This is a genomic window from Streptomyces sp. NBC_00038 (assembly GCF_026343635.1).
Lineage (GTDB): Bacteria > Actinomycetota > Actinomycetes > Streptomycetales > Streptomycetaceae > Streptomyces.
The window spans coordinates 7720123-7777793 of the sequence record NZ_JAPELQ010000001.1 but is presented as its reverse complement, the minus strand read 5'-3'; the positions used below and the strand labels follow the sequence as shown (position 1 = coordinate 7777793).

Genomic DNA, 57671 nt, shown 5'->3' with positions numbered 1-57671 from the left:
CCAGCTGGTCCTCCAGGACCCGAGCGGCTCCCTCAACCCCCGGCACACGGTGTACGACGCGGTCGCCGAGGGCCTGCGCATCCACCGGTACGGCGGCGACGAGCGGGCTGCGGTCGCGGAAGCCCTCTCCCGGGCGGGACTTCGCCCTCCGGAACGCTTCTTCCTGCGCTACCCGCACGAGCTGTCCGGCGGCCAGCGCCAGCGTGTCGTCATCGCGGGCGCGCTCGTCCTGGAGCCCGAACTCATCGTCGCCGACGAGCCGGTGGCCTCCCTGGACGCCTCGGTACGCGGCGAGATCCTGGCCCTGCTCCTGCGGCTGCGCGCCGAACTCGGCCTGTCCGCCCTGGTGGTGACCCATGACCTGGGTCTGGCGTGGAACATCGCCGACCGGGTCGCGGTGATGTACCTGGGCCGCATCGTGGAGACGGGCGAGGTCGAACAGGTTCTGACGGCACCTCAGCACCCGTACACCCAGGCCCTGTTGTCCGTCCTGCCGGAAGCCCCGGGCGACCCGGTGGTGCTGACCGGCGAGCCCCCGGACCCGTCGCGCATCCCCTCCGGCTGCCGTTTCCACGCGCGCTGTCAGATCCTGGCGAGCGGGGAGGCGGAGCGGGCGGGGGTGGCGGACGCGTGCCGTGGGCAGGATCTGGAGGTGCTGGGCGGGGGTGCCGAGACGCAGGTGGCGTGCCACTGGGCGCGGGCGGGCGTCGCCACATAACGGCCGACGCCCGTGAAGGGCACCGGCCACCCCCAACGACGTACCGACGTGCGCGGAAAAGCTACTCGGAGTCGGCCTCGGCCTCGTACGCCTCGATCAGTTCCCGTGACCGCTTCACGTCGTCCCCGATGGCCACAAGGAGCGCGTCGATGGAGTCGAACCTGGCCTGTCCGCGTACGAAGGCGAGGAAGTCGACGGCGACGTGCAGGCCGTACAGGTCGAGGCCGACGCGGTCGATGGCGTACGCCTCGACGGTCCGCTCGGTGCCGTCGAACTGGGGATTCGTGCCGACGGAGATCGCGGCCGGCATCGCCTCGTCCGCGACGTGCAGCCAGCCGGCGTAGACGCCGTCGGCGGGAATGGCGGTGTGCGGGAGGGTCTCGACGTTCGCCGTCGGGAAGCCCAGCTCGCGGCCGCGCTGGGCGCCTCGTACGACGATGCCCTCGACACGGTGCGGACGCCCGAGGATCTCGCGCGCGCCCTCGACGTCGCCCTCGGCGACGAGCCGCCGGGTGAGGGTCGAGGAGAAGGGCTCGCCGCCGCCCGCGTCACCGGTCACGTACAGGTCGACGACCTCGACCTCGAAGTCGTACGTCTGGCCCTGCTCCCGCAGGAAATCGACATTGCCGGTGGCCTTGTGGCCGAAGCGGAAGTTGGGGCCCTCGACGACCGCCTTCGCGTGCAGCTTGTCGACCAGGACCTTCGCGACGAAGTCGGCGGGCGACAGCTTCGAGAACTCCTTCGTGAACGGAAGGATGAGCAGGGCGTCCACGCCCAGCTCGGCCATCAGTTCGGCGCGGCGGTGGTGCGGGGCGAGCAGCGGGGGGTGGCTGCCGGGGCGCACGACCTCGCTGGGGTGCGGGTCGAAGGTGACGACGACGGAGGGAACGCCCAGCTCGCGGGCGCGGTCCACGGCATGCCGGATGATCAGCTGGTGTCCGCGGTGCACCCCGTCGTAGGAACCGATGGTGACGACGCTGCGCCCCCAGTCCTCGGGGATGTCCTCCAAGCCACGCCAGCGCTGCACTGTGACTGCTCCTTGTCGCAAACTCGTCGAACCTGTGTCCGTGATTGCCTCATTCGCAGCTCTAAGAGTGCCATGCCGGGTGCTCTCCGCCTGCATCGGCATCAGGCTGTGACACATCCCGCATCTCGGCGGCGTAGGTCAGGCGGGAACCCGCACCCCGGCCAGGTTCTCGATCATGCGGCGGGTGCTCGGGCCGACCACGCCGGCCCACTCCTCCGGGGCGCCGGTCAGCCACCGGGCCACGAGGCCGGCGAAGCCGGGGACGGTGCGGGCGAGGTCGACGAGGCCGCGGTCGAAGCCGGTGGCTCCGGCCGGCGTGCGGACGAGGAGGAGGCCCGTACGGTGCACCAGTTCACGGGTGGGTTCCTCTCCCCTGCGGGCCGCGTCGGCCGCCGCCGCCCGCAGCAGGGTGTCGAGGACTGCCGGGTCCCGTTCGTGGGCGAGGAAGAGGTCGAGGAGTTCGCGCCGCAGGGGACGGGAGGCCGGGCTGCCGGGCGCGGCGAGTACGGTCGCGAGCGCCGCCCGCACCGGTGCGGGGCAGCCGTCGAGCAACCCTGTGACCAGCGGAAAGAGCACCGTGTGGGCCTCCAGTCCGTGTTCGAGCCGCCGGTCGACGTACGCGGCCACGTGCGCGGCTGCTGCCGGGCGGAGCTCCACCACCTCGCGTACCAGGACGGCGACGCGGCGGGCGAGGGAGGGCGTGGTGACGTCGGCGAGGTTGCGCAGCAGCTCGCCCGTGTCCGGGCCCGCGCCCGGTTGCCACAGCCTGGCCCGGAAGGCGGCGAGCACCGGGTCGGGGTGGGTCGTGAGGGCGGCGACCAGCGCGCTCGCGGGCAGCTGCGGGTCGCCCGCCTTGAACCGCTCCAAGGCCTGCGGCAGGTACCGTGCCCGGGTCCACGGATCCCTTACGAGGAGGCCGAGCGCTCCGCCGTGCAGGGTGGAGTCGGCGGGGCGGGCCAGCAGGGCGAGCGCCGCGTAGCGCAGCAGCGCGCGGTCGGCCTCGGTCCGCACCTGCGGTGCGGCCCGCAATCCGTACGCCACCGCCGCCACCCGCCGTGCCGGGCGCTCGTCGTGCGCCCACCGGTCCACCGCCCGGCACACGGCCGACGGTTCCTCCTCGGCGAGTACGGCCAGCAGCTCGTCGCCGCGCCGGTGCGCGACTCCGACCAGCGCCTCCGCGAGATCGTCCAGGGCCCGGCGCCGGTAGGCGTACAGCAGCGCCTGTGCGGCCGTCGCCACGGTCGCGTGCGGGGTCGCGGGGAGGGGGCGGTCGTCGTCGAACCAGTGGGTGAGGTGCGGTTGTACGGCGGTGGGGTCGGCGGTGAGGAGGCGGGCCACGGCGTCCAGATAGCGGGGTTCGCCTTCTTGGCTCCCGGCGCGCGGCGCCTCGTCCGCCATCACCAGGCACCTCAGCAGCTCGAACCGTTCCGCCTCCGGCAGCGCCAGCGCCTCCCAAAACGCCGGCCCGAACTCCCCCGGTACGCCTCGCCCTTGCTCCCGCCACCTCACGATCCGCTCCGCGAGCAACCGCAGCACCCGGGCGTAGGGGCTCGCGTCGGGAACCCGCAGCAGGACATCGGTGCAGAGGTGCGTGGCCCACCAGCCGGGGTCGCCGAGCGGGGCCGGCCCCTCGGGCAGGAGGTCGTCCACGGCGTCGACCAGGTCTTCCAGCCGGCGGGCCAGCTCGGCGGGGCCCTGCTGACGGGCCAGGAGGAGCAGGGCCTGGACCACCGGGCCGATGCGGTGGCGGGGGACGGGGAGTGCGCGAGGCGGGGCGTGCGCGGCCCCGAATCGGGGGCCCTGTGCACGCCGCCGGGACGCGGCCGCGCCAGAGCCCCGGGCCCTTCCGGCTGCCTGCGCAGGCTCCGACAGCTGTGTCGCCGCAGCCGCCTGCACACCGTCTCCGGCGGCCCAGGACGGGACCCGCCCGGCGGCCCTACCGGCAGTCGAAGCCGCCTGGTCCGTCCCCGTGCCCCCCGCGGCGCGACCCCGGTGCACCAGGGCGTGCAGGGCGGGGTCCAGGTCGAGGTGGGTGCCCTGGATCCAGTCGGCGAGTTCCTCGTGGGCGAAGCGGTAGCCGTTGCCAGCGGGGACGAGGAGGCCCTCGGTGAGGACGGCGGATGCCCAGCCGGTGGTGGCGCCGAGGCGGCGAACGGTTGTGGGGCCCCACGGGAAGACGGCTTCGAAGGACGCGCGGTCCAACTCCCCCTGCCCGGGCCCCAGACAGCGCCGCGCGGCCTCGTGCACCTGGCCGGAGACATGGGCGGCGAGCCGCCGTACGGCCGAACCGCGCAGCCCGTTCACCGCGGCGAGCCGGACGGCGACACGCAGGCACATGAGGTCCAGGTAGGCGGCGAACACCTCGTCCCGGTCGAGCGGTCGGGCCGGGGAGTCCGGCAGCGCGCCCCGAGCGTCCGGGGCCTCCGGCAGCGCCGCCCGCACCTCGGACAGCAGCCGCAGCGCCAGCGGATGCCGTGCGTCGGCCGGCGCGAGCGCGCCCTCGGGGATCCCCGCGCGGGCCCGGGCCCGCAGCGCCTCCGCCTCGGTCAGATCCCCCAGCCGCACACAGGCGGGAAACGGCCCGGCCCCGGACACGGAGGGATCGGCCCGGTGCAGCAGCTCCGCCGGAAACTCGGCCCCCGCCTGCTCCCAGTACTCGGCCCGGCACGCGACCACGAGCCGCGCCCCGGTCTCCCGCAGCCAGTCCGCCGTCCCCGCCGTCCACTCGGGCATCCGGTGGGCGAGGGCGGGCGGCATCTCCTCGGGACCGTCGAGGAGCAGCAGCAACGGCCGCCCCGCGTCCCGTGCCACCCGGGCCAACCGCTCCGGCCCGATGTCGCCCAGCTCACCGTCGTACCCCTCGGGAGGCAGCACACCCGGATCCGCCGAGCTCCCGGAGTGCGGGCCCTCCCGCGAGGCCGACACGATCCGCCCGGCCCGCTCCAGCGCCCGCGCCGCCGCGTCCGCCACCGAGAGGTCCGTGGCCAGGAGGTCGGCGCCCCGCAGCCACAGGGTGGGCGCCGGTTCCGCACCCCGGGTGCGGCGTGCGGCGAGGGCCGCGAGTTCCGTCGTACGACCGCTGCCGGGCGGTCCGACAAGCCCGAGCACGGCGGCCTGGCCACCGCCCTCGAACACACCGAACTCCCTTACGGCATCGGCTCGTTCGACAGGCTCGGAGTTCCCGCCGTCCGGTCCGCCGGGCCCGTCCGAGCCCACGGACGTCGCCGTCAGCTCCAGCACCCCCGCCGGATTCAGATCGGCCCCGTACGCGGGCACCGTCGCCGCGTTGCGGACCAGCAGCGCGGCGAGCGGTCCTTCGGCGTCCGGAGTCCGCAGTGGGACGGCGAAGCCCGCCACCCTGTGCCCGGCGTGCAGCGCGGTGCCCAGGACCGCCACCACCGCCCCGGTCGAGGCGTCGAGCACCGGGCCTCCGGCGGCTCCGCCGCCCAGCCGCAGCGCGTCGGTGCCGGCCGTACCGATCGCCAACTCCAGGGCGTCGCCCAGGAGATGGAAGCGGTCGGTCGCGGTGTACGTGACGGCGGAGGCGCCGAGCACCCGTGCCTCGCGCCAGCCGCCCGCGGCGATCCGGACGTACGTGCCGGTCTCGACATGGTTCCGCACGGTGACGGGGAGCGGGTCCACGCCGAGACCTTCGCTGCGTACGAGAGCCAGATCGGCGTCCGGGAGGGGTGTGACGGCGTCGGCGGTGACCACGCAGGTGCGGCCGCCGGGGGCATGGAGGACGAGACGGGCCAGGCCGTCGACCGCCTCGTGGCTGGTGATCACCGTGCCGTGGTGGTCGGCGACGAACCCCGTGCCGCGCGGACGCCCCGCCAGGTCGCAGACCCGCACCAGGGCATCGTCGTACGCTTCCCGGGCCTCTTCCGGCGTCTCCCGGCTGTTGTCCGGTACCGGCCGGCTCTCGACCTGTACGTGTCGGCTGTCGACCGGTGCATGTCGGCCCCCGGTCCGCGGGCCCCGTCCCGCCATGCTCGAACCTCCCCGCCGCGCTTCTGCTTCCGACGGTAGGCGCAGGGTGATCAGCGGGACAGATCGCGTGTCGAACGCGCCCCTTTCCGCTCCCCCGGTTCACTCCGAGCGCCTGCCCGAAGGGGTGAATAAGCAAGGACGGATGGATACACCCTTGGGTGGGGGAACCGAGGGGGGACCGTGGAGCGGCGGGCACGAGACCCCGTGATCGCCGCTCCACGGACGGGTTCGGCAAGCTGGTCCGGTAGGCCGGGTCCCGTGGACCCGACGCGGTCGGACCGTCGGCGTCAGCCGAACACCGCCAGGCTCTTCGCCTTCCCCTTCTGCTCCTCCACCAGCGCCAGGAACCGCCCGGCCGGGTCGAAGACGCCCACGGCGCCGCGCCCGGCGTACTCCTCGGGAATCTCCAGGCGTACGCCGTTGAGAAGCAGCCCCGCCCGCCTGTCGTCCACGTCCCAGCGCGGGAACGCCGCGGCCGCGGCCTCCGCGATCGGCATCACGGTCAGCTCCTCCTGGAGCTGGTCGAGGGTGCGCGCGGAGTCGAGCTTGTACGGGCCCACGCGGGTGCGGCGCAGCGCGGTGAGATGGCCGCCGACACCCAGGTCCGCGCCCAGGTCACGGGCCAGCGCCCGGATGTACGTGCCGGACGAGCAGACCACCGAGACCACCAGGTCCAGGACCGGTGTGCCGTCCTCGGCGACGGCGTCACGGACGTCGTACACCGCGAACGACGAGATCCGCACCGGACGGGCCGGGATCTCGAAGTCCTCGCCGTCGCGCGCCCGCTTGTACGAGCGCACGCCGTTGATCTTGATGGCGCTGACCTTGGACGGCACCTGCATGATGTCGCCGGTCAGCTTGGCGATGCCGGCGTCGACGGCGTCCCGCTTGATGCCGGACGCGTCCGTGGACGAGGTGATGTCACCCTCGGCGTCGTCCGTCAGCGTGTTCTGCCCGAGCCTGATGGTCCCCAGGTACTCCTTCTCGGTGAGCGCGAGGTGCCCGAGGAGTTTGGTGGCCTTCTCGACGCCGAGGACCAGCACGCCCGTCGCCATGGGGTCGAGGGTGCCGGCGTGTCCGACGCGGCGGGTCCTGGCGATCCCGCGCATCTTGGCGACCACGTCGTGCGAAGTGAAGCCCGACGGCTTGTCGACGATGACAAGCCCGTCGGGCGTCTGGTGCTTCTCGGTCATCCGGTGGCGTCGTCCGTCTCGTCGTCGTCCGACTCGTCGTCGGAGTCGGGCTTCTTGTACGGGTCCGCGTCACCGGCGTACTTCGCTCCGGAGGAGACCTCGCGCACCTTCTCGTCCGAGGCACGCGCCTTGTCGAGCAGGTCCTCGATGGTCTTGGCGGTGTCCGGGAGGGCGTCCGCGACGAAGGTCAGCGTCGGCGTGAACTTCACGCCCGCCGCCGCACCGACCGCGGAGCGGAGCACGCCCTTGGCGCTCTCCAGGCCCGCGGCGGCCTCCGCCCGCGCCTGGTCGTCCCCGTACACCGTGTAGAAGACGGTCGCCTCCCGCAGATCACCCGTGACCCGGGTGTCCGTGATGGTGACGTGGGTGCCGAGCCGCGGATCCTTGATCCCGCGCTGCAGCTTCTTGGCCACCACCTCTCGGATGAGGTCCGCCAGCCTCTTAGCCCGCGCGTTGTCGGCCACTGGTCCGTCTCCTTCTTCGCCTTGCTTGTTTCGTCGGTCTTCGTCAGACGTCGTCCGTCGTTGTCAGTCGTCGTCTGTGTGGAGTCTGCGCCGTACCGACAGCAGTTCCACCTCCGGTCGTGCCGCGACGAGCCGTTCACACCGGTCCAGTACGTCGGTGAGGTGTTCGGTGTCTCCGGAGACCACCGCGAGGCCGATCTCGACCCTGCGGTGCAGGTCCTGGTTTCCCGTCTCCGCCACGCTCACCGGGTACTTCCGCTGGAGTTCGGCGACGATCGGCCGGACGAGGGAGCGTTTCTCCTTGAGCGAGCGAACGTCGCCGAGGAGCAGATCGAAGGACAGTGTCCCCACATACATGTGTAACCGGATGTCCCGCCGGTACGGGATAGATGGCCTGCCAAACGCTTGGCAGGGACATCAGAACCGTACAACGAACGGGTGGGGGTGCTCGACGGATATTTTCGCCCCCGCCGCCCCTACCCGTCCATTCTCCTGGGGCTGCGCCCCAGACCCCCTCGGCTGTTCTTCGGCTGTCGGCCGGTGGGGGCTTGTCGCGCAGTTCCCCGCGCCCCTAAAAGACGGTGAGCTGGCCGGGGTGACTTTGTCACCCCGGCCAGCTCACACCATCACTTTACGAGCGCGGCTTCTCGCGCATCTCGTACGTCGCGATGACGTCGTCGACCTTGATGTCGTTGAAGTTTCCGAGGTTGATACCGCCCTCGAAGCCTTCGCGGATCTCGGTGACGTCGTCCTTGAAGCGACGCAGCCCGGAGATGTTGAGGCTCTCCGCGATGACCTTGCCGTCGCGGATGAGGCGCGCCTTGGTGTTGCGCTTGACCTCGCCCGAGCGGACCAGGACACCGGCGATGTTGCCCAGCTTGGACGACTTGAAGACCTCGCGGATCTCCGCCGTGCCGAGCTCGACCTCCTCGTACTCCGGCTTGAGCATGCCCTTGAGGGCCGCCTCGATCTCCTCGATGGCCTGGTAGATCACCGAGTAGTACCGGACGTCGACGCCCTCGCGCTCCGCCATCTGGGCCGCGCGGCCCGCAGCGCGGACGTTGAAGCCGATGACGATCGCGTCGGAGCCGGTCGCCAGGTTGATGTCCGACTCGGTGACCGCACCCACACCGCGGTGCAGGACGCGGATGTCGACCTCTTCACCGACGTCGAGCTGGAGCAGCGAGGACTCGAGAGCCTCCACCGAACCGGACGCGTCGCCCTTGATGATGAGGTTGAGTTCCTGCACCAGACCGGCCTTGAGGGCCTCGTCCAGGTTCTCCAGGGAGAACCGGACACCCCGGCGGGCGAAGTTGGCGTTGCGCTCACGCGCCGCGCGCTTCTCGGCGATCTGACGCGCCGTGCGGTCCTCGTCGACGACCAGGAAGTTGTCGCCGGCGCCCGGGACGTTGGTGAGACCCAGGACCAGGACGGGGGTCGACGGACCCGCTTCCTCGACGTTGTTGCCGTTGTCGTCGAGCATCGCCCGGACTCGGCCGTACGCGTCGCCGACCACCATCGTGTCGCCGATGCGCAGCGTGCCGCGCTGGACCAGGACCGTCGAGACGGCACCGCGGCCACGGTCGAGGTGGGACTCGATCGCAATACCCTGCGCGTCCTGCTCCGGGTTGGCCCGCAGGTCGAGCGAGGCGTCCGCGGTGAGGACCACGGCCTCCAGCAGGCTCTCGATGTTGAGGCCCTGCTTGGCGGAGATGTCGACGAACATCGTGTCGCCGCCGTACTCCTCGGCCACCAGACCGAACTCGGTGAGCTGACCGCGCACCTTGGTCGGGTCGGCGCCCTCGACGTCGATCTTGTTGACCGCGACCACGATCGGCACGTCGGCCGCCTTGGCGTGGTTCAGCGCCTCGATCGTCTGGGGCATCACACCGTCGTTGGCCGCCACCACGAGGATCGCGATGTCGGTCGACTTGGCACCACGGGCACGCATGGCGGTGAACGCCTCGTGACCCGGGGTGTCGATGAAGGTGATCCGACGCTCTTCGCCGTTGACCTCGGTCGCGACCTGGTACGCACCGATGTGCTGCGTGATACCGCCGGCCTCGCCCGCGACGACGTTCGTCTTGCGGATGGTGTCGAGCAGTCGGGTCTTACCGTGGTCGACGTGACCCATGACGGTCACGACCGGCGGACGCGCGACGAGGAACTCCTCGCCACCCTCGTCCTCGCCGAACTCGATGTCGAAGGACTCGAGCAGCTCGCGGTCCTCCTCCTCGGGGCTGACGATCTCGAGGACGAAGTTCATCTCGTCCGCGAGGAGCTTCAGCGTCTCGTCGGAGACGGACTGCGTGGCAGTGACCATCTCGCCGAGGTTCATCATCACGCCGACGAGCGACGCCGGGTTGGCGCCGATCTTCTCGGCGAAGTCGGTGAGCGAGGCACCGCGCGACAGGCGGACGGACTGTCCGTTGCCGCGAGGCAGCATGACGCCGCCGACCGACGGGGCCTGCATGGCCTCGTACTCCTGGCGCCTCTGCCGCTTCGACTTGCGACCACGACGCGCGGGACCACCGGGACGACCGAAGGCGCCCTGTGTGCCACCACGGCCACCGGGACCACCGGGACGACCACCGAAGCCGGGACGACCGCCGCCACCGCCACCGGGACCACCGGGACGACCGGCGAAACCGCCACCACCGCCACCCGGACCACCGGGACGACCGGCGAAACCGCCGCCACCGCCACCGGGACCGGCCGGACGACCGGCGAAGCCGCCGCCGCCACCGGGACGACCGCCACCGGCACCGCCGGGACGACCGCCACCGCCACCGGGACCACGGCCGCCACCGGGGCCACCGCCGCCCGGACGCGGGCTGCCCGCAGCGGGACGCTGCGGCATCATGCCGGGGTTCGGACGGTTACCACCGGGGCCGCCGCCGGGACGCGGAGCGCCACCCTGCGGACGGGGCATGCCGCCCGGGCTCGGACGGGCACCGCCCGGACCGCCCTGCGGACGCGGAGCGCCGCCGGGACCGCCCTGGGGACGGGGACCACGGTCACCGCGGTCCTGACCCGCGCCCTGCGGACGCGGACCGCCGGGGGCGCCTGCGCCACCCGGACGCGGGGCACCGCCCGGACGGGGCGCCTGGGGGCGCGCCATACCGGTGGAGCCACCAGAGGTGAACGGGTTGTTGCCCGGACGGGGACCGGCCGGACGAGCACCGGGACGCGCACCCTGGCCACCCGGACGCGGAGCGCCCTGACGGTCGGGGCGGTCGCCACGCTCGGGACGGTCCGTACGCTCGGGACGGTCGCCACGACCCTGACCACCCTGGCCGGGACCGGCCGGACGGGCACCGGCGGGCTTCGGAGCGCCGGGACGGGCAGCACCCGGACGAGCACCGGCGGCCGGAGCCGCGGGAGCCGACGGGGGCGCCGTGAACTCGGCGGCGACCGGAGCCGGAGCCGCCGGAGCGGGCTTCGGCGCGGGCTTGGGACCCGGACGCGGGCCCGAGGCCGGAGTGGACGGAACAACCGGGGTGACCGGTGCGGCCTCCGCGGGCTTCTCGGCCACGGCCGGCTTGGGAGCCGGCGGACGCGGGGCGGCCGGACGGGCGGCCTGCGCGGGAGAAGGCGCACCCGGCTTGGCAGGCGCGGCCTTGCGCGGCGCCGGCTTGCCGCCGCCGTTGCCCTGCTGCAGGGCATCTGTCAGTTTGCGTACTACGGGCGCCTCGATCGTCGAGGACGCTGAACGGACGAACTCACCGAGTTCCTGGAGCTTGGCCATGACGACCTTGCTCTCAACCCCGAACTCCTTAGCGAGTTCGTATACCCGGACCTTAGCCACTTCGCTCCTTTTAGGTCCGGGTTGCGTCCGGACCGTCGCTACTTCATGGGCGTACTCATCGCGTGCTCATCGAGTGCTCATCGCAATCTCGACCTACTTCCAACTCGCGGGGTACCAGGGCCGCACGGGGGTTCCGTACGACACGTCTTACGGTGTTACCTGCTCGACGTAGTGGCGCAACGCCTTCATGTCGAGCGATCCCGGGGCACGCAGCGCCCGTGGGAACGCCCGGCGGCGGACCGCCAGGTCGAGACAGGCCAGGACGGGGTGTACGTACGAGCCCCGGCCGGGCAGCGTACCGCGATGATCGGGGACACATTCACCCTCGACCGCCACGATGCGCAGCAGATCCTTCTTGGCCGCTCGCTCCCGACACCCCACACAGGTGCGTTCAGGGCATGCGCGGGCTCGCGTCCGGCCAGACACTGTTAAGTCTACCTCCCCGTACCGACCTCACCCCTTTGGGGCAAGAATCGAACGGTTGTTGTCGTGATCTAAGCCACCTGCGGCTTGGATCTATTCCCGGGCCTATTCCCCGCCCTGGTCGCCGGTCTGTTCGGTGTCCGGACGGATGTCGATCCGCCAGCCGGTGAGGCGGGCCGCAAGACGGGCATTCTGGCCCTCCTTGCCGATCGCCAGCGACAGCTGGTAGTCGGGGACGGTCACGCGCGCGGAGCGGGCCGCGAGGTCCACGACCTCGACCTTGGAGACGCGGGCCGGGGACAGCGCGTTCGCCACCATCTCGGCCGGGTCGTCCGCCCAGTCGACGATGTCGATCTTCTCGCCGTTCAGCTCGGCCATCACGTTGCGCACCCGGCTGCCCATGGGGCCGATGCAGGCGCCCTTGGGGTTCAATCCGGACCGGGTGGACCGGACGGCGATCTTCGTACGGTGGCCCGCCTCGCGCGCGATGGCGGCGATCTCGACGGACCCGTCGGCGATCTCCGGCACCTCAAGCGCGAACAGCTTCTTCACCAGGTTGGGGTGCGTGCGGGAGAGCGTCACGGACGGACCGCGGACGCCCTTCGCGACCCGTACGACGTACGAGCGCAGGCGCAGGCCGTGCGTATAGGTCTCACCGGGGACCTGCTCCTGCACCGGCAGGATGGCCTCCAGCTTGCCGATGTCGACCAGGACGTTCTTGGGGTCGCGACCCTGCTGCACGACACCGGTGACGATGTCGCCCTCGCGGCCCGCGTACTCGCCGAGCGTCGCGTCGTCCTCGGCGTCCCGCAGGCGCTGCAGGATGACCTGCTTGGCGGTGGTCGCGGCGATGCGGCCGAACCCCGACGGGGTGTCGTCGAACTCGCGCGCCTCCTGCCCCTCCTCCAGGTCCTCGGGGTCCTCCTTCGCCCACACGGTCACATGGCCGGTTTCCCGGTCGAGCTTCACGCGCGCGTGCCGGCGGCTTCCCTCGGTGCGGTGGTAGGCGATGAGGAGGGCCGACTCGATCGCCTCGACCAGCAGGTCGAAGGAGATCTCCTTCTCCCGTACCAAACCCCGCAGGGCACTCATGTCGATGTCCACGGCTACGCCTCCTCTGCGTTCTCTTCGTTCTCTTCGAGCGCTTCTTGCTCGTCCTGCACGTTTTGCTCATCAGGCTGGTTCTTGCGGTTGAACTCGACCTGGACGCGCGCCTTGGTGATGTCCTCGAAGGCGAGCCTCTTGGCGGTGGGCTTGCGCCCCTTCACGCCGGGCACTTCGACGTCGAGTCCGGAGTCGTCCACGGTGAGGATCCGGGCGGTCAGCTCCGCGCCGTCGGCCAGCTGGAACTTCACCAGGCGGTCCGTGGCGCGTACGTAGTGACGGTGCTCCTTGAGCTCGCGCTCGGCACCGGGGGTTCCGACCTCGAGGGTGTACTCGCCCGCGCCCATCGCGTCCGTCTCGTCGAGCTTCGCCGAGAGCGCGCGGCTCACATCGGCGATCTGGTCCAGGTCGGCACCCGTGTCCGAGTCGACGACGACACGCAGCACACGCTTGCGTCCCACCGAGTCCACCTCGACCTCTTCGAGATCGAGTCCCTGAGAGCTGACGAGAGATTCCAGCAGTTCTCGCAGCCTCTCGCTCTGGGTGGTGCTCATCCGGGTGACTCCTCGGCCGCGTGTGCTGTTGTGGGTATGTCTCGCGTGTCAGGTCAAAGGGTATCCGGTCGCCGGGGGTGTTGCCGTCCATCGTGACGCGGCCGGACGGCTCGGAGCGGGGGCGGAGGGGGCGGAACGACCGGCCGGGCGAGCACTGTGCGAGAGCCGCTGGCCACCGATCGGCCGGGGCGCGGGTACCGTGATCACGGGCGTGCAGCCCTCCCTTTCGTACGAGCCTTCCGAGGACGTCTCCCGTGCCGTTCACCCTGCCGTCGCGTACCCCCTCGGGCCCGCGCCGAAGGACCTTGCTCGCGTCGGCCGCGGGCGCCTTCGCGCTCGCGGGCTGCTCCACCCCCGAGCCGTCCACCACCGACACCTCCGGCGGTAGCCCCTCGGCCGCCGACCGGGCACGCGCGCGTGCCGCCGGCGACAGCCAGGCGCTCGCGGAGCGGTACGCGGCCGTGATCACCGCGTACCCCTCACTGGCGGAGCGCCTGCGCCCGCTGCGGGCGGAGGTCGTACGGCACGCGGCGGCCTTCAAGAGCGGAACCCCGGCATCGGGATCACCGTCGCCGTCCGCCTCGGCATCGGAATCGGCGGTGGCCGCCGGCGCCTCCCCCGCCCCGTCGGCCACCGTTCCGGCCACGGAGAAGGACGCTCTCAAGGACCTCGCATCGGCCGAGCACAGCCTGGCCGACCAGCGCGCGAAGGCCCTGCTGGACGTGCCGGGAGAGCTGGCCAGGCTGCTGGCGTCGGTGGCGGCGGCCGGGGCGGCACACGCCTACTTGTTGACGGAGGGGAAGAAGTGACCGGCACCAGGGAATCCAGGAGCGGCGACGACACCGAGGACGCCAAGAGGGCGAAGGAAGCGGAGCTGAAAGCCCTGCAGGCCGCACTGGGCGCCGAGCACGCCGTCGTCTACGGGTACGGCGTCGTCGGCGGCAAGATCGACGACGCGCGCAGGACCGAGGCCCGGGCGGCCTACGACGCCCACCGGGCGCGGCGGGACGAGCTGGCGCGGGCCGTACGGGACCTGGGCGGGAAGCCCGAGGCCTCGGCGGCGGCGTACGCCCTGCCGTTCCAGGTGAAGGACTCGGCCGCTGCCGTGCGGTTCGCGGCCGAACTGGAGGAACGGGTGGCCGGGGTGTACTCCGATCTCGTACGGGCTTCCACCGGCGACCAGCGGCGTACGGCCGCCGAGGCGCTGCGCGAGGCGGCGGTACGGGCGGTGCGGTGGGGCGGCGAGAGCGTAGCCTTCCCTGGGCTCGCCGAGCGGGCCGCCACCCCGTCCGCGTCGGCGCCATCACCGGCGTAACGCCAGCTGGAAGGAACCACTCGCGCATGGCTTTCGAACCGCCGCAACGCCTCGTGCGGGCGCTCGGCGAGACGCAGCACAACGGGGCCGACGGTGCCGAGGGGACCGGTGGGACCGGCGACTGGCTGGACAAGCTGCCGGTGCTGGCGCAACAGGCCGTTGATCTACGCGAGTTGACGGTGGAGCGGGTGCAGGCGCCCGGCGGGCGCAGCAGTCTGGTGGTGCTGGTCAGGCAGGCCGACGGGACGCCCGCCGTGCTGAAGCTGGCGCCCGGGCGGGCCCGTCCGGAGAGCGAGCGGGCCGCACTCGCCCACTGGGACGGCCGGGGCGCGGTCCAGCTCCTCGACCCGGATGATGCGCAGGGCGTACTGCTGCTCGAGCGCCTGCATCCCGACCTCTCCGTGCGCTCGCTGCCCGAGGCGAAGGCCCTGCTGGAGGCGGCCGGGACGCTGCGGCGGCTGTGGGTCGAGCCACCCGCCGCGCATACCTTCGAGACGGTCGCCGAGCGGACCGGGCGGCAGGCCGAGGCGATGCGGACGTCGGCGGGTGCCGACGCGGAGGTCGCCGCCCTGGTGGACGCGGCGCTCGGGGCCCGCGAGGAGCTCCTGGCCGGCCCGCCCGAGGAGCGGCTGCTGCACGGCACCTTCCGGCAGAGCAAGGTGCTCGCCGGTGAGCGCATGCCCTGGCTTGCCGTGGGCCCCGACCCGGTGGTCGGCGAGTGCGCCTTCGATCTGGCCCGGCTGGTCCGCGACCGGGTGGAGGATCTGATCGCGTCGCCTTCGGGTTCGTCGACCACCCGTCGGCGGGTGAAGCGGCTCGCCGAGTCGCTGGACGTGGACCAGGAGCGGCTGCGGGGCTGGACCCTGTTCCGGGCGGTCGAGTCGGGCGTACGGGCCCGGCGGGTCGGACGTCCGCAGGACGCGGAACTGCTCCTCGAGTTCGCGGGCTGGCTCTAACTCGCCTGTCCCGCAGTGAGTTTGAGGGCCAGGACCGGGCAGTCGGCCGCGGCTCTTCTGGCGCGTTTCAGGGTTCTCCGAGGGAGTGGGCCCTGACGGAACAGGGGGTAGCCCCACTCGTCGAGGGTGACGTGCTCGGGGAGCAGTTCCGCGCACAGGCCGTGGGCCTGGCAGGCGGTCCAGTCGACGGCGAGTTCCAGGTCGGCTTCCATTTCAGCTCCGGTTCTCGGGTACGGGCAGCAGCGGCCGGCGGTCGGCCGCCGTGCAGTGGCCCGCGGCGTGGGCGTCGAGTTCGGCGGCGAAGGTGGTGAACGCGCTGCGGACCAGGCGGACCGTGCCGTCGGGGTGGTGGCAGGCGCCGCGGCCCTCGACGAGTCCGGCCCAGCGGGCGACGTCCCCGCGGCTGGTGCCCTGCGGGCCGGGTGCGGCCAGCGTGCGGAACGCGGCGGCGATCCGGGGCAGGCCGTTGAGGCAGGGGCCGCACTGTCCTGCCGATTCGAGGGCGAGGTAGCGCAGCACGTCGGCCGTGTCGGCGAGGCCGCAGCGGTCGGCGGGCAGTGCAATGAGGACGCCCGCTCCCAGGTCGGCGGCGGTCAGGGTGCGGGTCGCGGCCTCGGCGGCCGTGAGCCAGGTGCCGTGGTAGCCGCCGGTCAGCACCGCGCCGACGCCGTCCAGCGGCAGCAGCCGGTGCAGCGGCATCCCGAACGGCGCCTCCACGACCCGTACCTCCCGGCCCGGCGCGTACACCGTGCACAGGGCGCTGCCCGGTTCGGCCGGCGTGCCCTGCGAACGGAACCAGTCGGCGCCGTAGCGGGCGATCAGTGCGAGGTGCGCGAGGGTCTCGACGTTCTGGACGAGGGTCGGGGCCTGGCGCACGCCCTCTTCGCGGACCGGGGGGTGCTGGTCGCGGGGCAGTGCGGCCTGCCCGGAGATGTACTGGGCGAGGGCCGAGGACTGGCCGGAGAGGAAGCGCTTCGGGACTCGTACGATGCGCACGGGCAGCGGGTCGTGGCGCTCGGTGAGTGCCGTTTCCAGAGGTGTCGCGCCGTCCTCGACGGCGAGGTACGCCTCCCCCGCGCCGACCGCCTCGGCCGCCAACTGGAGCCCGTCCAGGACGAGATGGGGCGAGAGCCGCAGCAGTGTCCTGTCCTTGTGGCTGGCGGGCTCGCCCTCGGCGCCGTTCCCCACGACGACCGGGGCGCGGCCCGTGCGGCGGCCCGCCTCGGCGACGGCGACCAGTTTCCGGTACGTGGGGAAGGCGGCGCCGCCACGACCCGTGAGGCCGGACTCGGCGAGCGTGCGCAGCAGGTGGGCCGGGTTGCCGTACGACACGGGGCCGTAGCGCTGCTGGTGTGTGGTGTGGCCGGCCGGGGCGCCGCCGGGGGCGAGCAGACGGGGTGGCATGTAGATGTCCGTGAACGTCATGGTCATGAGCGGGTTCCCGCCGTCTTGCGAAGAGGTTCGGCTGCGTGTTGGGCCGCGTGTTCGGCTGTGTGGAGGACGGCGGCCGGGGTGCGCCTCGACGCGCGGGCCGCGTGGGCCACGCGGATGCCGAAAGCCGTGAGTACGGCGGCCACGCAGGAGACGGTCAGCCACAGCATCCAGGTGGCGCCTGTGTCCGTGCCGATGCCGATGCCGTGGATCAGGGCGACCGGCCAGGAGGCGTACGCCAGCCAGTGGACGGTGCGCCAGGTGCGGAGGCCGATCCTTGCCCGCAGCAGGCTGGTCACCAGGACCGCCAGCGTCAGGTCCAGGGCTACCGTGCCCAGGCCCAGCCAGAGGGGCTGATAGTCGGAGACGAAGGGGACGAGGACGTCCAGGACGGTGATGTTGACGTAGCCGTCCACTACCGCGGCCGTGATGTGCAGGGCGAGGAAGGCGACCGCGGAGAGGGAGAGGGTGCGGTGGAGGGAGACCGTGCCGAACCTTGGGAGTCCGGGGAGTCTGCCTCTCAGTCGTACGGTTATGCCCAGCAGGACTACGACCGTGAACAGGACGAGGGTCACCGCGCCTGTGGCTCTGTTGGCGTACCAGAGGATTGCGGAGTCGGTCATGCTGCGGCCTCGGTGGGGGTTGCGGTGGAGGGTGTTTCGCCCCCTCCGCCCCTTCCCGTCCCGTACCTGGGGGCTCCGCCCCCAGACCCCCGTATCGGCCTGACGGCCTCGTCCTCAAACGCCGGACGGGCTGAAAGAGTCGGGCCCGGCTCAGAAGTCGGCCTCGGCCAGCCCGGAGTCGTGAGTACCGTGCCGTCGTTCGCCACCAGTCTCGCCGGTAGGCCCAGCCGGGTCAGCCAGCGTTCCGCGCCCGCGCCCTTCACCAGTGCCGCCGTGCTGGCCGCGTTGGCGTCCGCGCAGGTCGCCGCCGCTACCGAGACCGTGCGCCAGGGGGTCTGGGCGGGCAGGCCGGTGTACGGGTCGATGATGTGGTGGAGTTCCTGGGCTCCTCGGCGCCAGCGGCGGGCGGTGGTGCCGGAGGTCGCGATGCCGCCGCCTCGGATGCAGACCGTGGCGGACGAGCCCTGGGCGGGGATCTCGTCGACCGGACCTGTGGCGTCCTGTACGCGGATGCGCCAGCCGCCGCGCGGAGCACGGCCCGCGACGGCCGTGTCGCCGCCCAGGCTCACCAGGACTCCGCAGCCCGCGGCCTCGGCGAGCATCGTCGCCGCCCTGTCGGCGGCCCAGGCCTTGGCGGTGGCGCCCAGGTCGAGGCGGACGCCGGACGGGACGGTGACCGTGCCGGTCGTACGGTCCAGCGTCACCAGGCGCCAGCCCGGGACCGGGCGCACGGTGAGCCGGACGGGGCGGCCGTCCTCCTGGATCAGTCGGAAGTCGCGGTCGTAGCCGAGGGCGTTCATCGCCGAGCCGACCGTCGGGTCGACGGCCCCGTCCGTCGCCTCGGCTGCGCGCAGTGCGACGGCCAGTGCCTCCGCGAGCAGCGGACTGACCTTGACCGGACGGCCGTCGGCGCCGTCGAGCGCCGCCAGCTCCGAGTCCTGGCGGAAACGGCTGCAGGTGGCGTCGACCTCGGCGAGGTGCCGGGCGAGCAGCAGGTTGCACGAGTCGAGGAGAGCCGGGTCGGTGGTGACAAGGCGAACGCTCGTGCCGAGGGCGCGCCAGTCGGCGGCGGCGGTCATGACGCACCCGAGGTGGAGTCGGCCGAGCCACCGCTGCCGGCGGACGTGGGGTTGTCGGACGGCGACTGGAGGGTCGAGTCCGAGGAGGAGGAAGAAGAAGACGAAGACGAGTCCGAGGGCGAATTCGCCGAACTCGACGAGGAATCCGTGGTGCCGCTCGCCGCCGTGTCCGTGTTCGCGGCCACCTGCATCGTGCCGATCAGGGCGAACATCCCGGCCGCCGCGGCCAGTGTCACCGCCGCTGCCGCGGCCGCCGTACGTCGTGTCCCTCTACGGACCGCCGCGGCGGCCCCCCGCTCGCTGCCTGTCATGGCTGCTCCCCTCCGAATGACGCTCTGTCACGTCCTACGGTCGGGGAGCAGCCTGAGAGAAGTCTGTGAGGAACCCATACGCCCGAGAAGAAGTCTCTGAGAGACGCATTTAATTTCAGACTTCAAGTACCGCTGCTGCGCCAATTACGCCGTCAGGCGGGCGATCGCCTCATCCACCGTCAGCTCCTCGCGCTCGCCGGTACGGCGGTCCTTGAGCTCCACGACGCCCTCGGCCGAGCGCCGTCCGGCGACCAGGATCTGCGGTACGCCGATGAGTTCGGCGTCCGTGAACTTCACACCCGGCGAGACACCGGGCCGGTCGTCGACCAGGACGCGTACACCCGCGGCGCCGAGCTTCTCGGAGACTTCGAGAGCCAGTTCGGTCTGGAGCGCCTTGCCCGCCGCGACGACATGCACGTCGGCCGGGGCGACCTCCTTGGGCCAGCACAGGCCCTGTCCGTCCGCCGACTGCTCGGCGAGTGCCGCGACCGCGCGGGAGACGCCGATGCCGTACGAACCCATCGTCACGCGCACGGGCTTGCCCTGCTGGCCGAGGACGTCGAGCTGGAAGGTGTCGGCGTACTTGCGGCCGAGCTGGAAGATGTGGCCGATCTCGATCGCGCGGTCCAGCTTGAGGCCGGTGCCGCAGGACGGGCAGGGGTCGCCCTCCTGGACCACGACGACGTCGAGGTAGTCGTCGACCTCGAAGTCGCGGCCTGCGACGACGTTCTTCGCGTGGGTGTCGGCCTTGTTCGCGCCGGTGATCCAGGCCGTGCCGGGCGCGACGCGCGGGTCGGCGATGTAGCGGACCTTCTCCAGGCCCTGCGGGCCCACGTAACCGCGTACGAGATCGTCGCGGCCTTCGAAGTCCTCGGCCGTCACCAGTTCCACGACGGCCGGCGCGAGGTGCTCGCCCAGCTTGCCGAGGTCGACCTCGCGGTCGCCGGGGACGCCGACGGCGACGATCTCGCCGTCGACCTTGACCAGGAGGTTCTTGAGCGTCGCGGAGGCCTGGACGCCGAGGTGCTCGGCGAGGGACTCGATGGTCGGGGTGTCGGGGGTGTCCAGCTCCTCGACCGGGCCGTGCTCTTCGGTGACGGGCGTCAGCTTGAAGGTGACGGCCTCCGTGTTCGCCGCGTAGTCGCAGGCGGGGCAGTCCACGAAGGTGTCCTCGCCCGCGGCCGCCGGGGCCAGGAACTCCTCCGACGCCGAGCCTCCCATCGCGCCCGAGACGGCGGAGACGATGCGGTAGTCGAGGCCGAGGCGCGCGAAGATCTTCTGGTACGCGGCGCGGTGGAGGGCGTACGACTCGGCGAGGCCCTCGTCCGTGGTGTCGAAGGAGTACGAGTCCTTCATCTGGAACTCGCGGCCGCGCAGCACGCCGGAGCGCGGGCGGGCCTCGTCCCGGTACTTCGTCTGGATCTGGTAGAGCATGACCGGCAGGTCCTTGTACGACGAGGCCTGGTCCTTCACCAGGAGCGTGAAGATCTCCTCGTGGGTCGGACCGAGCAGGTACTCGGCGCCCTTGCGGTCCTTGAGACGGAAGAGCAGGTCGCCGTACTCCTCCCAGCGGCCGGAGGCCTCGTACGGCTCCTTGGGCAGCAGGGCGGGGAGGAGGACCTCCTGCGCGCCGATGGCGTCCATCTCCTCGCGGACGACCCGGGAGACGTTGTCGAGGACCTTCTTGCCCAGCGGCAGCCAGGACCAGATGCCCGCGGCGGTACGGCGCACATAGCCGGCGCGGACCAGCAGCTTGTGACTGAGCGTCTCCGCGTCCGCCGGGTCGTCACGCAGTGTCTTGACCATCAAACGGGACATGCGCTGGACCTGGGCCATGATTCTTGACTCCTGCTGCTCAAGGGTGATGGCAAGGAGGTTAGCCGGGGGCCCGCCGTCCCCGGAAATCCGTTTCTCCGTCAGCGGTGCCTGAGGGGCAGCGGGGCGCCCATCACCGCGTACGGCTTCGGCGCACTCGGGAACAGAACCTGCCTGGCCAGGTCCTCGTAGCCCAGCGAGTGGTACAGGCCGCGGGCCGGACTGTCCGTGTCGATGGCGGAGAGGATCGAACGGGGTTCGGCCGCGTCATCCGTGATGGCGGTGATCAGGGCGCGGCCGACGCCCCGGTTCTGGTAGCGCGGGTGGACGTGCAGTTCGGTGATCACGAAGGATTCGTCGAGCCAGCCGTCGTGGCCGCGGGCGCGGAGATACGGCTCGACGACGGTGGACCACCAGTGCGTACGGTCGTTCGGCATGCCGTAGACGAAGCCGACGAGCCGTCCGTCGGCGGTGGTGGCGCCGAGCGCGCGGGCTCCCGGGTAGCTCAGGTGCCGCAGCACGATCTGGCGGCGTACGGCGATCTCGTCGGCGCCGAGCCCGAAGGCGAGTGCCTGCACGGCGAGCGCCTCGTCGACGCGCGCGGCGAGATCCAGCGGGCCGATGACCACGTCGTCGGGGGTGCGGGGGCCCTGACCGGGGAAGCGCAGCATGCCGGGGAGACTACCGGGGCGCTTCGCCGGATGGTGCGGGGGACGGCTCCGCACCCCTGTGGGGCACGGCTAGAAAAGGACGCTCATGAAAGCGCCGACCTCTTGGAAGCCGACTCTGCGGTACGTCGCCCGGGCGGCCGTGTTGAAGTCGTTGACGTAGAGACTGGCGACGGGTGCCACGTCCGCGAGGGCGTAGCGCAGGACCGCCGCCATGCCGGGGGCCGCGAGGCCCTGTCCCCGGTATTCGGGGGCGATCCAGACGCCCTGGATCTGGCAGGCCTGCGTGGTGGCGGCGCCGATCTCGGCCTTGAAGACGACCTTGCCGTTCTGGTCGAGGCGGGCGAACGAGCGTCCGGAGCCGACGAGTTCGGCCACGCGTGCCTGGTAGAGCAGCCCGCCGTCACCGGCGAGCGGCGAGACGCCGACCTCCTCGGTGAACATCGCGATGCACGCCGGCATGATCGTCTCCATCTCGTCCTTGCGGATGCGGCGGACGTACGGATCCGGGGCTATGTCGGCGGGGAGCCGGTCGGTGACCATCAGGGGCTGGTGTGTGCGGACCTCGCGGGCGGGGCCCCAGTTCGGCTGGAGGAGCCGCCACAGCTGGGCGGTGGCCTCGGCGGGGCCGACGATCGAGGAGCAGCGGCGGCCTGCTCTGCGGGCGCGGTCCGCGAAGCCGCGCACGGCTCGGGGGGTCGCGCAGATCGGGACCAGGTTGGCGCCCGCGTAGCAGAGGGAGCGCAGCATTCCGTCCTCGTACCAGCCCCACATCTCGCCGCCGAGGCGCCAGGGGTCGAGGCCGGCCACCTGGACGCGGGAGGCGACGAATGCGTTCGTGACCGGCTCGCGGTCGAGGACGGCGAGCGCGGCGTCCAGGTCACTCGGTTCGAGGACCCTGGTGGTGGTCTGGGTCAACACGTGCGGGGGCCTCACCATACGCGGTCTGCTGATCTCCGCACTGTACCTGGCGAGATTGAGCGGCGCCGCCCCGTTCGGGTGGGGAGGGTTTTCGCCCACTCCGCCCCTTCCCGTCCCGTACCTGGGGGCTGCCGCCCCCAGACCCCCGCTTCGGCCTGAACGGCCTCGTCCTCAAACGCCGGACGGGCTGAAAGATCTCCCCCGGCCGGGGCGAAAGATTGCAGCGCCGGGGGGAAAGTTTCAGCCCCTCCGGCGTTTGAGGAGCGGGGTCTGGGGCGGAGCCCCAGGAGCAAGGGACGGGCAGGGGCGGAGGGGGCGAGAAAACTCAGCCCGCCACCGACACCGACGGCTCGCCAGAAGCGACCCCGTCCGCCTCCATCTGCTCGGCGAGCTTGAGCGCCTCCTCGATGAGGGTCTCCACGATCTTCGACTCGGGGACGGTCTTGATGACCTCGCCCTTGACGAAGATCTGCCCCTTGCCGTTGCCGGAGGCGACGCCGAGGTCGGCCTCGCGGGCCTCGCCCGGACCGTTGACGACGCAGCCCATGACGGCGACGCGCAGCGGGACCTCCATGCCGTCGAGGCCGGCGGTGACTTCCTCGGCGAGCTTGTAGACGTCGACCTGGGCGCGCCCGCAGGAGGGGCAGGAGACGATCTCCAGACGGCGCTGCTTGAGGTTCAGCGACTCCAGGATCTGCATGCCGACCTTGACCTCTTCGGCCGGGGGCGCACTCAACGACACCCGGATCGTGTCGCCGATGCCCTCGCTCAGCAGCGCGCCGAAGGCGACCGCCGACTTGATCGTGCCCTGGAAGGCGGGACCGGCCTCCGTGACACCGAGGTGCAGGGGGTAGTCGCAGGCCGCCGAGAGCTGCCGGTAGGCGTTGACCATGACCACCGGGTCGTTGTGCTTGACCGAGATCTTGATGTCCCGGAAGTCGTGCTCCTCGAAGAGGGACGCCTCCCACAGGGCGGACTCGACGAGCGCCTCGGGCGTCGCCTTGCCGTACTTCTGGAGGAGCCGCCTGTCCAGCGAGCCCGCGTTGACGCCGATCCGGATCGGGGTGCCGGTGTCCTTGGCGGCCCGCGCGATCTCCTTGACCTGGTCGTCGAACTGCTTGATGTTGCCGGGGTTCACACGCACGGCCGCGCAGCCGGCGTTGATCGCCGCGAAGACGTACTTCGGCTGGAAGTGGATGTCCGCGATGACCGGGATCTGGGACTTCTTGGCGATGACCGCGAGGGCGTCGGCGTCGTCCTGGGTCGGGCAGGCGACGCGGACGATCTGGCAGCCGGACGCGGTGAGCTCGGCGATCTGCTGAAGCGTGGCGCCGATGTCCGACGTACGCGTCGTCGTCATCGACTGCACCGAGACGGGTGCGTCTCCGCCCACGGCCACGCTTCCGACCTGGATCTGCCGCGTCTTGCGGCGCTCGGCCAGCTTGGTCGGAACGGACGGCATGCCGAGAGAAATCGCAGTCATCTGCTGTGCAACCCCAAGTTGTGGATCAAGGTCCCGGAATCGTGGGCTCCAGGCTTCGAGATTACGGCACGGGCGCAGGCCCGAGCACATCCCGCTCGTAAACGCACTCATCAGTGGGCGGCCGGGCAGTCAGTCTGCCCGGCCGCCGCGAACACCGGCTTACTAGGAGATTCTCACCGGGTTAACCACGTCGGCGATCAGCACCAGAATCGTGAAGCAGATGAAGATGCTGGCCACGACATAGGCGACTGGCATCAGCTTGGCCACGTCGAACGGGCCCGGGTCGGGCCGCCTCAGCACCTTCGCCAGGTTCCGGCGCAGCGACTCCCACAGCGCGCCCGCGATGTGCCCGCCGTCGAGCGGGAGCAGCGGGAGCATGTTGAAGAGGAACAGCGAGAGGTTGAAGCCCGCCACCAGGAACAGCATCATCGCGACCTGCTGGGAGGCCGGGATGTCGAGGGTGAAGACGTCGCCGCCGATGCGGGCCGCGCCGACCACGCCCATCGGGGAGTCGTCCTCGCGCGGGCCGTCGCCGAAGGCCGCGTCCCACAGGGCGGGGACCTTGCTGGGCAGGGCGATCAGCGACTCGACGCCGTTCTGCATCATGTCGCCCATGCGGTCCACGGACTGTCCGAAGGACTGCTCGACGATGCCGGAGGCGGGCGTGAAGCCGAGGAATCCGGCGGACACGTACTGACCCTCGACATAGCCGCCGTTGCCGTCGGTCTTGCTGACCTGGTTCTCGATCAGGTGGGCGGTGAGGTCGAGCTGCTCGCCCTTGCGCTCGACGGTGAGGGTGACGGTCTTGCCGGGGTTGTCGCGGATGTCGGTCTGGAGGGTCGACCAGTCCTCGACGGCCACGCCGTTGAACGCGACGATCTTGTCGCCGCCCTCGAGCCCCGCGGCCTTGGCGGGCGCGGCCTGGTCACCGCTCTCGCACTTCGTCCGGTTCTCGCTGCCCTGGATGACGCAGTCGGAGACCTTGCCGACCGTGGTGGTCTGGGTCTGTATGCCGAACGTCATCATCACGCCGAGGAAGATCGCGACGGCCAGGATGAGGTTCATGAAGGGGCCCGCGAACATCACGATCACGCGCTTCCACGGCTTGCGCGTGTAGAAGAGGCGGGACTCGTCGCCGGGCTTGAGCTCCTCGAAGGCGGCCGATCTGGCGTCCTCGATCATGCCGCGGAACGGGGAGGTCGAGCGGGCCTCGATCCTGCCGTCCGGGCCGGGCGGGAACATGCCGATCATGCGGATGTAGCCGCCGAGCGGGACCGCCTTGATGCCGTACTCGGTGTCGCCCTTCCTGCGCGACCAGATGGTCGGGCCGAAGCCGACCATGTACTGCGGCACGCGGATACCGAAGAGCTTGGCCGTCGACAGATGTCCCAGCTCGTGCCACGCGATCGAGATGAGCAGGCCGACCACGAAGACGACTATGCCGAGGATCATCATCAAGGTCGTCATGCACGAGCCTCCGCGGTTGTCGCCTGTGGCGTCTGTTTCGTCTGTGCCGTCAGTTCACGGGCCCGGGCGCGCGCCCAGGTCTCCGCTTCGAGGACGTCCGCGACCGTCAGGGAAGTTCCCGTATCCGGTGTGCCGTGTTCCTCGACCACACGTGTGACAGTCTCCATGATCCCGTTGAACGCCAGCCCGCCGTTCAGGAACGCGTCCACGCACTCCTCGTTGGCGGCATTGAACACCGCCGGGGCCGTACCCGCGAGCTGCCCGACGTGCCGGGCGAGGGCCACCGACGGGAACGCGTCGGTGTCGAGCGGGTAGAACTCCCAGCTCGACGCCTTGGTCCAGTCGAAGGCGGGCGCCGCGTCGGGCACGCGCTCGGGCCAGCCGAGCCCGATGGCGATGGGCCCGCGCATGTCGGGGGGCGTCGCCTGGGCGATCGTCGATCCGTCCGTGAACTCAACCATCGAGTGGACATACGACTGCGGGTGCACGACCACCTCAATCCGCTCGAAGGGAATGTCGTAGAGGAGGTGCGCCTCGATGACTTCCAGCCCCTTGTTGACCAGGGTCGCAGAGTTGATGGTGATGACCGGCCCCATGGCCCAGGTGGGGTGGGCGAGGGCGGCTTCGGGGGTGACGTCGGCCAGTTCGGATTTCGTACGTCCCCGGAAGGGGCCTCCGGAAGCGGTCACGACGAGTTTGCGTACGTCGGCCCGGGTGCCCGCGGCGAGGGCCTGGAACAGGGCGGCGTGCTCGGAGTCGACGGGGATGATCTGCCCCGGCTTGGCCAGCGCCTTCACCAGCGGGCCGCCGACGATGAGCGACTCCTTGTTGGCGAGCGCGAGGGTGCGGCCCGCCTCCAGGGCGGCGAGGGTGGGCGCGAGTCCGATGGAGCCGGTGATTCCGTTCAGCACGGTGTGGCAGGCGGAGGCGGCAAGGCGAGTGGCCGCGGTCGGCCCGGCGAGGATCTCGGGAAGGGCCTCACCAGGGGCGTAGCGCGCCGCGAGCGCCTCCTTCAGCGCCGGCACGACGTCCTCGCGCGCGACGCCGACCGCCTCGACGCGCAGCCGGTGGGCCTGCTCGGCGAGCAGTCCGACCCGTCCGCCGGCGGCGGAGAGTGCGGTCACCCGGAACCGGTCGGGATTGCGCAGCACGAGGTCGATGGCCTGGGTGCCGATCGAGCCGGTGGATCCGAGGATCACGACATCCCGGACTCCGTCCACGGGGTCGAAGACAAGATGCGGATCAGCGAGGGGCGCTGGACTGTCGCTCATCCCCCCATTGTGGCCGCAATGCGTCCCGCGCAGGACAGTGCGCCCCTCTTCCGGTCCCTTTAGCACCCCTGCGTCCCCGAGGAACGGAAATCACCCTTTGTGAAACCGGCGTGAAGATCCTGTGATAGCACTGCACCACCGGTCGGTGGACGACCGACCGGTGGACCAATCCCAGGGGGGATCTCATGCGGATACGCGCTGCCCTGCCCGCGCTCGCGGGCGCCGTGGCACTGACAGGAACGTTTCTCAGCACTCCGGCCCAAGCAGCCGGCGGCATCACCATCCACCGCGCCTATTTCGACAGTCCCGGCTCGGACACGGGCTCGAACGCCAGCCTCAACGGCGAGTGGGTGCAGCTCAAGAACACCAGCTCCGCGGCGATCTCGGTCAAGGGCTGGATCCTGAAGGACGTCGCGAACCACAAGTTCACCTTCCCCAACGTCAAGATCGGGGCGGGCAAGACCGTCATCGTGCACACCGGCAAGGGCACGGCCACCTCGGCGCACAGGTACCAGAACCGCAGCTGGTACGTCTGGAACAACACGAGCGACACCGCCACGCTCACCAAGGCGAACGGCAGCAAGGTCGACTCGTGCTCGTGGACGACTCGGGATCCCAGCAGCAAGTACTGCTGACCCGCGCTCACCGCCTGCGGCGGCGCCTGGCCTTCGACTTCGCGGGCCGGGCGCCGCTCCGTGTCGGCGCCTCGTGCGCGGGTGCGGGTGCGGGCTCGGGAGCGGTGTCGGCCGGGGCGAAGGCACCCTCGACGACACCCTCCGCCGTGTCCAGCGTGGGCGCGGTGAAGTGGAGTCCGTCGGTCGACCCGCGGCGGGTCTCGGCGGCCGGAGCGGCCGCGTCGAGGTTGAAGACGTAGCCGACGGACTCCTCCTTGATGGCCTCGGTCATCGCGCCGTACATGTCGAAGCCCTCGCGCTCGTACTCGACGATGGGCTCCCGGCCCAGGGTCCAGCGCAGGCCGATGCCGTCGCGGAGGTAGTCCATCTCGTAGAGGTGCTCGCGCCATTTGCGGTCGAGGACGGAGAGGACGACCAGGCGTTCCAGGTCGCGCAGGGGCTCGGCGCCCAGCTCGGCCTCGCGCTCCTCGTAGCGGGCGTGGATGTCCTCCGTGACGGAGTCGAGCAGTTCGTCGGCGGTGAGGCTCGCGCGGTCGCCCGCCGCGTCCTCCAGGTCCTCGATGGTGATCCGCACGGGGTAGAGCTGCCGGAAGGCGCTCCACAGCCGCTCCAGGTCCCATTCCTCGGCGAAGCCCTCGCTCGTCTCCTGCCCGACGTACGCGCGGACGGTGTCGTCCATGAAGTGCAGGATCTGTTCGCGCAGGTCCTCCCCCGCGAGGACGCGGCGCCGTTCGGCGTAGATGAGGGTGCGCTGCCTGTTGAGGACCTCGTCGAACTTCAGGACGTCCTTGCGGGACTCGAAGTGCTGCTGCTCCAGCTGGGCCTGGGCGGAGGCGATGGCGCGGGTGACCATCTTGTTCTCGATGGGTACGTCGTCGGGGACGTTCGCCATGGACATCACGCGGTCGACCACGTTGGCGCGGAACAGCCGCATCAGGTCGTCCTGGAGCGAGAGGTAGAAGCGGGAGGCTCCCGGGTCGCCCTGACGGCCCGAGCGGCCGCGCAGCTGGTTGTCGATGCGCCGTGACTCGTGGCGTTCGGTGCCCAGGACGTACAGGCCGCCCAGCTCCTTGACCTCCTCGTGTTCGACGGCGGCCGAGGAGGTGATGCGGTCCAGGACCCTCTGGTGGTCCTCGGGGCCCGCGTCCTCGGCGGCCTCGGCGAGCGCCATCGCCTCCGGGTTGCCGCCGAGCATGATGTCGGTGCCGCGGCCCGCCATGTTGGTGGCCACGGTGACCGCGCCCTTGCGTCCGGCCTGCGCGACTATCTGCGCCTCACGCTGGTGGTTCTTGGCGTTGAGGACCTCGTGCCGGATGCCCTCCCTGCGCAGCCGCGCGGAGAGCTCCTCGGACTTCTCGACCGAGGTGGTGCCCACCAGGACGGGCTGGCCCGCCTCGTGCTTGTCGGCGATGTCGGCGAGGATCGCGGCGTACTTCGCCTCCTCGGTGCGGTAGATCTGGTCGGGGTCGTCGACGCGGACCATCGGCCGGTTGGTGGGGATCGGGACGACGTGCAGTTTGTAGATCTGGTGGAACTCGGCCGCCTCGGTCATGGCGGTGCCGGTCATGCCGGCGAGCTTCTCGTAGAGGCGGAAGAAGTTCTGGAGGGTGATCGTGGCGAGCGTCTGGTTCTCGTCCTTGATCGTCACGCCTTCCTTGGCCTCGATGGCCTGGTGCAGCCCCTCGTTGTAGCGGCGGCCCGCGAGGATGCGCCCGGTGTGCTCGTCGACGATCAGCACCTCGCCGTCCACCAGGACGTAGTCCTTGTCCTTCTTGAAGTGCTCCTTGGCCTTGAGGGCGTTGCTGAGGTGCCCGATGAGCGGGGTGTGGTCGGACTCGTAGAGGCTGTCGATGCCCAACTGGTCCTGGAGGTACTCCACTCCGCGGTCCAGGATCGAGACGGTGCGCTTCTTCGGGTCGTACTCGTAGTCGTACTGGGTCCGCAGCTCGGCCAGGCGGTCCTTGTCGGACGGCGTGGTGAACTGCTCCTCCTGCACCAGGACGCCCTTCATCCGCACGGCGAACTTGGCGAAGGAGTCGTACCAGTGGGTGGGCTGGTCGGCCGGTCCCGAGATGATCAGCGGGGTGCGGGCCTCGTCGATGAGGATCGAGTCGGCCTCGTCCACGATCGCGAAGTGGTGGCCGCGCTGGACGAGTTCGTCCCTCGACCAGGCCATGTTGTCGCGCAGGTAGTCGAAGCCGAACTCGGTGTTGGTGCCGTACGTGATGTCGCAGGCGTACTGGGCCCGGCGCTCGGCCGGTGTCGACTGCGACTTGATGACACCGACGGTCAGGCCGAGGAAGCGGTAGGCGCGGCCCATCCACTCGGCGTCGCGCTCGGCCAGGTAGTCGTTGACCGTGACGAGGTGAACTCCCTTGCCGGTCAAGGCGTTCAGGTACACGGGGAGCGTGCCGACCAGGGTCTTTCCCTCGCCGGTCTGCATCTCGGCGATGTTGCCGAGGTGGAGCGCCGCGCCGCCCATGATCTGGACGTCGAAGTGCCGCATGCCGAGGGTGCGCCGGGCGGCCTCGCGCATGGCCGCGAACGCTTCCGGCAACAGGTCGTCGAGGCTCTCGCCTTCGGCGTGCCGCTCCTTGAACTCCGGTGTGAGCGCCTGGAGTTCCTCGTCGGTCAGTTCCTTGAAGTCCTCTTCCAAGGAACTGACCTGTTGGGCGATGCGCTCCAGACGGCGCAGCATCCTGCCCTCGCCGGCCCGCATGATCCTGCCGGTGATGGCGTCCAGACCCTTACCTGGCATGGGAATTCCCCCACTACTGAACGGCGTCCATGAGCATCCCTATCCAGTGGTTTGCCCGCTGGAGAATGTGGACACTCTGCTGATTCGCTTTGATCACCTCGCGCAGGACGGGATCCTTGACCACATCGAGCGCGGCACGGAAAAGCTGCTGAATGACGGGCCGTTCTCCGGGTCGTCCCGCGTCGAGCAGTGCGTCGATTTCGCGGAGATCGATTCTCCGGATGCGCGGCAGGTCGAAGGAGGCCACCGGAGGCCGCGGTTCGGCGTCTACCACGGCGAGAGCGCAGTCGTTGAGGAGGACCGCGACGGCGTCCCGGTGCGCCTCGAAGGTGTCCGGAGCGGTCTCGCGCAGTTTCTGCGCGAGTGGCTGCACTTCATTGCGCACGGTCCGCAGGGCCCGTACGAGATCCATTTCATTGAGCTGACGCCGCGCCTCCCCGCGGGCGCGCGTCAGCTGTACGGAAATTCCGTGACTGCATTCTTCCCCGACTCCTTGGCGCATGTGCTGTCCCCGTTCGCCATTCCACTCATTGTTGGCGCACAGGTTCGGTGCGGCAAGCGGCGGAATGACGGACGGGGCTGCTGTGCATTTCTGGGGAAAAGGTCAGCGAATGGGTCGGTGGAGGTTTTTCTTCTTGCTCTCCCCGGGTGTCGCGTCGGCGATCCAGGGGCCCTCGCCAGACGGGTCGATGATGCCCTGCTCCAGCCACTCGTACGTGCCCGACAGGACGCCCTTGACCACCTTGCGGTCGAGGTCGTCGGTGTTGGTCCACAGCCGGCCGAAGAGTTCGTCGACGCGGATGCGGGACTGGCGGCAGAAGGCGTCGGCGAGTTGGTAGGCCTCGCGGCCGTGCTCGCCGGTGGTGCGCAGGAGTTCGGCGCGTACGCAGGCCGCGCTCATCGCGAAGAGCTCGGCGCCGATGTCGACGATCCGACCCAGGAAGCCCTGCTTGGTCTCCATGCGGCCCTGCCAGCGGGACATGGCGTAGAAGGTGGAGCGGGCGAGCTTGCGGGCGCTGCGTTCGACGAAGCGCAGGTGCGGGGAGAGGTCGACGCCGTGGTTGAACTCGGCGTACGCGCGCGGGAGTTGGCCCTGTCCCGCGACCAGCTTCGGCAGCCACTTGGCGTAGAAGACACCGGCGTTCGCGCCCGCCTTTGCCTTGTCGGAGAGGGACTTGTCGGGGTCGATGAGGTCACCCGCGACCGAGAGGTGGGCGTCCACCGCCTCGCGGGCGATCAGCAGGTGCATGATCTCCGTGGAGCCCTCGAAGATGCGGTTGATACGGAGGTCGCGCAGGACCTGCTCGGCCGGTACCGCCCGCTCCCCTCGCGCCGCCAGCGAATCGGCCGTCTCGAAGCCGCGGCCGCCGCGGATCTGGACCAGCTCGTCGGCCATCAGGCAGGCCATCTCGGAGCCGTACAGCTTGGCGAGGGCGGCCTCGATGCGGATGTCGTTGCGGTCCTCGTCGGCCATCTGGGAGGACAGGTCGAGGACGGCCTCCAGTGCGAACGTCGTCGCCGCGATGAAGGAGATCTTCGCGCCGACCGCCTCGTGGAAGGCCACCGGCTTGCCCCACTGCTCGCGCGCCGCCGACCACTCACGGGCGATCTTCAGACACCACTTCCCGGCGCCCACGCACATCGCGGGGAGGGAGAGGCGGCCGGTGTTCAGGGTGGTCAGCGCGATCTTCAGGCCCGAGCCCTCCGGGCCGATGCGGTTCGCGGCGGGCACCCGGACCTGGTGGAAGCGCGTCACGCCGTTCTCCAGGCCGCGCAGGCCCATGAAGGCGTTCCGGTTCTCCACGGTGACGCCGTCCGAGGCCGCCTCGACCACGAACGCGGTGATGCCGCCCTTGTGGCCCTCGGACTTCGGCACCCGCGCCATGACGACGAGGAGGTCCGCGACGACGCCGTTGGTCGTCCAGAGCTTCACTCCGTCGAGGATGTAGTCGTCGCCATCCGGTACGGCGCTGGTCGCGAGGCGCGCCGGGTCGGAGCCGACGTCCGGTTCGGTCAGCAGGAACGCCGAGATGTCGGTGCGGGCGCAGCGCGGCAGGAAGGCCTCCTTCTGCTCCTGGGTGCCGAAGAGCTTCAGCGGCTGCGGTACGCCGATCGACTGGTGCGCGGAGAGCAGGGCGCCGAGCGCCGGGTTCGCGGAGCCGACCAGGGCGAGCGACTTGTTGTAGTAGACCTGGGTGAGGCCCAGACCGCCGTACTTCGTGTCGATCTTCATGCCGAAGGCGCCGAGCTCCTTGAGGCCGTTGATGACCTCGTCGGGGATCAGCGCCTCGCGCTCGATGAGCGCGGCGTCGATCTTCGTCTCGCAGAAGTCGCGCAGCTTGGCGAGGAACTCCTCGCCGCGCTGCGCGTCCTCGTCGGCCGGCAGGGGGTGCGGGTGGATCAGGTCGAGCCGGAAGCGGCCGAGGAACAGCTCCTTGGCGAAGCTGGGCCTGCGCCAGTCCTGTTCGCGCGCGGCCTCGGCGACCTGTCGGGCCTCACGTTCGGTGACGGTGGGCTGGTGGGGTGTTGCGGACATGAGGGTCACCTCGCCGCGAATCGGGAACAGAATCGGGAACTGGGGTTCGTGCGCCGATCTTGTACGGACTCGTACTCGTGGTCGTACTCGTGGTCGTACTCGTAAGCCGATCCCGTACGTCCCTTTCGCCGATCATTCCGCTGATCTTGGGGCGTACGTTACTGATCGGTGCTACTCGATCGTATGTACCCGATTCCGGGTGACCCCACCAGTCCTAGCGCAGCGTTCGGCCCAACGCACGCCCCCTCGGTGGTCAGCCGATGTCGACCGAGTAGGCCTTCGTGTCCAGCCGTCCGGAGCCGCGGAAGACCTCGGTGCCCGACTCGATTCCGGAGACATATTTGTCGTTGCTGAGCAGCTTGCGGCGGACCAGGGCCTGGGTGAAGTCGTCCAGGTCGAGGGTGGCCTTGGTGGTGTTGGTGCGGCGGACGAAGGAGTACACCTTCCAGCCGATGTCGCCCTGGTAGATGTCCCACATCGCGCCGCCGAGGCTGACGCTGCCGTACTTGGCGCCGAGGGGGCCCGCGCCGCCCTGCCGGTTGAGCCAGATCATGACTTCGTCGGTCGGCTGGTCCTGCCAGTCCGCGGTGCTCTTGGAGTGCAGCCACAGGTCGTAGGCGACGTTCATGGTGCCCGGGTTCGAGCTGACCGCGAACTCCCAGCTCGTCCTGACAGGCTTGCGGTCGCCGACCCGGAGGGGCAGCTCGGTGGCCGCCTTGTCGGCCTTCCAGCCCCAGTGCCAGCCGAGCACGGTACTGGAGTACGACTTGACGTTGTTCTCCTTGCCGGCCTTGCTGGCCCAGGTGTACTCCGTGCCCCAGCCGATGGTGTCGCCGGACTGAGAGGTGTCCCAGACGCACTGGGTGCCGGTGCCGTCGTCCTGACCCCAGAGGTTGTTGTTGACGTAGTACTTGCCCATCGTGACGGTGTCGAAGGCGCCGCATTTCTTGCTGTCCTCGCCCGCCTGGGCGACAGTGACGCCGGCGGCGACGGCGATCGCCACCGAGCTCGCGAGCAGCGTCTTCGCCTTCTTGGACAGGCGTGGTCTGCGGTGTTGCATCGGGGGTCCTTCCGGGGGACGGTCTGTGTACGCCCACTCAGTGGCCGCCGCCCGGCCGGAAGGTTGCCGAACAGGTGCGGGAAACATTGTCGAAGCGCTTCGACAACCTATGGACACCCAACATCCATCGGGCTACTGTCGAGCCACCCTCACTCGCCCTTATCCGTAACGCGCACTGTCGAAGCGCTTCACACAATGCTTGGAGAGCTGGATGGTCACCCTCGCCGAGGTCGCCCAGCACGCCGGAGTCTCGGCGAGCACGGTGAGCTATGTCCTCAGCGGCAAGCGGTCCATCTCCATGGGCACCCGGCAACGGGTCGAGCAGAGCATCCAGGAGCTGGGCTACCACCCGAACGCGGGAGCCCGCGCCCTGGCGAGCAACCGGTCCAACATCATCGCGCTGATGATCCCGCTCCGTACGGACATGTACGTGCCGGTGATGATGGAGATCGCCATCGCGGTGGCGACCAACGCCCGCACGCACGGGTACGACGTGCTGCTGCTCACCGGCGAGGAGGGTCCGGACGCGGTACGCAGGGTCACCGGCAGCGGGCTCGCCGACGCGATGATCCTGATGGACGTCGAACTCGACGACGAGCGGATGCCGTTGCTCCGCGAGACGGACCAGCCGTCCGTACTCATCGGACTGCCGGCCGACACCTCCGGACTGACCTGCGTCGACCTCGACTTCGGCGCGACGGGCGCGCTGTGCGCCGAGCACCTCGCGCTCCTCGGCCACCGTGACATCGCTGTCATCGGCGAGGCGCCCGGGGTCTACGAACGGCACACGGGTTTCGCCGAGCGCACGCTCGACGGACTCCGTTCCCGGTCACGGGAGTTGGGCCTGCGCGTGCTGCACCGCCCCTGCGAGGGCGGGTACGACGCGATGGCCCTGACACTCGCCCGGGTCTTCGACGAGCGTCCCGGCACCACGGGCTTCGTCGTGCAGAACGAGTCGGCGGTCGAGCCGCTGCTCGCGCTGCTGCGCCAGCAAGGCCGCGCCGTCCCCGAGGACGTGTCGGTGATCGCGATCTGCCCGGACCAGGTCGCCACCCAGGCCTCGGTACGGCTGACCTCGGTCGCCATCCCCGCCCAGGAGATGGGCCGGTACGCCGTGGAGCACCTGGTCGCCAAGCTCGACGGGCACGGCAAGGACGAAGTCGTGCTGATCGCACCGGAGTTGACGGTCCGGGCGAGCACGGGCCCGGCGCCGACCACTTCCTGAACCGACCAACTCACCCAACTTCCTTAGACCTTGAGGGTGTTGGGGTACCTCTGTCTGTCCCGGTCCGCCAGAGCCGCGCCCGGGTCCTGTCGCCACTCCTTCCTTCAGGAGCACCCCACGTGAATCAGCCTGCCGAGAACCAGCCCCTGCAGGGGGCGGTCAGCCTCGCCCAGTCCTCCCCGACCGTCGGCACGTTCCGCGAGAGGGACGGCGCGCTGGAGTGGAGCGGCCGCACGGAGACCGTACGCGTCGAGCCCTGGGGTCCGGACGCGGTCCGGGTCCGCGCGCGGCTCGGCGGTCCGGTTATCGAGGGCCTGCCGGGCGCGCTGCTCGACGAGCCGCCCGCCACCGAGAGCACGGTCAAGATCGAGGCCGGAGAAGGGCAGTTGACGGTCGGCGCGCTGACCGTACTCATGTCCGCCGAGGGGCTCATCCGCTTCGTCCGCACCGACGACGGCACGGAACTGCTGGCCGAGGAGCGCGCCCACTTCTGGTGGCCGGGTTCGCGCCTCTACACGCCGACCGGCAACGGTCACCATCGCCTGGAGCAGCGGTTCGCCGCGTACGAGGGCGAGAAGCTGTACGGGCTCGGGCAGCACCAGCACGGGCTGTTCGACCAGAAGGGCGCGGTCCTGGACCTGGTGCAGCGCAACGCCGAGGTGACCATCCCGGTGCTCACCTCCAGCCGCGGCTACACCCTGCTGTGGAACTCTCCCGCCATCGGCCGCGTCGAGCTGGCGGGCAACGGCACCCGCTGGGTCGCCGACTCGGCACGCCAGCTCGACTACTGGATCACGGCGGGCGATCCGGCCGACGCCCAGCGCCGCTACAGCGCGGCGACCGGCCGTACGCCGATGCTGCCCGAGTGGGCGGCGGGATTCTGGCAGTGCAAGCTGCGCTACCGCACACAGGACGAACTCCTGGGCGTGGCAAGGGAGTACAAGCGCCGGGGCCTGCCCCTCTCGGTCATCGTCTGCGACTTCTTCCACTGGACCCACCTCGGTGACTGGAAGTTCGACCTCTCCGAGTGGCCCGACCCGGCGGCGATGCGGGAGGAGCTCGACGAGCTGGGCGTCAAGCTGGTCGTGTCCGTCTGGCCGTCGGTGTCACCGCTCTCCGAGAACCACCAACTCATGGAGCAGCGCGGCTACTTCATCGGCACGCAGTACGGCCCGATGGCGCACGCCGACTGGCCCGACAAGGAGGTCGCCTCCACGGTCCAGGTCGCCTTCTACGACGCGACGAACCCGGAGGCGCGGGACTTCCTGTGGTCACGCATAAAGGACAACTACCTCGACCCGTACGGCATCACGGCCTTCTGGCTGGACGCCTGCGAGCCGGAGCTGAAGCCGGGCTTCTCGGAGAACCTGCGCTACTACGCGGGCCCGGGCCTGGAGGTGGGCAACCTCTACCCCCGGGAGAACGCCCGCACCTTCTACGAGGGCCTGCTCGCCGCCGGTGAGACCGAGATCGTCTCCCTCAACCGCTCGGCGTGGGCGGGCAGTCAGCGCTACGGCGCCGCCCTGTGGTCGGGCGACATCGGCACGGACTTCGCGACCCTGCGCCGCCAGATCGCGGCCGGCCTCAACACGGCCCTGTCCGGCATCCCTTGGTGGAACACCGACATCGGCGGCTTCCACGGCGGCGACCCGGACGACCCGGCGTTCCGCGAGGTCATGGTCCGCTGGTTCCAGTTCGGCGCACTGTCCCCGCTGATGCGCCTGCACGGCTTCCGCGACCCGGGCATGGAGCTGGGCCCCGACATGACCGGCGGCCCCAACGAGGTCTGGTCGTACGGCGAGGAGGCCGGCGCCATCCTGGAGAAGTACCTGCGCCTGCGCGAGCGCCTGAAGCCGTACGTCCTGGAGGTCATGTGGGAGGCCCATGAGGAGGGCCTGCCGGTGATGCGTCCGCTGTTCCTGGAGTTCCCGGACGACCAGGCCGCCTGGTCGGTGGACGACGCTTACCTCTTCGGCCCGGATCTGCTGGTCGCGCCGGTGCTCACGGCGGGCGCGACGGCCCGTACGGCGTACCTCCCGGCGGGCGCGCGCTGGACGGACGCGTGGACCGGTGAGACGTACGACGGGGGCACGGCCGTCACCGTCGACGCGCCGCTGGACCGCATCCCGCTGTTCCTGCGGGACGGTGCGCGGCTGCCCGTGGCGGAGTAGGACATGAGTGTGCGGCCGGTCCCTCCCGGGGCCGGCCGCACACTCACGCTCGGATCAACTGCTGCTGACGGTCAGGTTGTTGGTGGTGAAGTCCAGACCGCCGGACGAGGACGTGACCTCGTATCCGAACTGGACGTCCCCGATGGTCTCGTTGCCGAACCAGCCCTTGGTGTCCTTGATCCACTTGAGGATCGGCAGGATCTGCACGGTGCCGGAGGACGAGTCCGAGGTGCGCAGGAACGAGAAGACCTCGTTCGCGCCGTTGTTGCCCTTGTAGACGGTCCAGGTGTGGCCGCCCAGCGTCACGTTGCCCTGCGAGGTGCCCAGCGGGCCGACGGCTCCGTTGTAGTTGACCCAGAGCATGATCTCGTAGTCGTAGTCGGTGTCCCAGATGTCGTACGAGGTGTTGTACGCGCCGGAGGACGGGACCGTGACGTTGTAGCTGCTGGAGAGCGAACCCAGCGAGGTGATCGTCTTGTTGATCACCTTCTTGGAGTTGGGGTACGACTTGATGCCGCCGGTGTTGGGGTGATTGGCCCAGACTCCCCAGTTGGTGCCGGAGTTGGCCCAGACGCATTGGGAGCCGGCTCCGGAGCCCCAGATGTTGTTGTAGAGCGTGTAGCCGTTCAGTGAGGTGTTGCCCCACTGGTCGCAGGAGCTCCAGACGGCAGCCTGGGCGGGGGCGGCGGCGACGCCTACGGTGACGCCGAGCGCGAGTGCGGGGGCCGTGAGGGCCTTGGCGATCCTGTTCAGTGTGCGACGTGCCATGGTCGTCCCTTCCATGGGTGGGGGGAATTGCGGCTGCTACCCGACGTGCGGGTGTTACTGCGGCCCCAGGCTGAGGACGCAGTCTTCTCCGGCGCGCAGGGAGAGCGGTCGCGTTCCGGAGGAAGTCCTGAGATCGATGCGCACGGTGCGGGCGGGGCGGATGACGGCCGTGCGTTCCCGGGGGCCCCACGTCAGGTCGACCTCGGCGCCGAACCGGGTGCGGACACCGCGCAGTTGACCGGTCGGGCAGGCCGCGGGGAGCGCCGGGAAGAGGACCAGCCGCTCGGGCGTGGACTGGATCAGCATCTCGATGAGGACGGCGGGGAGTGTGTGGGCCGCGTCTGCGTTGTAGACGTGGCGGTTCGGGTAGTGGCCGCTCATCAGGGAGACGTGGAAGTAGTCCCCTGCCAGGACGTTGTCGAGGGCTCCCGCCACCCGGTCGGCGTCGCGCAGCCGGGCCGCCACCAGGGCGTGGTGGAGGTGGCCGTGCGCTGAGTCGTTCTCGGCGCCGCGCAGTTCGAGGGCGCGATGGGCCGCCGTGGCCAGCTCGGGGGTGTCGTACGGGTTGATCTCGTCGAGCGGCCAGACGCCGTAGAGGTGGCTGAGGTGCCGGTGGTCGTAGGTGTCGTCGAGACCCGGCCAGGCCCATTCGGCCAGCGCGCCCTCGGAGTTGACGCGGTGGGGCGGCAGCCGGTCGGCGAGCGCGCGCCAGCGTTCGGCGTCGGGTCCTGGGTGGTAGTCGGCGGCCGTTCGCAGGGCGTGGCGGGCCGCGGAGAGGTCCATGGCGGCGTTGAGGGTGACCCAGCTCGCGTTGGCGGGGTGGTTCTCCGGGGAGTACGAGGGGACGATCACGAGGTGGCCGTGCTCGTCGGTCCTGGTGAGGAAGTCCTCGTAGAAGTAGGCGACTTCGGCCAGCGCGCCGGCAAGGCGCGGGTCGCGGGCGCCGCGGGTCTCGTCGTGGTCCACGAGGGGTTTCAGGAGCCAGTCGGCTCCGGCGGTCCACACGTGCAGGGGGTATTCGCGGCTGAGGTGGTAGATGTGCCCGGACTCGCCGTCGGTGTGCGCGGGGGCGACGACACCGCGGGTGCCGAAGATCGTGCGCGCGTTGTCGCGCCAGTCGGGCAACTGACCGTGCACCAGGGCGGCGTGGGCCTCGGTGACCTCCGGCAGCGCGGCCGCCGCGGCCGAGGCAGTCTGCAGGTTGAGGTTGGCGTCGGTGGTGAACGCCCCGGACCAGGCGGTGTCCCAGTCGCCGGTCCACAGGCCGGTCAGGCGTGGCGGGAGCATCCCGGCGGCGGAGAGGAGGTGGTGGCGGCCGGCCGCGAAGAGGCGTTCCAGGAGAGCGGGGCTCTTGGGGCGGCGGAGCAACTCCGAGCCGGGGAGCGCGCGTTCGGTGGCCTCGGCGGCGAGGTCGAGGGTGGTGCGGAGGTAGGCGGGGCGGTGGAGGGCGGTGTGGCGGGCGAGGAGGTGGGGGTACGCGTCCTCGTCGCCGCCGGAGTCGGGCAGCAGGGCGCGCAGCTCTCGCGCCTCGGCGAGCGCGTCCAGCTCCCCGGTGTGCCGTCGTACGCGCGTGAGCAGGAGCACCGAGCGCGCGCCCTCGACGCGTACGCCGGGGAGGGCGGTCCGGGTCCGGCCGCCGGTGACGACGACGAGCGTGACCCCCGTGTACGCCAGGTCGCTGCCCGGGTAGCGGGCGCGCAGCGTGAGGAGCGCGCCTTCGGGAGTGAGAACCGAACTGTGACCCACCGTCAAGTCACTCGGCGCACCGGGCAGTCGGTGGTCGAGGGCCACCTCTGCGGCGAGGTCGAAGGCGGTCACGTACTGGACGACGACGTCGTCGGCACGGGACACGAAGACCTCGCTGCGCCGGCCGTCGCAGTCGGCGCTGACGACGCCGGTGGTGAAGTCGGCCTCGCGTCGGTACGCGCGCCGCTGGACCGCCGGGCGGCGCAGCCGGACCTGGAAGGCGGGGTGGAAGGGCTGCACCCACAGTAGGGGTCGCCCGTCGGTGAAGTCCTCCCCGGCGGTGACGTCCCCGGCCAGCAACCGGTCCTGCACGTCGGAGAGTTGGCCGGCGAGAGCGGGTGGGCGGGCGTCCGCGCTGCCGTTCGGGCGGACCAGGGCGTGATGGTTGACGATGACCCGGTCGTCGTTCGGATCACCGAACACCATGGCGCCGTGTGTGCCGTTGCCGCTCAGGAAGGCGTCCTCCCAGCGGGCGGCGGGCGCGGGTTCCCAGGTGCCGTGAACCGGCCCGGGCCCCGGGCCGGCGTCCGCTACGGGCGCGGTCATGGCGCGAGCACCGCCGCTCCGTGGCGTTCCAGGCGTACGGAGCCGGTCACGGAGCCACCGGTGAGCAGATCGCGGTGGGTGCCGGGCACCTCGACCGTCACCTCGTCGCGCCCGTGGTTGAGCAGGAAGAGCAGCTCGCCGCGGCGCACGGCCTCCACGCCTGCGGGGATCCCCTCAAGCGCCGGGCGGACTCCCACGCTGTCCGCCGCGTCCGCCAACAGGTCCCGCAGCGCGGCCGGTTCGGGAAGCGTGGAGAGGTACCGTGCGCCGCCCTTGCGGAGTACGGCAGGCAGCCCGTCCAGCTCGCCGCCCTTGTACACGGCCTCGGCCACGCCGTCCTCGGCCTCGATCTCCTCGGACCACAGCGTCCCCCGAAAACCGTCGCACTCGACGGTCTCCCCCGCGTCGAGCGGCCACCACTCGTGCAGGGTGCGGATGCCGAACAGCTCGCGCAGCCGCTCGTCCATGCCGCCCGGGCGCACCCGGTCGTCCTCGTCGGCGACTCCGGTGAGGAAGCCGCAGACGAGGGTGCCCCCTCCTCGTACGTACGCGAGGAGGTTGTCGATCGCCGCGTCCGTGAGCAGATACAGCTGCGGTACGACGACGAGCTTGTACGCGGACAGGTCGTGCTCGGGGTGAGCGAAGGCGGTGGTGCGGTGGGCCTCCCAGAGGGCGCGGTGCCAGGCCCCTACGACCTGGGGGTAGTCGACCTCGGTGGAGAGACGGCCGTCCTGGGCGCCGGCCCACCAGGAGTTCCAGTCGTGCAGGATCGCGATGTCCGCCTGGAGGTGACTGCCCGTCACCTCGCCGCCGATGAGGGCAAGTTCGACGCCGAGTCGCTTGACCTCCTGGAAGGTGCGGCCGTGCTCCCCCGCGTGGCTGACCATCCCCGAGTGGAACTTCTCCGCACCCTGCCGGGACTGCCGCCACTGGAAGTAGCAGACGGCGTCGGCTCCGCGCGCCACGGCCTGGAGGGACCAGAGGCGGTTGAGGCCGCGCGGCTTGGGGTGGTTCACCCCGCGCCAGTTGACCGGCCCTGCAGCCTGCTCCATGAGCACCCAGGGGCCGCCCGCGGCCTGGGAACGCGTCATGTCCTGGACCAGCGCGGCGCTCTGGGCGCCGAGGGGGTCGCGCGGGTCGGGATAGATGTCGACGGAGACGATGTCTTCCTCGGCGGCCCACTTCCACGCATCCTGGCCCACCCACATCGGCATGAAGTTGCTGGTCACAGGGATGTGCGGGGTGTGGCGGCGGACGATGTCCCGCTCGGCGGCGTAGCACTCCAGGAGCATGTCGGAGGTGTAGCGCTTGAAGTCGAGAACGTGCGTCGGGTTCTTCATGTAGTGGGCGTGGCGGGGAGGGAGGACCTCGTGCCAGGCGTCGTAGCCCTGGCTCCAGAAGGCCGTTCCCCAGGCCGTGTTGAGGGCCTCGACGGTGCCGTACTTGTCCTGGAGCCAGCGGCGGAAGGTGGCCGCCGCCTCGTCGCCGTAGTCGAAGGTGCAGTACTCGTTGTTGATGTGCCACATGGTGAGGGCGGGGTGGCCCCCGTAGCGGGCGGCCAGGTCCTCGGTGATGGCGGCGGCGTAGCGGCGGTAGGTGGCGCTGGAGTGCGAGAAGTGCTGGCGGCCGCCCCACCATTCGGTGCGCCCGTCCTCGTCGCGGGGCAGGGTTTCGGGGTGCAGGCGGCCCATCCACGGCGGGGGCGAGGAGGTGGGGGTGGCGAGGACGACGCCGATGCCGTGTCCGTGCATCAGGTCCATCAGCCGGTCGAGCCAGCCGAACTCCCTTGCTCCGGGCCGGGGTTCGAGCTTCGCCCAGGAGAAGACGCCGAGGGTGACGGAGTTGACGCCGGCCTCCTTCATGAGGCGTACGTCCTCGTGCCAGGTCTCCTCGGGCCACTGCTCGGGGTTGTAGTCGCCGCCGAAGAGGATGCGACCGCGGGTCACGTCGTCGAGGTTCGGCATCAGACGGGCTCCCCGTACTGGATTCCGCGCCCGTTCGTGGCGAGGTACACGCGCCCATGGACGCGCGGGTCGCCGACGACGACCTCGCCGATCCACCCCCACTGGTGGGCGTCATCGTTGATCCGCACCCAGGTCTTCGCCTCGTCGTCGGAGCGGTAGACGGCGGTGATGGTCTCGGTCGAGCCGACCTGATAGATCGCCGGGTAGTCGGCGCCGTCGGCCGCCTTGCCGAAGCCGAGGGTGTACGAGGCCCAGCAGCTGGTGACCTTGGCGAAGGTGTCGCCACCGTCGGTGGACCGGTAGAGGCCGTTCCACTTGGTCGAAACCCACAGGTCACCGGAGCGTCCGGGCGCCGCGACCACCTTGAACTGACTGTCCCCGGAGGGCAGTCCGGTCGCACGGGCAGTGAACGAAAGGCCACTGTCAGTGCTGACGTATAGCGTTCCTGTGTCGGTGTCGTATGCGTAGAAGAGCGTCGGGTCGGCCGGGTCGGCGACCGGCGTGGCGCCCTTCGGGAAGGAGGAGACCTCGGACCAGGTCGTGCCGTTGTCCGCCGAGCGGTGAGCTGCGTACTTCGTGCCGTCCCAGTGCACGAAGGACCACAGCAGTGCGCTGCCGTCGGCGTTGGTGGCGATCGGCCCCGGTGCGCTCTTGGCGATGTCGGGCTGGGCCGCGAAGGGCGCCCAGGTCTGCCCGCCGTCGTTCGAGTACGCACCGTTGCCGTTGTCGCCCCAGCCCGTCCGGACGACGTACGTGGGCCTGGCCGCGGCCTGCGCGAGTCCCGTCGCCGACCCGAACACGGGGTTCGTCGCCATGCCGCGCGACGGAGACGCCGTGAGCCGCTCGTGGTGCATCACGCCGATGTCCCCGAGTCCGCTGATCAGGTGCGCCTCCCCGACCGGGGGCGAGATCAGCTGGCGCACGGCCGTCTCCTCCAGGCCGCGGATCTGCGGAGCCCAGCGCTTGAGGTCGCGGGTGCCGTAGAGGGTCGCGCCGGTCCCGTACACGATGTGCTTCGAGTCGTACGGGTCGACGGCGAGCGCCTGGATCCACCAGCCGAACTTCGGCTTGTCACCGCCCCAGTTGAGGAAGGGAGTCTCCGATACGTCGAACACGGCAGCGTCCTTGAGGGACGTCCAGGTACGGCCGCCGTCGGTGGTCCGGAACAGGGTGTCGACGTCCGCCCAGCGGTTGTTGGTCGAGACGACGACGGTGCCGGCACGGCAGGCGTCGACGGCGACCCCGCCGTAGCCGAAGGTGTCCGCCGACCCGTCGGACGTGGTGCCGCCCGGCCTCACGGGCGTCACGTCCGCCCACTTGCCGGTCGTGGTGCGCAGCTTGTACACGCTGCCGTCGGACTGGCCGTTGGGGCCGGGTGCGTTGGCGTAGGACACGTACAGCTCGCGGGTGTGCGCGTCGTACGCCGCGCGGACCGGGACCTTGGCGGAGGTGCCGGAGGGCTGCCCGGGTACGGCCTGCCAGGCCGTGCCGTCGGTCGTCCGGTACAGGTTCGCCGTGCCCGAGGTGCCGTCGCCATCGCCCCAGCCGGCGTACACCGCGCGTCCGGCCGCGACGAGGAAGACGACGCCCTGCCCGGACGCACTCGCGGTCGCCGGGAAGCCGGTGGCGGGGGCCCAAGTGGCGCCCCGGTCGGTCGACTTCAGCAACCCGTCGTGCCTCGTCCCCAGCCAGAGGACGTCGCTGTCGCGCGGGTCCACGAGGAGGCGTTCCCCGGCGCCGCGGCCGTCCTCGTTGGCGCCGAGCTTCACGCCCAGGTCGGTCCGGGTCCAGGTGGCACCACGGTCCTCGGAGCGCAGCACCGCACCGTTGCCCGCCCACGACTGGGCGTACGTGCCGAGCGCGGCGTAGAGCCGGTCGGGGTGCGCCGGGTCGACCGCGAGCGCCTCCACACCGAGAAGGTTCCAGTCGTCCCAGCCGAGGTGGTCGGTGAGCGGGGTCCAGCGCCCGGCACCGTCGTCCCAGCGGTAGGCGCCGCCGATGTCGGTGCGGGCGTAGGCGAGTCCGCGTACGGCGGGATGGAAGAGGACGCCGGTGATGAAACCGGTCCCGCCGATGACGACGTTGCGCCAGCGGTACGTGCTGCCCTCGGCGGCATCGGCCCGGCTCCCGAGCGCGGGAACGGCGGTGAGCGCGGCCGCGACAGCGGTTCCGGCAAGAACGGCGCGTCTGCTCAGGCGGGGCGTGCGCATGACATACCTCGTTCAGGAGAGAAGGGTGGAATTGTCGAGACGCGGGACGGGAGCGCCCCTTCAGGGGCGCGGGGAACTGCGCGACCAGCCACAACCGAGCCGCAGTTGGCAATCGACCCGCAGCGTTACGGCGAACCCCGCGGAGCGAACCCGTTGGGTGCCGCCACGGCCGACCGCCGATCAGGGGCAGGTCGACCGCAGCGGCGGAAAGTGGACCGGGGACAGACGGCTGACGCAAGTCAGCCCTTCACGGCCCCGGTGAGCATGCCCTTCTTGAAGTGGCGCTGGACGAAGGGCGAGAGAAAGGCGACGGGCAGCAGCGCCAGCACCATGACCGCCATCTGCACGGCGAGCGCCGACAGTTGGCCCGTCTTGATGGCCTGGCCCATGCCGACCGGGGGTTCCTGCTTCTGCACGAGCTGGATCATGACGTTCTGCAGCGGCATCATGTCCTGGTCGCTCAGGTAGATCGACGCGTTGAACCAGGCGCTCCAGTACCCGACGGCGTAGAAGAGCGTGATCACCGCGATGACCGCGCGGGAGAGCGGCATCACGATCGTCCAGAGGATCCGCCAGTCCCCCGCACCGTCGATCCGCGCGCTGTCGGTGAGCTCCTGCGAGATTCCCATGAAGAACCCGCGCAGCACCAGGATGTTGAAGACGCTGACCGCGCTCGGCAGGATCAGCGCGAGGTAGGAGTCCGTCAGCCCCAGCGCCTGCACCAGCAGATACGTGGGGATGAGGCCTGCGCCGAAGAACATCGTCGCCAGCAGGGTCATCAGGAACCAGCGGTGTCCGACCGTGCCGATGCGGGAGAGCCCGTACGCCGCGAGAATGGACACCGTCATCGAGAACAGCGTGCCGACGAGGGTGACACCCAGGCTGACAAGGGTGGCGCGGGTGACCTGACCGCCGCTCAGCAGTTCCTGGTAGGCGATGAAGGTGATGCCCTTGGGGATCACCACCAGGCCGCCGGCATCGGTGATCACCTTCTTCGAGGACAGGCTGGTGACGACGACGATCCACAGCGGGAACAGGACGCCGAGGCAGGCGCCGGCGAGGACGATGCCCTTGCCCGCGAGCCCGGCCTTGCTCGGCTCCTCTTCCCAGACGGGCCTGGGCGGGGCCGCCCAGCGGCCGGGCGCCTTCGGCGGCCCTTGGTCGGAGACGGAGGTCGCGGAGGACTCCGCGGTCACGGTGCTCACTTCTTGTACACCCCCTGCTCGCCCATGAGATGGGCCACCTTGTTCGCCGCGAGGACCAGGCCGAGACCGACCACGCCCTTGATCAGGCCCGCCGCGGCGGCGTAACTGAAGTCCTGGTTGCGGACGCCGTTCCACCACACATAGGTGTCGAGGACCTCCGCCGCGCCCGGCCCGACCGCGTCCCGTTGCAGCAGGATCTGTTCGAAGCCGACCGTGAGCGCGTCGCCGACGCGCAGTACGAGGAGCAGGGCGATCACCGGGCGCAGTGCGGGCAGCGTGACGTGCCACATCCGGCGCCAGCGCCCGGCCCCGTCCATCGCCGCGGCCTCGTAGAGGTCGGGGCTCACGGAGGCCAGCGCGGCGAGGAAGACGATGATGCCCCAGCCCGCGTCCTTCCAGACGCCCTCGGACGTCACCAGGAACTTGAAGATCCCCGGGTCGGTCATCAGGTCGAAGCCCTCGTACCCGTGCTGCCGCAGGGTCTGCGCAATGATGCCGGCGCCACCGAAGATCTGCTGGAAGACGGTGATGACCAGCACCCAGGAGAAGAAGTGCGGCAGGTAGAGGATCGCCTGCGACACCGCCCGCACCCGGGGCCTGATCACGCTGTTGATGAGCAGCGCGAGCAGGATCGGGATGGGGAAGAACAGCAGCAGCTGGAGGGAGAACAGCACGAGTGTGTTCTGCACGGCGTCCCAGAACGCCGAGTCCTCGAAGAGCCGGGTGAACTGCTCGAAGCCGACCCAGGGGCTCTCGAAGATGGCGATGAAGCCGTTGTCGCTGATGTACGGGTCGTACTCCTGGAAGGCGACGATGTTGCCCAGGACCGGTATGTAGTTGAAGAGCAGGACCAGCAGGATCGCCGGCAGGGTCATCAGGATCAGCGTGCGGTCCCGTTTGAAGCGGGTCCTGAAAGTGCCGCCCTTTTTCGAGGCCTTGGATGCCTTCGAAGCCTTGGAGACGTTGGACGCCTTCGAGGCCGTGGCGACGACTGCAGACTCGGCGCCCTTGGCCATGCTTCGCGCGACGGACGACGGCGCGGGGCCGTCATCCGTATCCGTCGTATCCGTCACCGAAGAAGGCACTGCGCCCGCGGCGGCGCCCGGAGTGGTGCTGTGTGCCACTTCGTCACCCCTGCGCGGATCCGCTGTCGTCCAGCAGCTTCTTGTACCAGTCCCGCAGTCCGTCGCCGCCCTGGCTCTTCCAGTCCGAGACCGCCTGCTGCATGTCGCTGATCTTCTTGCGGCCTCGGACGACGTCGTCCTCCAGCTGCTCGAAGTCGTTGGAGAGGTTCGTGTAGCGCGCCGGCTCGATGATCTGGAGGCCGTAGAAGGAGGACTTCTTGGTGAAGGCACCCATCCGCTGCTGCCACTCGACCTGCGCCTTCGCGACGTCCGGGAAGTCGGGGTGCGCGATGGTCGAGGCGGGGCTGGCGAGCATCACGAAGGCGTTCGCGACCTCCTGGTTGCCCTTGTCGTTCTTGGTGGGCGTGCCGTCCTTGACGGTGTAGTGCGTGCCCTCCACCCCGTACTGGGTGAGCATGTACTCCTTGGTGCCGTACGGGGCTGCGGTGACGTTCGCGGCGGCCAGGATGTCGTGGATCACGGCCTTCGACGCCTTCTTGTTGACGAAGGCGAAGATGCCGGCGGGCGATCCGGCCCACAGCGTGGGGTCGCCCCCGTCGTGGCCGAAGATGTCCATGCCGCCGATACGGAAGTCCGGGTTCTGGGTGGCCTGTTCGGCGGTCTTGCCCCACCAGGTCGAGATGTCGTTGTTGAAGATCAGGGTCTCGCCCGAGGTGAAGCGCAGGCCCGAGTCGCCCTGGTTCTGCGCTTTGGCGTCCGGGTGGACGACTCCCGCCGCGTACAACTTCCGCGTCCACTCCAGCGCTTCGAGGTACTCGTCGGTCTCGACGCGGTAGATCAGCTTGCCGTCGACGAGGTTCCAGCCGAGCGGCTTCTCGCTGCCGGACAGCACACCGAAGCTGTTGAAGGCGGTCCACTTCATGTCGTCGCAGGCCCACACCTTGGCCTTGGCGTTGGTGATCTCCTTGGCCAGGGCCAGGAACTCGTCGGCCGAGGTGGGGAGTTCGTACCCCTTCTCGTCGAAGATGTCCTTGCGGTAGAACGGCACGATGTTGGGGTCGTACGAGCTGGGCATCGGCAGTCCGCGCAGCTTGCCGCCGAAGATGGAGCGCTGCCAGGCGTCGGTCGGGATCGCCGCGAGGTTCGGGTACTCCTTGACCTTGTCGCCGGAGAGGTACGGGCCGAGGTCCGCCATCTTGTTGATGATGGCGCTGGGTATCTTGCCGCCCATGTTCCAGCCGGGGATGACCACGACGTCCGGCATGTCGCTGGAGGCGAGGACCGCGCCCAGCTTCTCGTCGTAGGTGTTGCCGTCCTGGTTCTGCCAGACGACGTCGACGCCGATCTTCTCGTTCATGGTCGTGTAGTAGGCGTTGTCGCTCTTCGGCGGCGAGCCCCAGAACGGCGACATGATCTTGACGGTGCTGCCCTTGCCGAGCTTCTCGGGCACCGAGGTCTTCAGATCGTCGAGGACGAGCTTGCTGGTGAAGCCGAGTGAGGAGCCGTTCTTCGACGGAATGTCCGGCGTCACCACGTTCTGCGCCACGAAGGTGGGAAGGATCTTCTGCGCGTCCTTGCCCGAGGTGGTGCCCTCCTTGGAGCCGCCGTCGGAGCCGCCGCAGGCGGTCAGCAGCGGCATCCCGCCCGCCACCGCGGCGGCGGCGACCGCCGTGGAGGCGAGGAAGCTTCTCCGGCTCGGAGCGGAGGTGGCGGAGTTCGGCGTCATTGCGTCAACCCTTCATGGCGCACCAGGACACCCGGCGGTACGGCCGTCGGCTGCGGTGTCTTGAGTGGAACTGGCTGAGCTGAAGCGGTCCTCGGAGGACTGCGCACCCCAGGCGGCGGTCCCATCAGTCGAAGCGCTTCGATGTTGCTGTGAGGTTAAGTGAACCCGTGGGGGTGCACAAGAGTCGATTCCAAGATTCCTCGGAGGTATGCGCCCGATATGGAGTACTGGACCGGTCCCTTATGGCGCTTGATGTGCCGACGAGGAAACGGAGTTGTTGCGTCTGAGTGTCTTGACACCCACCCCTCGGTCGAATGAGCATCGAAGCGCTTCGAAAGCTCGCCGTCGCTCCATCGCAAAGGGATCACCACGTGACCGCACAAACGCCGCCTACGCCCCCTTTCCGTGATCCGCAACTGCCGTTCGCGAAGCGCATCGACGACCTGCTGGCTCGGCTCACGCTCGACGAACGGATCGCGTTCCTGCACCAGTTCGCACCGGCTGTTGAACGGCTCGGCGTCGGAGCCTTCCGCACCGGGCAGGAGGCGCTGCACGGCGTGGCCTGGATGGGCCCGGCGACGGTGTTCCCGCAGGCCGTGGGGCTCGGCGCGACCTGGAACGACGAGCTCGTACGCCGGGTCGGCGAGGCCGTCTCGACCGAGACCCGCGCCATGCGCGCCCGCGACGACCGCGTCGGCCTCAACGTCTGGTCCCCCACGGTCAACCTGCTCCGCCACCCCCTGTGGGGCCGCAACGAGGAGGGCTACTCGGAGGACCCGAAGCTGACCTCGGCGATCGCGACGGCGTACACGCGCGGTCTGCGCGGCGACCACCCGGCGTACTGGCGTACGGCACCGGTCCTCAAGCACTGGCTGGCCCACAACAACGAGACGGACAGGGACACTTCGTCCTCCTCGGTCCGCCCGCGCGTCCTGCACGAGTACGACCTGCGCGCCTTCCGCGAGACGGTCGAGGCGGGTGCGGTGGCCGGCGTGATGCCCGCGTACAACCTGGTCAACGGCCGCCCCAACCACGTCTCGCCGTATCTGCGCGAGCACCTGCGCACCTGGACGGACCAGGACCTGCTGGTCTGCTCGGACGCGGGCGCGCCCTCCAACCTGGTCGATTCCGAGCACTACTTCGACACCCACGAGGAGTCGACCGCGGCCGCGGTCATCGCCGGGGTGGACAGCTTCACGGACCACGGCACGGACAGCTCGAAGATCGTCGCGCGTATTCAGGGTGCCCTCGCCCAGGGCCTGTTGAGCGAGGACGACATCGACACGGCGGTCCGCCGCCAGCTCTCGGTCCGGTTCCGGCTCGGCGAGTTCGACCCCCGCCTCGACCCGTACGCGGGCACCTCGGCCTTCGACACCCCGGCCCACCGTGCCCTCGCCCAGGAGGCGGCGGAGCAGGCGATCGTGCTCCTCAAGAACGACGGCCTCCTGCCGCTGTCGCCCGGCGTCCGGATCGCTGTCGTCGGTCTCCTCGCCGACGAGTGCAAGCTCGACTGGTACAGCGGCACCCTCATCCACCGCTCGACACCGCTGGAGGGCCTGTACGAGCGTTTCGGCGCCGAGCGCGTCGACTTCGCGGAGGGCGTGGACCGCGTACGCCTGCGGACCTCGGCGGGTACGTACCTGTCGGTGCCCCTGACGACGGACGCGGCCGAAGAAGTACGCGGCGCCGAGGGCGCCCTGGACCCGGCGCTCCTCGCGGGCCGCACGGATCTGCCCCCGCTCACCACCGACGCCGCCGGAACCGAACTCGCGCTGATCGACTGGGGCGAGGGAGTCCTGACGCTGCGCGCCCCCGACGGCCGCTATCTCTCGGTCGCCGAGGACGGTTTCGTACGGGCGTCCGCGGACCAGCCCGGCGGCTGGGTGGTCCAGGAGACATTCCGCCTCGAAATCTCTGAAAAACATGCGAACGGCCACCTCCTGAAGCACGTCGGGACGGGTAGGTACGTCTCTGTCGTCGCCGACGGCGTGAAGGTTGCCGCGGAAGACGCATCCGATGCGGAAATCTTCGAGACGGAGTTCACCGAGCGCGGCGAGGACGCGGTGGCGCGGGCGGCGGCCGCCGCCGATGTCGTCCTGGTGGTCGCGGGCAACGACCCGCACATCAACGGCCGCGAGACGGAGGACCGCACGACCCTGCGCCTCCCCGCCCACCAGGAACGCCTGCTCCGCGCTGCCCGCGCGGCGAACCCGGACACGGCCCTTGTCCTGGTCTCCGCGTACCCGTACGCGGTGGACCACGCGGACCTCCCTGCCGTCCTGTGGACCGCCCACGGCGGCCAGGCGGCGGGCACCGCCCTGTCCCGCGTCCTCGCCGGAGACGTCTCCCCCGCGGGCCGCCTTCCGCAGACCTGGTACGCCTGTGACGAGGACCTGCCCGACCTCCTCGACTACGACGTGATCGGCGGCCGCCAGACGTATCTGTACTTCGAGGGCACGCCGCTGTTCCCGTTCGGGCATGGGCTGTCATACGGACGGTTCGCGTACACCGACCTCGAAGTCACCCCGCTGGCAGGCAAGTTGCAGGTCGCCTTCACTGTCACCAACACCAGCTCGGTGGCCGCCGACGAGGTCGCCCAGCTCTACACCCGCGCCGTTCAGGCATCCGTCCCGCGCCCCCGCCGCGAGCTGGCCGCGCACCGCCGCGTCCACCTCACCCCCGGTGCCACGACGACGTTGACCTTCGGACTCCCGCTCTCCGCCCTGGAGTTCTGGGACGTGGCACACGGCCGCCCGCGTCTGGAGCCCGGCGCGTACGACCTGCTCGTCGGCGCCTCCAGCGAGGACATCCGGCTCCGCACGACGGTCGAACTCGACGGCGAGCCGGCCACACCCCGCCCGGTGCGCGAACTGGGCCTCGGCGCGGCCGACTTCGACGAGCAGCGCGACGCCGCGATCGTCGACGTGACGAAGGTGACGGGCGACGCGGTGACGCCGGTGGACGGCGTGACGTGCGAACTCGTCTTCCGCGACTGCGACTTCGGGGACGGTGTCCGGGAGGTCACCGTCGAGGTGGCGGGTGAGGGAGTCGTGGAACTCTCCCTGAACGGCGGCCCGTTGATCGCGGTGGTGACCCTGAGCGCGACGAAGGGCCCGTACGACTACACCACGCTCGGCGCCGATTTCGCCGCCGCCGATGTGCACGACGTACACCTCAGACTGCGCGGCCCCTTGCGGCTCGCGCATGTCGGCTTCTCCGGCTGAGGGTCCGGACAGGCCGACACACAGGGCCCGGCACCGGAAGGCATCGGCGCCGGGCCCTTCATCGGGACTGTATATGAAAATGGTTCCCATGAGCTAGTGGTTCCGGTGAGCCGGACCAGTGCTGGGACGGCGATGGCCGGAGCCCCCGCACAGTGGGCTCCGGCCATCGCCTCGCGGGCGCGCAGGTCAGAGGGCGAGACCCGTCAGCACCAGCACCCGCTCGTAGGTGTAGTCGTCCATCGCGAACTTCACGCCCTCGCGGCCCACACCGGACTGCTTCACACCGCCGTACGGCATCTGGTCGGCACGGTAGGACGGCACGTCGCCGATCACGACGCCGCCCACCTCCAGCGCGCGGTGGGCGCGGAACGCGGCCTGGAGGTCGTGCGTGAAGACACCGGCCTGCAGCCCGTACTTGGAGTCGTTGACGGCGGCGAAGGCGGCCGCCTCCCCCTCCACCTTCCGCACGGTGAGGACCGGCCCGAAGACCTCCTCGCGGGCGACGGTGGTGTCCGCGGGGACGTCGGCGAGCACGGTCGGCGCGTACGCGGCACCGTCGCGCTTGCCGCCGGTGAGCACGCGGGCACCGGCCCTGGCGGCCTCGTCCACCCACGCCTCGACGCGCTTGGCGGCGTCCTCGCTGACCAGCGGGCCCACATCGGTCTTGTCGTCCGACGGGTCGCCGGTGACCTGCGCCTCGACGGCGGCGACGATGCGCGGCAGCAGCCGGTCGTACACGGAGGCGTCCGCGATCACCCGCTGCACGGAGATGCAGGACTGGCCGCCCTGGTAGTTGGAGAAGGTGGCGATGCGGGTGGCGGCCCAGTCCAGGTCCTCGTCACTGGCCCAGTCGGCGAGGACGACAACCGCGCCGTTGCCGCCCAGCTCCAGCGTGCAGTGCTTGCGCGGCACGCTGTCCATGATCGCGTAACCGACCTTCTCGGAGCCGGTGAAGGAGATGACCGGCAGCCGCTCGTCCTGCACCAGCGCGGGCATCCGCTCGTTGGACACCGGCAGGATGCTCCACGAACCGGCGGGCAGCTCGGTCTCGGCCAGCAGGTCACCGATGATCAGGCCCGACAGCGGGGTCGCGGGCGCCGGCTTCAGGATGATCGGCGCGCCGGCGGCGATGGCCGGGGCGATCTTGTGGGCGCACAGGTTGAGCGGGAAGTTGAACGGCGCGATGCCCAGTACGACGCCCTTCGGGAACCGCCGGGTCAGCGCGAGCCGGCCCTGACCGCCGAGGTCCGTGTCGAGCCGCTGCGCCTCGCCTCCGTTGAACCGGCGGGCCTCCTCGGCCGCGAACCGGAACACCGAGACCGCGCGGCCCACCTCGCCGCGGGCCCACTTGATCGGCTTGCCGTTCTCGGCGGAGATCAGCCGTGCGATCTCCTCGGTCCGCTCGACGAGGCGCTTCGACACGTGGTCGAGGGCGGCGGCCCTGACGTGCGCGGGGGTCGCGGCGAACTCGTCCCGTACGGCGTACGCGGCGGCCACGGCCTCCTCGACCTGCGCCTCGGTCGGCACGCTGACCTGGCCGACGAGCCGGCCGTCCCACGGCGAGGTGACGTCGAACGTGGTCTCACCGGTGGCCTGGCGGCCGGCGAGCCAGAAGGCGTGGGTGGAAGTCATGTGAGTCCCGGCCCTTCCGAGGTTGGTGGGTGACGTGGGTGACGTGGCTTTCATCATCAACGGTAGGGGTGGGGGGACCGGAGGTCGTTTGTCCGAGTCGTAGTGGTCGGGGTGGGGGGTGCGCCGGTTTGGCACGGTGGTGGGGGGCGGGGGTGGGGTTTTTCGCCCCCTCCGCCCCTACCCGTCCCTTGCTCCTGGGGCTCCGCCCCAGACCCCGCTCCTCAAACGCCGGAGGGGCTAACCCCCTCTAGCCCGTCCGGCGATTGAGGACGAGGCCGTCCAGGCCGAACGGGGGTCTGGGGGCGGAGCCCCCAGAAACGGGACGGGAAGGGGCGGAGGGGGCGAAAAACACCCCTACTCCCCCGCCGCAGCCGTAGCCTTCAACGCCAGCCAAAGCTCCATCCGCACATCCGGATCATCCAGCGACCGCCCAAGGATCTCCTCGACCCTCCGCATCCGGTACCGGAGCGTATGCCGATGCACCCCCAGATCGGCGGCCGCCGCATCCCACTGCCCGTGCCGCGACAGCCACGCCCGAAGCGAGGCGACCAGATCCCCCCGCCCGGTCGCGTCATGCTCGCGCAGCGCCCGCAGCAACCCGTCCGCGAACGCCCGCACCGCGTCATCCGCGAGCAGCGGCAGCACCGACCCCGCGGCCAGCTCCTCGTGCTCGACGAGGAACCGCCCCCGCCGCCGGGCCACGGACAGCGCCTGCTCGGCCTGCTTGTAGGCGGCACCGACGGCGATCGGCCCGACGGGCGCCGACAGCCCGACCACCAGCTCGGTGTCGTCACCGCCGGACTGCTCCCGCACGGACGCCCGCGCGGCCTCCAGCGCCACCGCGTGCTCCCCACAGGCGGCGACGGCCGCACCCCCGTCCACCGCGAGCACGACGAGCCGCTCCCCGTCGGGCACGACGAGCACGGCTTCGCCGGAACGGGCGGCGGCGGACTCCACGACCTCGGCGAGCGCACCGAGCGGATCGCCCCCGGTATCGGGCACCGCGGCAGCGGAGGAGGAGACCGGGGCGTCGGCCACGCGCGCGTGGCCCCCGGCATGCACCCGCGCGGCCGACGCGGACGCCGACTCGGCGAGGATCAGCCGGAAGGGCGCGTCGAGGAGCGCGCCGAGCAGGTCCCCGGCGACGGCCCGGGCGTGATCGGGCTCCCCGGCGAGAAGCATGCGCAGCACCGCGGCCCCGATCCGCTGCTCCGCCGCCTGCAACGAGCGCGAGCGCTCGGTGGTGAGCGTCAGCAGGGCGATCGCCGAGTGCACGGCGTACCGCTCGGCGGTCCCGAGGGCGGCGGCCGTCCCGACGGCGAGCGCGGCGCGGGGCCGGCGCCCGGTACCCAGCGAGTGCAGCTCCACCCGGTCCTCGCCGCCGACCACCGAGCTCGCGGGCGCGGGCCGGTCCCGCAGCCGCTCCACGTCGGGCGTGAGCCGCGCGGCCCGTCGCCCGGCCCACTCCGGCGCCGTGGCGACGACGGCACCGGACGCGTCGTACAGCGCCGCCCACCCGTCGACCTGCCCGGCGAGCGAGGACAGCAGCCCCTCGGGGCCGTCGTTCAGCGCCTGCTTGGTCAGCTCGCGCTGCGCGGCGAACCCCGCGGTCACGGCCCGGTACTGATCAGCGGCGATGGCGGCGGAGACGGCCTTGCTGATGGCGAGGAACGGTGTACGCCGGGGTACTTCGAGGAGCGGCAGCCCCTCTTCCTCCGCAGCGTCGACGAGCGCCTTCGGAAGCTCCTCGTAGTGGACCCCGACGGCGAAGCCGAGACCGACCACCCCTGCTCCCACCAGCCGCTTCACATAGCGCCGCATGGCCTCGGGATCCTCCGCGTCCAGCTTGAGCGCGGTGATCAGGAGCAGTTCCCCGCCCTCCATGTACGGCACGGGGTCGGCGAGCTCGCTGGCATGCGCCCAGCGGACGGGCACGTCCAGCCGCTCCTCGCCCGCGCGCACGGTGAGCTTGAGCGCGGAGTGGTGGACGAGCGAGGCGAGCGTAGGGGGCATGGGGCCTTCAGGTCTTCACAGGATCTTCGACGGTCACTGGCGATGTGATCTTTTGGCCGCGACGTATGAACGACCTATGTCGATTCTGCCTCACCGTACGGTACGTCCGTGACCTTATGTCCAGACGTACAGGTCAGCCGCGCACACCCACGCGCATCAACCGTGCAGATCCATGAGCATCAGCGGCGTAGATCCACGAGCAGCGGCGGCGCGTGCTCGCCCCGCACACTCGTGAGCGACAGCACCGCGTGCCCCGGCGGCACCCCGTGCGCCAGCTCGGACGCCGACCACCGCTCCCGCTCGACCTGCCGGACGGTGACGGCCCGGGCGGTCGGCGCATGCCCGGTGATCACCCGCCGCACCATGTGCAGCGCCTTCCCCGCCGGGGTCTCCGCGATGATCTGCCGGTCGGTGACGTCGCGCGCCTCGATCCACTCCTTGCCCCAGACCTCGGCGAAGTCCTGCCCGTCCCAGGGCGTGAGCCCGGAGAGCGCCATCCGGCACCCGATGGCGCCGAGGAGCGGGGTCCTGAGCGCCCGTGGCACGTCGTCGAGCGTCCGGAGCGTCAGCACGGCCCCCGCGTTGCCGGACCGCAGCCGCTGAATCCCCCGTACGGCCTCGGGCGTGACGACGCCGGTCGCGTCGTCGAGGACCAGGCAGGCGAACAACGACCGGTCCTCCCGTACCGCGACACTCGCCGAGAACTGCGCGAGCACCAGCCGCGCCAGGATCCGCGAGGCGTCGGCGTGCCCGCGCGCGGGCAGATCGATCCGCACCCGTACGGGATGGTCGAGTGCCCGCAGCGAGAAGGGCCGCGACTGCCCCGACGTGTCGAAGAACCCCGCGAAGGCGGGACGGTCGAGCAGCGCGACACGGTCCGCGAGCACCGCCCCTACATCGCCCGGGTGTCCCAACTGCCGCTCCCGCGCGTCGAGTTCACGCAGCAGCGACTCCTTCCCTGCATCCTCAAGGGCCTTGCGCAGCGCCCCGAGCGGACCGGGCGCACCGTCGAGGAGCTGCCGCAGCTCGGGCACGGACGGGAACCGGTCGTGGACGGCCCGGAACGGTCCGAGGAGCTGGGCGAGGACGGTGGTCGACCGGCGGCTGTCGCCCCCGGGGTGCGGATCGGCCAGGTCCCCGACGAGCGCCTCCGCCAGTACGGCGGCGGCCTCGTCGGGGTCGGTGGTCCCGCCGTACAGGTCGAGGTCGTACACGGACTCGGGATTCCCGATCCGTACGACGACGTCGTACGCGTCGGCGGCCCCGAGCCCGGCACCCGCGGCGCCGACCACGACGACGGCGGCCCGCCCGGCGAGCGCGTGCAGGCACAGCGACTCGGCGAGCGGCCACACGATGCCGCCGGTCTTGCCGGACCCGGGGGGACCGACGGCGAGCAGCGAGGTGCCCAGGAGGTCGGGGCCGAGGCCGAGGCCGGTGCCGCGATAGGCGTACGGATTGCGCGCGTCGTCGGCGGTCGTGCCCAGCCGCACCTGTCCGGTCACGAGGTCGTGGAGCGCGTGCCGTCCCGGCAGGTCGCGGTCACCGGAGGGATGCAGACAGGCGGCGGACCCGTCCTTCAGGACCGCTCCGGTGAAGGTGGCGAGACTGTGCCGCCCGCTGCGTACGCCCTGCCAGGCCCGGACGATCCGGGCGTGGTCGACATCGCGCATCAGCCCGGAGCGGGCCTCGGCGGCGAGCCGGTCGGCGGCGTCGGCCGCACCGGCTGCGCGGAGCTGGTTCCACTGGGCGGGGTCTTCCTCGGGCGCGGGCGGCCGTTCGCTCACGGGAGCGGCGCGGCGCCAGGCGGGCAGCCCGTAACGCCGCCAGACCTCGCCCCAGCGGCCCAGCCGGCCAACGCCGAACATGATGGCGAGGGCGATCAGCGTGTAGTAGCCGTACCAGAGGAACGCGTTCCCGACCCGGTCGTCGCTCTGGCGCCAGGAATCAGGCGTGAACAGGTCGAGCGGGATGACCCACCAGCCGCCCAGATAGCCGTTCCAGAGCAGCGACCAGATCAGCCACCCCACCAGAAACGCGATCACCGCGCCGCCCAGCAGCTGCCGAGCCGGAATCTGCTCCGGCTCCTCGTCCGGCCGCGGCCGGTGCCCGAACCGCCACACCCCGGGCGCCGCCTCCGGCCTGGAGGTCCGGACCCACGTCAGGAAGCCGGACCCGTCGGGCCCCGGCGGCATCCCCGGCGCCCGCGCGGGCCTCGGTGGCGTAGCCGGCACGTCCGGCGGCCCCGCCGGACGCGGCACAGGATCGGCGTGCGTACCCCGCGCGTCCCGCGTCCCGTCGCTGTCCATCGCCTTTGCCCCCTGACCAGCCGCTCCGTACGTCGTCCGCGAGCCAATCTAGTGCCCCCACAGAGGGAGTTCACCGCTTACACGGCCGGATCTGCGGGGAGGCACCCTCGCTCGACTCCCGGCCCACTATGTCCACCACGGACAACCGACACCCTGAACATCTCCCTCGTGGAGCATGCCCACCCCCCTCCCCCGGCCCTAGCCTGCGAAGAAAGCAGTCAAGCGTCCGAAAACACCCCG

42 protein-coding genes (1 of these 42 running past the window's edge) are annotated in these 57671 nt (G+C 70.7%); 8 read left to right on the top strand and 34 right to left on the bottom strand.

Translation table 11 applies throughout. The annotated features are described in order from the left end of the window. Positions 1–718, top strand: the 3' portion of a protein-coding gene (locus OG219_RS35205; RefSeq protein ID WP_266833449.1) for an ABC transporter ATP-binding protein. It extends 284 nt beyond the left edge of the window; the window shows 718 of its 1002 coding nt (coding positions 285–1002); its start codon lies beyond the left edge, outside the window; the stop codon is at positions 716–718. 61 nt (positions 719–779) lie between these two features. Here OG219_RS35205 and OG219_RS35200 read toward each other — a convergent pair whose 3' ends face one another. The 9 genes from OG219_RS35200 to rimP all read right to left on the bottom strand — a co-directional run bounded on the left by OG219_RS35200 (position 780) and on the right by rimP (position 13281). After that, entirely contained in the window at positions 780–1745 is a 966-nt protein-coding gene (locus OG219_RS35200) for a bifunctional riboflavin kinase/FAD synthetase (protein WP_266833447.1), read from the bottom strand. Between the two features lie 138 nt (positions 1746–1883). Continuing rightward, on the bottom strand, positions 1884–5735 hold the full coding sequence (locus tag OG219_RS35195) for a trypsin-like peptidase domain-containing protein (RefSeq protein WP_266833445.1): 3852 nt from the start codon (positions 5733–5735) through the stop codon (positions 1884–1886). A 287-nt stretch (positions 5736–6022) separates the two neighbouring features. Next, complete coding sequence (gene truB / locus OG219_RS35190) at positions 6023–6928, bottom strand: tRNA pseudouridine(55) synthase TruB (RefSeq protein WP_266833443.1); 906 nt, start codon at positions 6926–6928, stop codon at positions 6023–6025. Beyond that, positions 6925–7392, bottom strand: a complete 468-nt coding sequence (gene rbfA / locus OG219_RS35185; RefSeq protein ID WP_266833441.1) for a 30S ribosome-binding factor RbfA — start codon at positions 7390–7392, stop codon at positions 6925–6927. The genes truB and rbfA overlap by 4 nt, the downstream gene beginning before the upstream one ends. 63 nt (positions 7393–7455) lie before the next feature. Further along, on the bottom strand, positions 7456–7749 hold the full coding sequence (locus tag OG219_RS35180; RefSeq protein ID WP_266833439.1) for a DUF503 domain-containing protein: 294 nt from the start codon (positions 7747–7749) through the stop codon (positions 7456–7458). Positions 7750–8023: 274 nt separating this feature from the next. Then, positions 8024–11200: a translation initiation factor IF-2 gene (infB, locus tag OG219_RS35175; protein ID WP_266833437.1), complete on the bottom strand. Its 3177-nt coding sequence runs from the start codon at positions 11198–11200 to the stop codon at positions 8024–8026. A gap of 147 nt (positions 11201–11347) precedes the next feature. Continuing rightward, positions 11348–11626 (bottom strand): YlxR family protein, encoded by a 279-nt coding sequence (locus OG219_RS35170; protein ID WP_266474465.1) that lies wholly within the window; start codon positions 11624–11626, stop codon positions 11348–11350. Positions 11627–11728: 102 nt separating this feature from the next. Continuing rightward, positions 11729–12727, bottom strand: coding sequence for a transcription termination factor NusA (gene nusA, locus OG219_RS35165; protein ID WP_266833435.1), 999 nt, complete (start codon positions 12725–12727; stop codon positions 11729–11731). Positions 12728–12729: 2 nt separating this feature from the next. Then, on the bottom strand, positions 12730–13281 hold the full coding sequence (rimP, locus tag OG219_RS35160) for a ribosome maturation factor RimP (protein WP_266833433.1): 552 nt from the start codon (positions 13279–13281) through the stop codon (positions 12730–12732). Positions 13282–13535: 254 nt separating this feature from the next. Here rimP and OG219_RS35155 point away from each other — a divergent pair, with 254 nt between their 5' ends. The 3 genes from OG219_RS35155 to OG219_RS35145 all read left to right on the top strand — a co-directional run bounded on the left by OG219_RS35155 (position 13536) and on the right by OG219_RS35145 (position 15552). Beyond that, complete coding sequence (locus tag OG219_RS35155) at positions 13536–14090, top strand: hypothetical protein (RefSeq protein ID WP_266833431.1); 555 nt, start codon at positions 13536–13538, stop codon at positions 14088–14090. Between the two features lie 65 nt (positions 14091–14155). Next, positions 14156–14596, top strand: a complete 441-nt coding sequence (locus OG219_RS35150) for a ferritin-like domain-containing protein (RefSeq protein ID WP_266836340.1) — start codon at positions 14156–14158, stop codon at positions 14594–14596. 26 nt (positions 14597–14622) lie between these two features. After that, positions 14623–15552 (top strand): aminoglycoside phosphotransferase family protein, encoded by a 930-nt coding sequence (locus OG219_RS35145; RefSeq protein ID WP_266833429.1) that lies wholly within the window; start codon positions 14623–14625, stop codon positions 15550–15552. On the opposite strand, the gene OG219_RS35140 is transcribed toward OG219_RS35145, so the two are convergent. The 11 genes from OG219_RS35140 to dxr form a co-directional block, all read right to left on the bottom strand. Continuing rightward, on the bottom strand, positions 15549–15764 hold the full coding sequence (locus tag OG219_RS35140; protein WP_266833427.1) for a ferredoxin: 216 nt from the start codon (positions 15762–15764) through the stop codon (positions 15549–15551). The genes OG219_RS35145 and OG219_RS35140 overlap by 4 nt on opposite strands. A 1-nt stretch (position 15765) precedes the next feature. Continuing rightward, positions 15766–16983: an NADH-ubiquinone oxidoreductase-F iron-sulfur binding region domain-containing protein gene (locus OG219_RS35135; protein WP_266833425.1), complete on the bottom strand. Its 1218-nt coding sequence runs from the start codon at positions 16981–16983 to the stop codon at positions 15766–15768. Further along, positions 16980–17606, bottom strand: a complete 627-nt coding sequence (locus OG219_RS35130) for a ferric reductase-like transmembrane domain-containing protein (RefSeq protein WP_266833423.1) — start codon at positions 17604–17606, stop codon at positions 16980–16982. The genes OG219_RS35135 and OG219_RS35130 overlap by 4 nt, the downstream gene beginning before the upstream one ends. Next, the gene (locus tag OG219_RS35125) at positions 17603–18685 is read right to left on the bottom strand and encodes an FAD:protein FMN transferase (RefSeq protein ID WP_266833421.1); all 1083 of its coding nucleotides are present in this window, start codon (positions 18683–18685) and stop codon (positions 17603–17605) included. The genes OG219_RS35130 and OG219_RS35125 overlap by 4 nt, the downstream gene beginning before the upstream one ends. Continuing rightward, positions 18682–18996 (bottom strand): hypothetical protein, encoded by a 315-nt coding sequence (locus OG219_RS35120; protein ID WP_266833419.1) that lies wholly within the window; start codon positions 18994–18996, stop codon positions 18682–18684. The genes OG219_RS35125 and OG219_RS35120 overlap by 4 nt, the downstream gene beginning before the upstream one ends. 144 nt (positions 18997–19140) lie before the next feature. Beyond that, positions 19141–20832 (bottom strand): proline--tRNA ligase, encoded by a 1692-nt coding sequence (locus OG219_RS35115; RefSeq protein ID WP_266833417.1) that lies wholly within the window; start codon positions 20830–20832, stop codon positions 19141–19143. Between the two features lie 80 nt (positions 20833–20912). Next, on the bottom strand, positions 20913–21482 hold the full coding sequence (locus OG219_RS35110) for a GNAT family N-acetyltransferase (protein ID WP_266833415.1): 570 nt from the start codon (positions 21480–21482) through the stop codon (positions 20913–20915). A 69-nt stretch (positions 21483–21551) separates the two neighbouring features. Then, positions 21552–22400 carry a GNAT family N-acetyltransferase gene (locus OG219_RS35105; protein ID WP_266833413.1) on the bottom strand — a complete coding sequence of 283 codons (849 nt, stop codon included), beginning with the start codon at positions 22398–22400 and terminating at the stop codon, positions 21552–21554. A 325-nt stretch (positions 22401–22725) separates the two neighbouring features. Then, complete coding sequence (gene ispG / locus OG219_RS35100) at positions 22726–23883, bottom strand: flavodoxin-dependent (E)-4-hydroxy-3-methylbut-2-enyl-diphosphate synthase (RefSeq protein ID WP_266833411.1); 1158 nt, start codon at positions 23881–23883, stop codon at positions 22726–22728. 162 nt (positions 23884–24045) lie between these two features. Then, positions 24046–25350 (bottom strand): RIP metalloprotease, encoded by a 1305-nt coding sequence (locus OG219_RS35095; protein WP_266833409.1) that lies wholly within the window; start codon positions 25348–25350, stop codon positions 24046–24048. After that, positions 25347–26621, bottom strand: a complete 1275-nt coding sequence (dxr, locus tag OG219_RS35090; protein ID WP_266833407.1) for a 1-deoxy-D-xylulose-5-phosphate reductoisomerase — start codon at positions 26619–26621, stop codon at positions 25347–25349. The genes OG219_RS35095 and dxr overlap by 4 nt, the downstream gene beginning before the upstream one ends. Positions 26622–26806: 185 nt before the next feature. On the opposite strand from dxr, the gene OG219_RS35085 reads away from it, so the two are divergent. Next, on the top strand, positions 26807–27256 hold the full coding sequence (locus OG219_RS35085; RefSeq protein WP_266833405.1) for a lamin tail domain-containing protein: 450 nt from the start codon (positions 26807–26809) through the stop codon (positions 27254–27256). Between the two features lie 7 nt (positions 27257–27263). Here OG219_RS35085 and secA read toward each other — a convergent pair whose 3' ends face one another. From secA to OG219_RS35065, 4 genes are all read right to left on the bottom strand, one after another. Continuing rightward, positions 27264–30014 carry a preprotein translocase subunit SecA gene (gene secA / locus OG219_RS35080; protein ID WP_266833403.1) on the bottom strand — a complete coding sequence of 917 codons (2751 nt, stop codon included), beginning with the start codon at positions 30012–30014 and terminating at the stop codon, positions 27264–27266. Between the two features lie 13 nt (positions 30015–30027). Beyond that, the gene (locus OG219_RS35075) at positions 30028–30516 is read right to left on the bottom strand and encodes a hypothetical protein (RefSeq protein ID WP_266833401.1); all 489 of its coding nucleotides are present in this window, start codon (positions 30514–30516) and stop codon (positions 30028–30030) included. A 102-nt stretch (positions 30517–30618) separates the two neighbouring features. Next, positions 30619–32550 (bottom strand): acyl-CoA dehydrogenase family protein, encoded by a 1932-nt coding sequence (locus tag OG219_RS35070; RefSeq protein WP_266833399.1) that lies wholly within the window; start codon positions 32548–32550, stop codon positions 30619–30621. Positions 32551–32803: 253 nt separating this feature from the next. Continuing rightward, complete coding sequence (locus OG219_RS35065) at positions 32804–33610, bottom strand: endo-1,4-beta-glucanase (RefSeq protein ID WP_266833397.1); 807 nt, start codon at positions 33608–33610, stop codon at positions 32804–32806. A 211-nt stretch (positions 33611–33821) separates the two neighbouring features. On the opposite strand from OG219_RS35065, the gene OG219_RS35060 reads away from it, so the two are divergent. Next, positions 33822–34835: a LacI family DNA-binding transcriptional regulator gene (locus tag OG219_RS35060; protein WP_266833395.1), complete on the top strand. Its 1014-nt coding sequence runs from the start codon at positions 33822–33824 to the stop codon at positions 34833–34835. 119 nt (positions 34836–34954) lie between these two features. Continuing rightward, entirely contained in the window at positions 34955–37006 is a 2052-nt protein-coding gene (locus OG219_RS35055; protein ID WP_266833393.1) for a glycoside hydrolase family 31 protein, read from the top strand. A 54-nt stretch (positions 37007–37060) separates the two neighbouring features. On the opposite strand, the gene OG219_RS35050 is transcribed toward OG219_RS35055, so the two are convergent. From OG219_RS35050 to OG219_RS35020, 7 genes are all read right to left on the bottom strand, one after another. Continuing rightward, complete coding sequence (locus OG219_RS35050) at positions 37061–37774, bottom strand: hypothetical protein (protein ID WP_266833391.1); 714 nt, start codon at positions 37772–37774, stop codon at positions 37061–37063. Between the two features lie 54 nt (positions 37775–37828). Beyond that, entirely contained in the window at positions 37829–40066 is a 2238-nt protein-coding gene (locus OG219_RS35045; protein ID WP_266833390.1) for a glycoside hydrolase N-terminal domain-containing protein, read from the bottom strand. After that, positions 40063–42030 carry a beta-galactosidase gene (locus OG219_RS35040; protein ID WP_266833389.1) on the bottom strand — a complete coding sequence of 656 codons (1968 nt, stop codon included), beginning with the start codon at positions 42028–42030 and terminating at the stop codon, positions 40063–40065. Before OG219_RS35040 ends, OG219_RS35045 begins: the two co-directional genes overlap by 4 nt. After that, entirely contained in the window at positions 42030–44240 is a 2211-nt protein-coding gene (locus OG219_RS35035) for an exo-alpha-sialidase (RefSeq protein WP_266833387.1), read from the bottom strand. The genes OG219_RS35040 and OG219_RS35035 overlap by 1 nt, the downstream gene beginning before the upstream one ends. A 239-nt stretch (positions 44241–44479) precedes the next feature. Continuing rightward, positions 44480–45436 (bottom strand): carbohydrate ABC transporter permease, encoded by a 957-nt coding sequence (locus OG219_RS35030; protein ID WP_266836339.1) that lies wholly within the window; start codon positions 45434–45436, stop codon positions 44480–44482. Between the two features lie 5 nt (positions 45437–45441). Then, positions 45442–46461, bottom strand: a complete 1020-nt coding sequence (locus OG219_RS35025) for a sugar ABC transporter permease (RefSeq protein WP_266836338.1) — start codon at positions 46459–46461, stop codon at positions 45442–45444. 112 nt (positions 46462–46573) lie between these two features. Continuing rightward, positions 46574–48256, bottom strand: coding sequence for an extracellular solute-binding protein (locus OG219_RS35020; RefSeq protein ID WP_266833385.1), 1683 nt, complete (start codon positions 48254–48256; stop codon positions 46574–46576). 371 nt (positions 48257–48627) lie between these two features. Here OG219_RS35020 and OG219_RS35015 point away from each other — a divergent pair, with 371 nt between their 5' ends. Beyond that, on the top strand, positions 48628–51480 hold the full coding sequence (locus OG219_RS35015; protein ID WP_266833383.1) for a glycoside hydrolase family 3 protein: 2853 nt from the start codon (positions 48628–48630) through the stop codon (positions 51478–51480). 186 nt (positions 51481–51666) lie between these two features. Here OG219_RS35015 and OG219_RS35010 read toward each other — a convergent pair whose 3' ends face one another. From OG219_RS35010 to OG219_RS35000, 3 genes are all read right to left on the bottom strand, one after another. After that, positions 51667–53112, bottom strand: coding sequence for an aldehyde dehydrogenase family protein (locus OG219_RS35010; protein WP_266833381.1), 1446 nt, complete (start codon positions 53110–53112; stop codon positions 51667–51669). Between the two features lie 354 nt (positions 53113–53466). Beyond that, positions 53467–55125: a PucR family transcriptional regulator gene (locus OG219_RS35005; RefSeq protein ID WP_266833379.1), complete on the bottom strand. Its 1659-nt coding sequence runs from the start codon at positions 55123–55125 to the stop codon at positions 53467–53469. 179 nt (positions 55126–55304) lie between these two features. Beyond that, the gene (locus OG219_RS35000; protein WP_266833377.1) at positions 55305–57431 is read right to left on the bottom strand and encodes an ATP-binding protein; all 2127 of its coding nucleotides are present in this window, start codon (positions 57429–57431) and stop codon (positions 55305–55307) included. Between the last annotated feature and the right edge of the window lie 240 nt (positions 57432–57671).

Coding starts and splice junctions, on each gene's coding strand:
- OG219_RS35005 (WP_266833379.1), bottom strand. CDS start 55,125: ATGCCCCCTACGCTCGCCTCGCTCGTCCACCACTCCGCGCTCAAGCTC.
- truB (WP_266833443.1), bottom strand. CDS start 6,928: ATGACCGAGAAGCACCAGACGCCCGACGGGCTTGTCATCGTCGACAAG.
- OG219_RS35060 (WP_266833395.1), top strand. CDS start 33,822: ATGGTCACCCTCGCCGAGGTCGCCCAGCACGCCGGAGTCTCGGCGAGC.
- OG219_RS35040 (WP_266833389.1), bottom strand. CDS start 42,030: ATGCCGAACCTCGACGACGTGACCCGCGGTCGCATCCTCTTCGGCGGC.
- OG219_RS35135 (WP_266833425.1), bottom strand. CDS start 16,983: ATGACCATGACGTTCACGGACATCTACATGCCACCCCGTCTGCTCGCC.
- OG219_RS35125 (WP_266833421.1), bottom strand. CDS start 18,685: ATGACCGCCGCCGCCGACTGGCGCGCCCTCGGCACGAGCGTTCGCCTT.
- OG219_RS35035 (WP_266833387.1), bottom strand. CDS start 44,240: ATGCGCACGCCCCGCCTGAGCAGACGCGCCGTTCTTGCCGGAACCGCT.
- OG219_RS35110 (WP_266833415.1), bottom strand. CDS start 21,482: ATGCTGCGCTTCCCCGGTCAGGGCCCCCGCACCCCCGACGACGTGGTC.
- OG219_RS35130 (WP_266833423.1), bottom strand. CDS start 17,606: ATGACCGACTCCGCAATCCTCTGGTACGCCAACAGAGCCACAGGCGCG.
- OG219_RS35075 (WP_266833401.1), bottom strand. CDS start 30,516: ATGCGCCAAGGAGTCGGGGAAGAATGCAGTCACGGAATTTCCGTACAG.
- OG219_RS35070 (WP_266833399.1), bottom strand. CDS start 32,550: ATGTCCGCAACACCCCACCAGCCCACCGTCACCGAACGTGAGGCCCGA.
- OG219_RS35180 (WP_266833439.1), bottom strand. CDS start 7,749: ATGTATGTGGGGACACTGTCCTTCGATCTGCTCCTCGGCGACGTTCGC.
- OG219_RS35195 (WP_266833445.1), bottom strand. CDS start 5,735: ATGGCGGGACGGGGCCCGCGGACCGGGGGCCGACATGCACCGGTCGAC.
- OG219_RS35065 (WP_266833397.1), bottom strand. CDS start 33,610: ATGCAACACCGCAGACCACGCCTGTCCAAGAAGGCGAAGACGCTGCTC.
- OG219_RS35085 (WP_266833405.1), top strand. CDS start 26,807: ATGCGGATACGCGCTGCCCTGCCCGCGCTCGCGGGCGCCGTGGCACTG.
- OG219_RS35000 (WP_266833377.1), bottom strand. CDS start 57,431: ATGGACAGCGACGGGACGCGGGACGCGCGGGGTACGCACGCCGATCCT.
- OG219_RS35010 (WP_266833381.1), bottom strand. CDS start 53,112: ATGACTTCCACCCACGCCTTCTGGCTCGCCGGCCGCCAGGCCACCGGT.
- OG219_RS35050 (WP_266833391.1), bottom strand. CDS start 37,774: ATGGCACGTCGCACACTGAACAGGATCGCCAAGGCCCTCACGGCCCCC.
- OG219_RS35020 (WP_266833385.1), bottom strand. CDS start 48,256: ATGACGCCGAACTCCGCCACCTCCGCTCCGAGCCGGAGAAGCTTCCTC.
- OG219_RS35120 (WP_266833419.1), bottom strand. CDS start 18,996: ATGACAGGCAGCGAGCGGGGGGCCGCCGCGGCGGTCCGTAGAGGGACA.
- OG219_RS35025 (WP_266836338.1), bottom strand. CDS start 46,461: ATGGCCAAGGGCGCCGAGTCTGCAGTCGTCGCCACGGCCTCGAAGGCG.
- OG219_RS35095 (WP_266833409.1), bottom strand. CDS start 25,350: ATGACGACCTTGATGATGATCCTCGGCATAGTCGTCTTCGTGGTCGGC.
- secA (WP_266833403.1), bottom strand. CDS start 30,014: ATGCCAGGTAAGGGTCTGGACGCCATCACCGGCAGGATCATGCGGGCC.
- dxr (WP_266833407.1), bottom strand. CDS start 26,621: ATGAGCGACAGTCCAGCGCCCCTCGCTGATCCGCATCTTGTCTTCGAC.
- ispG (WP_266833411.1), bottom strand. CDS start 23,883: ATGACTGCGATTTCTCTCGGCATGCCGTCCGTTCCGACCAAGCTGGCC.
- OG219_RS35140 (WP_266833427.1), bottom strand. CDS start 15,764: ATGGAAGCCGACCTGGAACTCGCCGTCGACTGGACCGCCTGCCAGGCC.
- rimP (WP_266833433.1), bottom strand. CDS start 13,281: ATGAGCACCACCCAGAGCGAGAGGCTGCGAGAACTGCTGGAATCTCTC.
- OG219_RS35145 (WP_266833429.1), top strand. CDS start 14,623: ATGGCTTTCGAACCGCCGCAACGCCTCGTGCGGGCGCTCGGCGAGACG.
- OG219_RS35045 (WP_266833390.1), bottom strand. CDS start 40,066: ATGACCGCGCCCGTAGCGGACGCCGGCCCGGGGCCCGGGCCGGTTCAC.
- OG219_RS35115 (WP_266833417.1), bottom strand. CDS start 20,832: ATGGCCCAGGTCCAGCGCATGTCCCGTTTGATGGTCAAGACACTGCGT.